Origin of the sequence: Psychrobacter sp. TWR1-1-1 (assembly GCF_049895865.1) — a bacterium.
In the GTDB taxonomy this organism is placed as follows: Bacteria; Pseudomonadota; Gammaproteobacteria; order Pseudomonadales; family Moraxellaceae; genus Psychrobacter; species Psychrobacter immobilis_A.
Window position 1 is genome coordinate 57672 of the sequence record NZ_JAFCTE010000007.1, and the last position, 57671, is coordinate 115342.

The 57671-nt window shown below is 43.5% G+C and carries 52 protein-coding genes (2 of these 52 cut by a window edge); 23 read left to right on the forward strand and 29 right to left on the reverse strand.

Going from position 1 to position 57671, the window contains the following annotated elements; translation table 11 throughout:
• On the reverse strand, positions 1 to 1713 hold the 5' portion of the coding sequence (hutU, locus tag ACP69U_RS08560; RefSeq protein WP_193008641.1) for a urocanate hydratase. It extends 6 nt beyond the left edge of the window; the window shows 1713 of its 1719 coding nt (coding positions 1–1713); the start codon lies at positions 1711 to 1713; its stop codon lies beyond the left edge, outside the window.
• Positions 1714 to 2018: 305 nt separating this feature from the next.
• Here hutU and ACP69U_RS08565 point away from each other — a divergent pair, with 305 nt between their 5' ends.
• From ACP69U_RS08565 to ACP69U_RS08580, 4 genes are all read left to right on the forward strand, one after another.
• The gene (locus ACP69U_RS08565) at positions 2019 to 2816 is read left to right on the forward strand and encodes a UTRA domain-containing protein (RefSeq protein ID WP_426138303.1); all 798 of its coding nucleotides are present in this window, start codon (positions 2019 to 2021) and stop codon (positions 2814 to 2816) included.
• A gap of 314 nt (positions 2817 to 3130) precedes the next feature.
• Positions 3131 to 3967: a transporter substrate-binding domain-containing protein gene (locus ACP69U_RS08570; protein WP_426138304.1), complete on the forward strand. Its 837-nt coding sequence runs from the start codon at positions 3131 to 3133 to the stop codon at positions 3965 to 3967.
• Positions 3967 to 4704, forward strand: a complete 738-nt coding sequence (locus ACP69U_RS08575) for an amino acid ABC transporter permease (protein WP_426138305.1) — start codon at positions 3967 to 3969, stop codon at positions 4702 to 4704. The genes ACP69U_RS08570 and ACP69U_RS08575 overlap by 1 nt, the downstream gene beginning before the upstream one ends.
• Before the next feature lie 91 nt (positions 4705 to 4795).
• Complete coding sequence (locus tag ACP69U_RS08580; protein WP_060491687.1) at positions 4796 to 5539, forward strand: amino acid ABC transporter ATP-binding protein; 744 nt, start codon at positions 4796 to 4798, stop codon at positions 5537 to 5539.
• A gap of 168 nt (positions 5540 to 5707) precedes the next feature.
• On the opposite strand, the gene ACP69U_RS08585 is transcribed toward ACP69U_RS08580, so the two are convergent.
• The 10 genes from ACP69U_RS08585 to uraD all read right to left on the reverse strand — a co-directional run bounded on the left by ACP69U_RS08585 (position 5708) and on the right by uraD (position 14751).
• Positions 5708 to 6655, reverse strand: a complete 948-nt coding sequence (locus ACP69U_RS08585; RefSeq protein ID WP_426138306.1) for a DMT family transporter — start codon at positions 6653 to 6655, stop codon at positions 5708 to 5710.
• A 282-nt stretch (positions 6656 to 6937) separates the two neighbouring features.
• Positions 6938 to 7585, reverse strand: a complete 648-nt coding sequence (locus tag ACP69U_RS08590) for an anthranilate synthase component II (RefSeq protein ID WP_426138307.1) — start codon at positions 7583 to 7585, stop codon at positions 6938 to 6940.
• Positions 7586 to 7618: 33 nt separating this feature from the next.
• Positions 7619 to 9037 carry an anthranilate synthase component I family protein gene (locus ACP69U_RS08595; protein ID WP_426138308.1) on the reverse strand — a complete coding sequence of 473 codons (1419 nt, stop codon included), beginning with the start codon at positions 9035 to 9037 and terminating at the stop codon, positions 7619 to 7621.
• Positions 9038 to 9136: 99 nt separating this feature from the next.
• Complete coding sequence (locus ACP69U_RS08600; protein WP_055124613.1) at positions 9137 to 9412, reverse strand: Trp family transcriptional regulator; 276 nt, start codon at positions 9410 to 9412, stop codon at positions 9137 to 9139.
• Positions 9413 to 9650: 238 nt separating this feature from the next.
• Positions 9651 to 10199, reverse strand: a complete 549-nt coding sequence (locus ACP69U_RS08605; protein WP_227676499.1) for an ureidoglycolate lyase — start codon at positions 10197 to 10199, stop codon at positions 9651 to 9653.
• 184 nt (positions 10200 to 10383) lie between these two features.
• Positions 10384 to 11220 (reverse strand): bifunctional allantoicase/(S)-ureidoglycine aminohydrolase, encoded by an 837-nt coding sequence (locus ACP69U_RS08610; protein ID WP_426138309.1) that lies wholly within the window; start codon positions 11218 to 11220, stop codon positions 10384 to 10386.
• 55 nt (positions 11221 to 11275) lie between these two features.
• On the reverse strand, positions 11276 to 12256 hold the full coding sequence (gene puuE, locus ACP69U_RS08615) for an allantoinase PuuE (protein ID WP_426138310.1): 981 nt from the start codon (positions 12254 to 12256) through the stop codon (positions 11276 to 11278).
• 97 nt (positions 12257 to 12353) lie between these two features.
• The gene (locus ACP69U_RS08620) at positions 12354 to 13688 is read right to left on the reverse strand and encodes a urate hydroxylase PuuD (protein ID WP_314884248.1); all 1335 of its coding nucleotides are present in this window, start codon (positions 13686 to 13688) and stop codon (positions 12354 to 12356) included.
• Between the two features lie 130 nt (positions 13689 to 13818).
• A complete protein-coding gene (gene uraH, locus ACP69U_RS08625; RefSeq protein ID WP_270894383.1) occupies positions 13819 to 14187 on the reverse strand; it encodes a hydroxyisourate hydrolase in 369 nt (122 codons plus the stop codon).
• 42 nt (positions 14188 to 14229) lie between these two features.
• The gene (uraD, locus tag ACP69U_RS08630) at positions 14230 to 14751 is read right to left on the reverse strand and encodes a 2-oxo-4-hydroxy-4-carboxy-5-ureidoimidazoline decarboxylase (protein ID WP_045453217.1); all 522 of its coding nucleotides are present in this window, start codon (positions 14749 to 14751) and stop codon (positions 14230 to 14232) included.
• Positions 14752 to 15005: 254 nt separating this feature from the next.
• Between uraD and ACP69U_RS08635 the strand changes: the two genes are divergently transcribed.
• Complete coding sequence (locus ACP69U_RS08635; protein ID WP_055124609.1) at positions 15006 to 15671, forward strand: TetR/AcrR family transcriptional regulator; 666 nt, start codon at positions 15006 to 15008, stop codon at positions 15669 to 15671.
• A gap of 157 nt (positions 15672 to 15828) precedes the next feature.
• Here ACP69U_RS08635 and ACP69U_RS08640 read toward each other — a convergent pair whose 3' ends face one another.
• Positions 15829 to 17238 carry a uracil-xanthine permease family protein gene (locus ACP69U_RS08640; RefSeq protein ID WP_270894380.1) on the reverse strand — a complete coding sequence of 470 codons (1410 nt, stop codon included), beginning with the start codon at positions 17236 to 17238 and terminating at the stop codon, positions 15829 to 15831.
• Positions 17239 to 17894: 656 nt separating this feature from the next.
• On the opposite strand from ACP69U_RS08640, the gene ACP69U_RS08645 reads away from it, so the two are divergent.
• Together ACP69U_RS08645 and ACP69U_RS08650 are read left to right on the forward strand one after the other, a co-directional pair.
• Positions 17895 to 19982 carry a TonB-dependent receptor domain-containing protein gene (locus ACP69U_RS08645; protein WP_426138311.1) on the forward strand — a complete coding sequence of 696 codons (2088 nt, stop codon included), beginning with the start codon at positions 17895 to 17897 and terminating at the stop codon, positions 19980 to 19982.
• Positions 19983 to 20149: 167 nt separating this feature from the next.
• Positions 20150 to 21523: a PepSY-associated TM helix domain-containing protein gene (locus ACP69U_RS08650; protein ID WP_314884250.1), complete on the forward strand. Its 1374-nt coding sequence runs from the start codon at positions 20150 to 20152 to the stop codon at positions 21521 to 21523.
• Between the two features lie 131 nt (positions 21524 to 21654).
• Here the strand turns inward: ACP69U_RS08650 and ACP69U_RS08655 are convergent, their stop codons facing one another.
• From ACP69U_RS08655 to ACP69U_RS08675, 5 genes are all read right to left on the reverse strand, one after another.
• Entirely contained in the window at positions 21655 to 21810 is a 156-nt protein-coding gene (locus tag ACP69U_RS08655; RefSeq protein ID WP_314884251.1) for a hypothetical protein, read from the reverse strand.
• Between the two features lie 206 nt (positions 21811 to 22016).
• Complete coding sequence (locus ACP69U_RS08660) at positions 22017 to 22787, reverse strand: ABC transporter ATP-binding protein (protein ID WP_314884252.1); 771 nt, start codon at positions 22785 to 22787, stop codon at positions 22017 to 22019.
• Between the two features lie 100 nt (positions 22788 to 22887).
• Positions 22888 to 23949, reverse strand: a complete 1062-nt coding sequence (locus tag ACP69U_RS08665) for an iron chelate uptake ABC transporter family permease subunit (protein ID WP_314884253.1) — start codon at positions 23947 to 23949, stop codon at positions 22888 to 22890.
• A gap of 115 nt (positions 23950 to 24064) precedes the next feature.
• A complete protein-coding gene (locus tag ACP69U_RS08670) occupies positions 24065 to 25165 on the reverse strand; it encodes an ABC transporter permease (protein WP_265089717.1) in 1101 nt (366 codons plus the stop codon).
• 117 nt (positions 25166 to 25282) lie between these two features.
• Positions 25283 to 26332 (reverse strand): siderophore ABC transporter substrate-binding protein, encoded by a 1050-nt coding sequence (locus tag ACP69U_RS08675; protein WP_314884254.1) that lies wholly within the window; start codon positions 26330 to 26332, stop codon positions 25283 to 25285.
• Positions 26333 to 26846: 514 nt separating this feature from the next.
• Here ACP69U_RS08675 and ACP69U_RS08680 point away from each other — a divergent pair.
• From ACP69U_RS08680 to ACP69U_RS08690, 3 genes are all read left to right on the forward strand, one after another.
• Positions 26847 to 27821 carry a TonB family protein gene (locus tag ACP69U_RS08680; protein WP_426138312.1) on the forward strand — a complete coding sequence of 325 codons (975 nt, stop codon included), beginning with the start codon at positions 26847 to 26849 and terminating at the stop codon, positions 27819 to 27821.
• Positions 27822 to 27899: 78 nt separating this feature from the next.
• Positions 27900 to 28589 carry a MotA/TolQ/ExbB proton channel family protein gene (locus ACP69U_RS08685; RefSeq protein WP_426138313.1) on the forward strand — a complete coding sequence of 230 codons (690 nt, stop codon included), beginning with the start codon at positions 27900 to 27902 and terminating at the stop codon, positions 28587 to 28589.
• Between the two features lie 82 nt (positions 28590 to 28671).
• Positions 28672 to 29073, forward strand: a complete 402-nt coding sequence (locus ACP69U_RS08690; protein WP_045444454.1) for an ExbD/TolR family protein — start codon at positions 28672 to 28674, stop codon at positions 29071 to 29073.
• Positions 29074 to 29230: 157 nt separating this feature from the next.
• On the opposite strand, the gene ACP69U_RS08695 is transcribed toward ACP69U_RS08690, so the two are convergent.
• A complete protein-coding gene (locus ACP69U_RS08695; protein ID WP_426138315.1) occupies positions 29231 to 29770 on the reverse strand; it encodes a DUF2799 domain-containing protein in 540 nt (179 codons plus the stop codon).
• Between the two features lie 434 nt (positions 29771 to 30204).
• On the opposite strand from ACP69U_RS08695, the gene ACP69U_RS08700 reads away from it, so the two are divergent.
• Together ACP69U_RS08700 and topA are read left to right on the forward strand one after the other, a co-directional pair.
• Positions 30205 to 30801 carry a hypothetical protein gene (locus ACP69U_RS08700; RefSeq protein ID WP_314884259.1) on the forward strand — a complete coding sequence of 199 codons (597 nt, stop codon included), beginning with the start codon at positions 30205 to 30207 and terminating at the stop codon, positions 30799 to 30801.
• A gap of 287 nt (positions 30802 to 31088) precedes the next feature.
• A complete protein-coding gene (topA, locus tag ACP69U_RS08705) occupies positions 31089 to 33755 on the forward strand; it encodes a type I DNA topoisomerase (RefSeq protein WP_314884260.1) in 2667 nt (888 codons plus the stop codon).
• 116 nt (positions 33756 to 33871) lie between these two features.
• Here the strand turns inward: topA and ACP69U_RS08710 are convergent, their stop codons facing one another.
• The 3 genes from ACP69U_RS08710 to lon all read right to left on the reverse strand — a co-directional run bounded on the left by ACP69U_RS08710 (position 33872) and on the right by lon (position 38530).
• Complete coding sequence (locus tag ACP69U_RS08710) at positions 33872 to 34429, reverse strand: superoxide dismutase family protein (RefSeq protein WP_045444459.1); 558 nt, start codon at positions 34427 to 34429, stop codon at positions 33872 to 33874.
• Positions 34430 to 34628: 199 nt separating this feature from the next.
• Positions 34629 to 35729, reverse strand: a complete 1101-nt coding sequence (locus ACP69U_RS08715; RefSeq protein WP_201502708.1) for a hypothetical protein — start codon at positions 35727 to 35729, stop codon at positions 34629 to 34631.
• 146 nt (positions 35730 to 35875) lie between these two features.
• Entirely contained in the window at positions 35876 to 38530 is a 2655-nt protein-coding gene (lon, locus tag ACP69U_RS08720; RefSeq protein WP_314884261.1) for an endopeptidase La, read from the reverse strand.
• 394 nt (positions 38531 to 38924) lie between these two features.
• Between lon and ACP69U_RS08725 the strand changes: the two genes are divergently transcribed.
• Entirely contained in the window at positions 38925 to 40286 is a 1362-nt protein-coding gene (locus ACP69U_RS08725; RefSeq protein WP_270894363.1) for a Na+/H+ antiporter family protein, read from the forward strand.
• A gap of 92 nt (positions 40287 to 40378) precedes the next feature.
• Here ACP69U_RS08725 and ACP69U_RS08730 read toward each other — a convergent pair whose 3' ends face one another.
• From ACP69U_RS08730 to ACP69U_RS08740, 3 genes are all read right to left on the reverse strand, one after another.
• Positions 40379 to 40816, reverse strand: coding sequence for a hypothetical protein (locus ACP69U_RS08730; protein ID WP_238050138.1), 438 nt, complete (start codon positions 40814 to 40816; stop codon positions 40379 to 40381).
• 141 nt (positions 40817 to 40957) lie between these two features.
• Entirely contained in the window at positions 40958 to 41206 is a 249-nt protein-coding gene (locus ACP69U_RS08735) for a hypothetical protein (protein WP_238050137.1), read from the reverse strand.
• Positions 41206 to 41856 carry a 5-formyltetrahydrofolate cyclo-ligase gene (locus ACP69U_RS08740; protein ID WP_314884267.1) on the reverse strand — a complete coding sequence of 217 codons (651 nt, stop codon included), beginning with the start codon at positions 41854 to 41856 and terminating at the stop codon, positions 41206 to 41208. The genes ACP69U_RS08735 and ACP69U_RS08740 overlap by 1 nt, the downstream gene beginning before the upstream one ends.
• Before the next feature lie 195 nt (positions 41857 to 42051).
• Here ACP69U_RS08740 and fumC point away from each other — a divergent pair, with 195 nt between their 5' ends.
• Entirely contained in the window at positions 42052 to 43455 is a 1404-nt protein-coding gene (gene fumC / locus ACP69U_RS08745) for a class II fumarate hydratase (protein WP_426138317.1), read from the forward strand.
• A 346-nt stretch (positions 43456 to 43801) separates the two neighbouring features.
• A complete protein-coding gene (locus ACP69U_RS08750) occupies positions 43802 to 44233 on the forward strand; it encodes a DUF7606 domain-containing protein (protein WP_426138318.1) in 432 nt (143 codons plus the stop codon).
• Between the two features lie 87 nt (positions 44234 to 44320).
• Here ACP69U_RS08750 and ACP69U_RS08755 read toward each other — a convergent pair whose 3' ends face one another.
• The 4 genes from ACP69U_RS08755 to ACP69U_RS08770 form a co-directional block, all read right to left on the reverse strand.
• Entirely contained in the window at positions 44321 to 45133 is an 813-nt protein-coding gene (locus ACP69U_RS08755) for a MipA/OmpV family protein (RefSeq protein WP_426138319.1), read from the reverse strand.
• A gap of 230 nt (positions 45134 to 45363) precedes the next feature.
• Positions 45364 to 46338 (reverse strand): rhomboid family intramembrane serine protease, encoded by a 975-nt coding sequence (locus ACP69U_RS08760; RefSeq protein WP_426138320.1) that lies wholly within the window; start codon positions 46336 to 46338, stop codon positions 45364 to 45366.
• A gap of 174 nt (positions 46339 to 46512) precedes the next feature.
• Entirely contained in the window at positions 46513 to 47700 is a 1188-nt protein-coding gene (locus ACP69U_RS08765) for an alpha-hydroxy acid oxidase (protein WP_426138321.1), read from the reverse strand.
• A gap of 36 nt (positions 47701 to 47736) precedes the next feature.
• Positions 47737 to 48054 carry a glutaredoxin family protein gene (locus ACP69U_RS08770; protein ID WP_426138322.1) on the reverse strand — a complete coding sequence of 106 codons (318 nt, stop codon included), beginning with the start codon at positions 48052 to 48054 and terminating at the stop codon, positions 47737 to 47739.
• A gap of 227 nt (positions 48055 to 48281) precedes the next feature.
• Between ACP69U_RS08770 and mtgA the strand changes: the two genes are divergently transcribed.
• From mtgA to ACP69U_RS08800, 6 genes are all read left to right on the forward strand, one after another.
• A complete protein-coding gene (mtgA, locus tag ACP69U_RS08775) occupies positions 48282 to 48968 on the forward strand; it encodes a monofunctional biosynthetic peptidoglycan transglycosylase (RefSeq protein WP_045453173.1) in 687 nt (228 codons plus the stop codon).
• A 224-nt stretch (positions 48969 to 49192) separates the two neighbouring features.
• Positions 49193 to 51400, forward strand: coding sequence for a polyphosphate kinase 1 (ppk1, locus tag ACP69U_RS08780; protein ID WP_426138351.1), 2208 nt, complete (start codon positions 49193 to 49195; stop codon positions 51398 to 51400).
• A 372-nt stretch (positions 51401 to 51772) separates the two neighbouring features.
• Positions 51773 to 51943, forward strand: coding sequence for a hypothetical protein (locus ACP69U_RS08785; RefSeq protein WP_193008754.1), 171 nt, complete (start codon positions 51773 to 51775; stop codon positions 51941 to 51943).
• A gap of 75 nt (positions 51944 to 52018) precedes the next feature.
• Positions 52019 to 52270: a hypothetical protein gene (locus ACP69U_RS08790; RefSeq protein WP_426138323.1), complete on the forward strand. Its 252-nt coding sequence runs from the start codon at positions 52019 to 52021 to the stop codon at positions 52268 to 52270.
• Between the two features lie 109 nt (positions 52271 to 52379).
• Positions 52380 to 52772: a hypothetical protein gene (locus ACP69U_RS08795; protein ID WP_426138324.1), complete on the forward strand. Its 393-nt coding sequence runs from the start codon at positions 52380 to 52382 to the stop codon at positions 52770 to 52772.
• 75 nt (positions 52773 to 52847) lie between these two features.
• Complete coding sequence (locus tag ACP69U_RS08800) at positions 52848 to 53048, forward strand: hypothetical protein (protein WP_426138325.1); 201 nt, start codon at positions 52848 to 52850, stop codon at positions 53046 to 53048.
• 124 nt (positions 53049 to 53172) lie between these two features.
• Here ACP69U_RS08800 and ACP69U_RS08805 read toward each other — a convergent pair whose 3' ends face one another.
• Positions 53173 to 53868 (reverse strand): tRNA-(ms[2]io[6]A)-hydroxylase, encoded by a 696-nt coding sequence (locus ACP69U_RS08805; protein ID WP_426138353.1) that lies wholly within the window; start codon positions 53866 to 53868, stop codon positions 53173 to 53175.
• A gap of 676 nt (positions 53869 to 54544) precedes the next feature.
• Between ACP69U_RS08805 and ACP69U_RS08810 the strand changes: the two genes are divergently transcribed.
• Together ACP69U_RS08810 and ACP69U_RS08815 are read left to right on the forward strand one after the other, a co-directional pair.
• Positions 54545 to 56743: a malate synthase G gene (locus ACP69U_RS08810; protein ID WP_426138326.1), complete on the forward strand. Its 2199-nt coding sequence runs from the start codon at positions 54545 to 54547 to the stop codon at positions 56741 to 56743.
• A 732-nt stretch (positions 56744 to 57475) separates the two neighbouring features.
• Positions 57476 to 57671, forward strand: the start of a protein-coding gene (locus ACP69U_RS08815; protein WP_109589414.1) for a porin. Its footprint extends 848 nt past the window's final position; 196 of the gene's 1044 nt are visible here — the first part of the coding sequence; it begins with the start codon at positions 57476 to 57478; the stop codon falls past the right edge of the window.

Below are 57671 nucleotides of genomic sequence, written 5' to 3' on the forward strand. Positions count from 1 at the left end.
AACCATCGGCAGATTTAGACCATAGTCTTTAGCTGTTTTGATCGCTAGCTCATAACCTGCATCCGCATGACGCATAACGCCTGAACCGCAATCGTTGACCAGCACTCGTGCCAAGCGTTTGGCTGCAGCATCAGTACCGTCTGCGACGATGACCATGCCTGAGTGCTGCGAGTAGCCCATGCCCACGCCGCCGCCATGATGCAGCGATACCCAAGTTGCGCCGCCTGCGACATTGAGCATACCATTCAATAATGCCCAATCAGATACCGCATCTGAACCATCTTTCATGCTTTCTGTTTCACGATTAGGGCTAGCCACTGAGCCTGTGTCTAAGTGATCACGGCCAATAACGATAGGGCCTTTTAGCTCGCCGTTTTTGACCATCTCATTGAATGCGAGCCCTGCTTTGTCACGTTCACCCAATCCTAACCAGCAGATACGGGCAGGCAAACCCTGAAACTGAATGCGCTCTTTTGCCATATCTAACCAGCGATGGATATGTTGGTTTTCAGGGAACAGCTCTTTAATTTTTTGATCGGTTTTGTAGATGTCTTCTGGATCGCCTGATAATGCTACCCAGCGAAATGGGCCTTTACCTTGGCAAAACAGCGGACGAATATATGCAGGGACAAAACCTGGGAAATTAAAGGCATCTTTAACGCCTTCATCAAAAGCCACCTGACGGATATTATTACCATAATCGGTCGTTGGAATGTCCATTGCCTGCAAGTCTAGCATCGCCTGTACGTGTACGGCACAAGACTGAGCGGCAGCTTTGGTTAATGCTGCATGTTGCTCTGAATCTTCTTGGGCAGCTTTCCATGCTTCCACTGTCCAGCCACTTGGTAGATAGCCATTGATCAAGTCATGCGCTGAGGTTTGATCAGTGACCAAATCAGGCTTCATACCGCCAGCATTGGCGCGCTTGACCATCTCTGGCAATATATCTGCGGCATTACCAAGTAGGGCGATAGAGACCGCTTCACCTGCGTCGGTATGCTGTTTGATGAGCTCATAAGCATGGTCTAAGTCATCGGCTTGCTTATCGACATAACCAGTACGCAAGCGGAAATCGATACTAGATTGCTGACACTCGATGTTCAGTGAGGTTGCACCTGCAAAAGTCGCGGCTAATGGCTGCGCACCGCCCATGCCGCCAAGACCCGCGGTCAAAATCCAACGTCCCGCCCAGCTACCGTCATAATGCTGACGACCTGCTTCTACAAAGGTCTCATATGTACCTTGCACGATGCCTTGCGTGCCAATATAGATCCAGCTACCAGCTGTCATTTGACCATACATCATCAAGTCTTTGCGATCGAGCTCGTTAAAGTGCTCCCACGTCGCCCAGCGCGGCACAAGGTTAGAGTTTGCAATCAATACACGCGGGGCATTTTCGTGCGTTTGAAACACGCCAACTGGTTTGCCAGATTGCACCAATAAGGTTTCATCGTCTTCCAATTCTTTTAATGACGCTAGGATTTGATCGTAGCTTTCCCAATTGCGGGCTGCGCGTCCGATACCACCATAGACGACTAGGCTTTTTGGGTTTTCGGCCACATCAGGATGCAAATTGTTTTGCAGCATGCGATAAGGTGCTTCGGTCAGCCAGCTTTTGCAATGTAATGTGCTGCCCGTGGGCGCAGCGATTTCGCGGCTCTCATCACGGCGAGTCAGCTTAGTCTCTTTATTGGTTCCATGGTCAGTAGTCATTATCATATCCTTGTGATATCTGTTAAAACGATAAAGTAATCAAAGTAAGTGTTTTACAGTCAGTATATAAATTCAGCGAAACATCGATTAGATGACGCAGATTTTTTAGCACTGTCGTAAAGTTGTATATACAAATTATCAAAGATACTTTTTTCATGCAAGCAATTTTTTATAAATGACTCAATTATTTTTGTGAGGATTTTGGTAGATAGATAAATGTCACAGTGTTTTGCCAAGGTTCATGACGTTATCTCGTGATATTATGGCGCTACTATTATTGGTAAAACTAACGGTTAAACACGGACATGACAAAGACGATTCCGGCATATCAGCGCATAAAAAACGCCATATTAGACAATATTCACTCGGGTAAATGGCAAGCGGGCAATGCAATTTCTACAGAAATGGCGTTGGCAAAAGAGTTTGGCGTATCGCGTATGACGGTCAATCGCGCCCTAAAAGAGCTGAGCGAAGAGCGAGTGCTAGAGCGCCGGCAAGGGTCGGGGACGTTTGTCGCCCAGCAGCAGTTCAATCACACTTTTGTAGAAGTGCGCAATATCGCGCAGGATTTAAAATCTGCTAATCGTGATTATCAGGCGCAAGTGGTGAGTAAACGCATACTTACAGCTGCGATGTTAGACGATGAATTACGGCGTAAATTTGATATTGATGAAGTAGCTGTGTCTTCTAATACAAGCGCTAACACAAACGCTGATACAACCGTGATGGATGACAGTACTGGCGCAGATAGTAGTAGCGACGTTGCTGTTTTATACGAGGTAAAAATCATTCACTTTGCGGATGGTCAGCCCATACAGTTCGAAGAGCGCTGGGTGGATGCGCAAAAGGTGCCAGAATTTATTGAGCAGGATTTTAGTGTGGTCAACACCAGTGATTATCTCATTGCCAAAAGTCCACTAGAGCGCGGTCGCTATACCATTCGTGCACTGGCGGCACCAGATGAGATAGCTGTGCTACTGCAAATCACACCGCAGTCGCCGACATTGGTATTGCGTCGTCAGACGTATTCAGCAGGTCGAGTATTGACCTTTGTGAAGATGTGGCATGCAGGCGATCGTTATCAATTCTCCGGTGAATTATAATAGTCTTACGCATGCTCACTGTTTTTGTACGTTTATTCTTTCTGAAGTGCGCTAGTATATGAATAAATGGCTATTTAATTGGCAATAATAACGTTAATATCTGCCTAAAAAATGTCCAAAAATTCAAAGATAATATAGAAACAGTATTGAAAAATATGCTGATCATCCTCAAATCGAGCAGCCAAAGCTAAATAATGCGGCGCAAATACTTTATTATAGTATTTGCCTGTGCTGGTCTTATCCTTATTTGTTGCTATGGTTTTATTGGCACGATACCTTTTTGCATTATTCATTCACTCTTATAAGGACGTCTTATGAAACGTCGTACTCTTTTAGCACTTGCCGCCAGTACTATGCTACTTGCCGCTTGTGGTCAGTCTACTACCAATGAAGCAGAAACCAATGCGACAGACAGTGCCGCGACGGGTGGCTCTGATTTGCTGCAACGTATCAATAATGGTGGCACCATCAACGTCGGTACAGAGGGTACTTATCCGCCATTCACTTATCATGATGAGAGTGGCAAGCTAACTGGCTATGATGTCGAAGTGACACGTGCGGTTGCGGATAAACTGGGCGTAGACGTTGAATTTAAAGAGACCCAGTGGGATGCTATGCTGGCAGGTCTTGACTCAAAACGCTTCGATATGGTGGCCAATCAAGTAAGCTTGACCACGCCTGAGCGTTTGGCTAAGTATGACAAAGCCATGCCATATAGCTGGTCGGGCGCGGTTGTACTAGCATCGACTGATGACAATCGTTATAGCTCGTGGGAAGGTTTAAAAGGTCTGCGTACTGCGCAATCGCTAAGCAGCAACTATGGTGAGCTTGCAGAACGCTACGGCGCAGAAATCGTCCCTGTCGATGGTATGGCGCAAGCGATTCAACTGGTTAAGCAAGACCGTGCTGATTTTACGATGAATGACAATCTGGCAGTATTGGATTATCTCAAAAAATTCCCAGATGCAGCACTTGAGATCAAACTGACAGCGCCTGCGAGTGAGCAGACTGGTTCAGGTCTAGTACTCATCAAAGGGGATGACGCTGTGGTGGCAAAACTGAATGAAGCAATGGCCGCATTAGCAGCCGATGGGACGCTGACCAAGCTTAGCGAAGAGTTCTTTGGTGCTGATATAAGTCAACAAAAATAATGCTAGCGTCTATCACGTCAATGCTAGTTGAGTTACTGGCACTACTACCATTTATGGATCCTGCACGGGCGCAAATTGTCATCAATTCATTTTGGCCAATGCTTAAAGGCGGTATTTATTATTCGATACCGCTGGCGTTGATCTCATTTGCGATTGGTATGGCTATTGCGCTGACAGTAGCGCTGATTCGTATCGTACCGCGTGCTGGCTGGTTCCATGAAATCATATACAGACTTGCGCGTATTTATGTGTCCGCCATTCGCGGGACACCGATGCTGGTTCAGCTATTTATTATTTTCTACGGCTTGCCAAGTATCGGAGTAAAGCTTGATCCTTTTCCCTCAGCGATTATTGCCTTTTCGCTCAATATTGGCGCGTATGCATCTGAGACGGTGCGTGCCTCTATTTTGTCCATTCCAAAAGGACAGTGGGAAGCAGGCTCGACCGTAGGCTTGACGTATCTACAAACCTTTCGCCATGTCATTTTGCCGCAAGCACTTCGGGTGTCAGTACCCCCGTTATCCAATACCTTTATTAGCCTAGTAAAAGACACGTCTTTGGCGTCATTGGTATTGGTAACCGAGCTATTTAAACAGGCGCAAATCATCACGGCACGTAACTATGAATTTATGTTGGTCTACACCGAAGCAGCGATTATTTATTGGGGTATTTGTCTGTTCTTAACCTTTATTCAAGGTAAGCTTGAAACCAGACTTGATCGCTACGTGGCGAAATAAACCCTTGATAATGGGGGCAGTATAGGATGGTAATACCGCGTCGATAAGCGTGTGTTATTAGCAAACAGATATCAGTACAACAGGAAGCTTTATGATTCAAGTCACTAATATTCACAAAGCCTTTGGTGGCAATCAAGTGCTTAAAGGCATCGACTTGACCATCGAAAAAGGCAAGGTAGTGGTGATATTAGGGCCGTCAGGGTCTGGTAAAACCACTTTTTTACGCTGCTTGAATGCGTTGGAAATTCCTGATCAAGGCATTATCGCTTTTGATGATGGCAGCTTAACGGTTGACTTCGCTACCAAGCCCAAGAAGAAAACGTTGCTGGCGTTGCAGCGTAAATCAGGCATGGTATTTCAATCTTATAACTTGTTTCCACACAAGACCGCGATTGAGAATTTAATGCTTGGGCCGACGGTAGTGCAAGGGCAAACTAAGGCGCAAGCCCGCGAACAGGCACTGGCATTACTTGATAAAGTAGGCTTATCGGATAAGGCAGATCTGTATCCGTTTCAGCTATCTGGTGGTCAGCAGCAGCGTATCGGCATTGCTCGTGCACTGGCTATCGAGCCGTCATTATTATTATTTGATGAGCCGACCTCTGCGCTCGATCCTGAATTGGTACAAGATGTATTGGGCACAATGAAGCAACTGGCATCTGAAGGCTGGACGATGGTCGTTGTGACTCATGAGATTAAATTTGCTCGTGATGTGGCGGATCATGTGGTGTTAATTGAGGATGGTCATGTGGTCGAAGAAGGTAGCGCTAAGCAGATGTTCGAAGTGTCTACGCATCCACGTACGCAGGCCTTTTTGCAGCGTATTGAACAGTAATATCATCAAGACAGTCCAAGTTATTTAGCAACTGTCTATGGCATAAATACTTACCTCTTAAGTAAAGTGTCAAGCACAATAAAGCCCCGACTATATCGATATAGTTGGGGCTTTATTCGTCTAATAGCAATGTTACCAAGGCTGTTCAAACTCCTTAAAGAGTACAGACTAAATTCTTTGTCGTCTTTTTAGCCAGCGTGGTACGCGAGTGGCAGTGCCGTTTAATATGGCATTAAATAAAGCTGCCAGTAAGATTAATACCACGCCCACATATTGAATCCAAGATAAGGATTGATGCAGTAATAGTATGGCAAGGGCAATGGCAGTCAATGGCTCAAAAATCGTAAATACTGATGCACGAGTGGCAGGTAATTTCTCTAATGCTTTCATATAAAGGGCAAAGGGCACGACGGTTCCAATCAAAGACAACCCCAAGGCATAGCCCCAAGTATGTAAAGGTAAGCTTAATAATTGCCCATAGGTTTGATAGGTTTCAGGTAATAATAGCAGTACACCAGCACTGATGATAATAGAGGTAAAAAACACCAAAGGCGCAGGGTGTGCATCGTGCATCGCGCGCTTGCCCAGTACCCCGTATAAGGAATAACAGACGCCTGCTAGCAGTCCTAATAGGATGCCCCAGTTGACTTGTGCTTGCTCACCCAACATCGTCAATCCAACACCAAATACCGCCATGAGCGCCAGTAATGCCGACTGGCGAGTGATAGATTCATCAAGCAAGAATGCCGAAAACAATAAGCTAAATACAGGCGCAGTATAAAGCAAGGCAACCGCAGGCCCAGCACCGACATAGATCACAGCAAAAAAGTAGCATACCGACATACCAAGTACGCCAATCAAAGACTGCAATGCCAGTCCAAGCCACTGCTTTCGACGAAGCTTGATAAGGTGCGGCCATAATTTCGGTAGCATGACAAGAATAAGAAAAGCCGCGGTCACGATACGTAAGATCGTAATTTGCCAGCCACTAAAGCCGATTTGATTGAGGTAGGTCGAGAATATCCCCAAGGTACCCCAGCAGACAGCCGCTGTGATAATTTGAATAGTGCCTATCCATGACTGCCGTGCTGACATTACGCTACCAGTGTTTGTCATATCGCTCTCTATTTTTATGTGATATCAAAACCCATGCCCAAACTCAAAACCTCAAACTGTCCAAGCCTTTTAGCTAATGGCATCATACAATACTGAAATAAGAAAAAGACAACCCGAGTAAGGGCTGCCTTTTGTTTATTTTTTCAATCTATCATTAAAGCGTTAATTAAGTTCGAACACAAGTCAGTTAGACATAAAATTCAATTTATTTGAGTTAGAGGTACGCTTGTTTTTAGCTTATCACCCTTTGGTGTCATATCCCCCAAACTTATGCATCATGACTTACAACTGTAGTAAAAAATTCGTCAGCAAGCGTTTGGCACCTTCCGTCGCAAATGACTCTGGGTGAAACTGCACACCTTGAATGGGATAGTCTTTATGCTGTAGTCCCATAATCTCCTCACCTGCTAGCGCAGATTCGGTTAGGCTGAACTCATCATGAGCATTATTGGCGACGACAGCTGTGACAGCCAAGCAATCTGGTAAGGTATCCGCTTTTACCATCAAGGAGTGGTAACGCATGATTTCAATCTCTTGTGGCAAGCCTTGATAGACACCCGCGCCATCATGGCGAATGGAGGATACCTTGCCATGCATCGGCACGCTCGCCCGTACCACATCGCCGCCGAACACATGCGCAATCCCTTGCATACCTAAGCAGACACCCAATAGCGGCGTCGTCTTACCCATGACTTCAATCACTTCGGCACAAATACCGAAGTAGGCAGGGTCGTCAGGAGCGCCAGGGCCCGGTGAAATGATAATGCGGTCAAGATTCATTGCCTGTACATCTGCTAACGTTATCTCATTATTACGTTTAACAATGACGTTCGCGGCTTTATCGCCGTCCATCGTCTGCAAAATCTCACCGATATATTGGTAAAGATTAAAGGTAAAGGAGTCGTAGTTATCTATAATTAAAACATTCATGGGTTATCAACTCTTTGGCAAAATATAAGCAATTTACGGATTCATAAAACTGTCTAATACCACTTTCATGGCAGACAATTTACGCTGAATTTCTAGATATTCATCAGCAGGATTGGAGTCATAGACATTGCCGCCACAGGTCTGCGCATAGGCAGATTCGCCGTTGATGAATAGGCTGCGAATAGGAATGGCAAAAATACAATCACCGTTAAAATTAAACGATCCAAGCGCACCACCATAAGCACCGCGCCCATCTGGTTCTAGCTCATTGATGACTTTAATCGCTTCAACTTTCGGTGCGCCTGACAACGTCCCAGCGGGGAAGTTGCTGGCAAGGGCGCTAAACATATCTTCATTAGGGTGTAAGATTCCGACGATTTCAGACGAGATATGTTGCACGTGAGAGAAGCGTTTGATATCCATGAGACTACGTACTTTGACAGTGCCAAATTGTGCCACACGGCCAATGTCATTGCGATGCAAATCGACCAACATATTGTGCTCGGCAATCTCTTTGGCATCGTTTAGCAATGCACGGGCAAGCTGTCGGTCTTCGATGACATCGACACCGCGCTTGGCAGTACCTGCCAGTGGATAGGTTTCCATCTCACCTTGACGCAAGCGAAATAGCAGCTCTGGTGACGCTCCAATGATGCATTGCTGGGCAAATTTCATAAAATACATATGCGGCGACGGATTGACCGACCGCAATTTCTCATAAATGGGCATTTTATCGCCGGCAATATGGTATTTGGATTTAAAGCCAACCTCACATTGAAAGATACGCCCTGAGATTATGTCTTCTTTGACTTGCATGACGGCTTTAGCGTGCTCTTCTTGGCTCATGCCGTCACCCAAAAACTCAACTGTAGGCGGCTCATAGCTTGGAATTTGCTCATCAAGTAGCGCTTTGATTTGCTCGATGCGATTTTCTTGCTGCGCAGTTGGATAATAAAAGTAGAAAATCTCACCGGTCATCTTATCGAGCGTTAGACCATCCAAATATACGCCAAATTTAAAGGGTTCAAAGTCATCGCTCGCTTTAGTATTGAGACTGGGTTCAAAGAAATTGACACTGTCGTAACCCAAATAACCGACAAGACCACCGCTTTGGTCGCGAGCAATGACGTGCTGCGGCGTAATTTTGCGCAGTAGCTCGTAAGGATTATCCGTTTGATAATGAGTGGTTTCAGCAGTTTTATTATCAGTAATCGCGAGGGTTGTACGATCGATGGCAGCAATGGTCATCACTGGATCAAAACCAATCGCATGATGACGCGCCATATGTCCATCTTCGCCTAATGATTCGAGCAAATAACAGGTCTCAAAAGCGCGCTCAATACGTTTGAACAACGCAAAGAAATCAATATCCTGCGTGAGTTTAATGCGCTGTGGTTTACTAGGTATATCAATAGCAGCAGGTTGGTTAGGTTTTAAGTTAGGAGAGGTCATAACAATATCCAAATTGGTTCAATGATTGATCAAATAAAAATTAAGACAAATTAAAACTCTAGTTTCTAATTAATTAGGCGGCCTTTTCAGCTGTGTCTTTTATGAATGTTTTCTATGAGTAATTAGTAAGGCACTCACATCGTGAACTTGCATGGCTTTGGCGCCGCGCGAGACGGTAGCGATACCGACACCTAGCTGCTCAGATATCTCGCGCTGGGTGACACCGCGCTCCAGCAAGTCAAAAATGCGGATACGATTGGCGATTTCTTGCTGCTCTTTTTCCGTCAATAGCGCACTCAATAGCAGGTCGATAGCGGTGCTGTCATGACAACTGGCTAAATGGCTTAATAAGCTTTGATAAGGGTCTGTGCTCATAACATTCATCTTAATGGAAAAGAAAAGGGAAGCTTACTTCGTTTCAGTATTCTAGTACGATAGTACATAAAAGGCAAGTAGCCTATGTAGATGTTTTGCTACTGCTGTTAAATGGGCACTGTGTTTTGGAAGATGATTATTTATATAGGATGGATCCTACATTCACAATAAAGCCAGCTAATCTTTATTAACTGGCTTTATGTTTATGAATGGTTAACAGCTCGTTTACAGACCCTAATTAAACGGAAGAGTGCTCACTGGCAAGTTCAATTTGCACCTGCCAATCCTCTATATCCAGCTCATAACAGTTTTTGCCTTCACCATTGATACGATCTATCACCAAAAAATCAGAGTCACAACCGAGGGCAAGTAGCGGATGATGCCAGACATTGGCATCGTATTGCACACCTTGATGAGATTGGACATAAAACACGGTCAAATCATCTGCAGACTGTGGCGGCGCACCAGCAGGCGCAACGATGACGATATAATCCTGACCATTCATCGAAAAGAACGCTTGCGTGCCAAACGGATGATATTCCATGACCGATAAGGCAATAGGAAATTCACGCTTTTTGGCGCGGAAGATACTCATGCCGACATCGCCGCCGTCAAGTTTGGCTTCAGCGATGGCGTGATGGCGGCAGGCATAGCCTTTATTGATATGGTAGCTATTTTCAGGCGTCTGTGCTTCCTTGTCATAGGGTTCGATTACGGTGCCGTAGGGCGCAAACTCAGCTTTGGTTAAAGGTCTTGCAACGATCGTAGTCTTCATAAGAGTACTCATGACTTTGCCTTACTTTTGGTGATCACTGTTTATAATTGCTATGAGCTACTTTGCCATAAGCCCGTACGCGAATTAAATCAACATCTGGGAATAAATGACATATTCGAATGAACGATTATGCCGCTATATTGCTCATCGTTCTGAATGCTTTGTTGTTCTGATTATTATTGTTCTTGCGCAGGGCTTATCGTGCTGGGCGAATAAACGGCATATGACGATTCACGTCTTTGTATAGTAAGTATCTAAATGGACCAGGTCCGCCAGCGTAACAAGATTGTGGGCAGAATGCGCGTAGCCACATAAAGTCGCCTGCCTCAACTTCTACCCATTCACCATTTAAGTGATAGACGGCTTTACCTTCTAGGACATATAAACCATGTTCCATGACATGAGTTTCATCAAATGGAATCACGCCACCTGGTTGGAAAGTCACGATATTCACATGCATGTCGTGACGCATATCAGACTGCTCGGTAAATCTGGTGGTTGCCCATACGCCATCAGTACCCGGCATCTCAATTGCTTCAACATCGTGATCGCTGGTTACAAAGGCTTCAGGCACATCAATTCCTTCACAGTGTTGATAAGCTTTACGAATCCAATGGAATTTAACGTGCGTGTCGCTATTGTTTTTTAGCGACCATTTGCAGCCAGGTGGTAAGAATGCATAACCACCTGATTCAAGATGATGCGACACGCCTTCGATAGTCATGTCCATTTCGCCTTCAACGATGAATATAACCCCTTCAGCGTTTGCATCTAGCTCAGGCTTTTCTGAGCCGCCATTAGGCTCAACTTCAACGATATACTGTGAAAAAGTCTCAGAGAAACCTGAAAGTGGGCGTGCAAGCACCCACATGCGCATACCTGTCCAAAACGGCAGATAGCTAATAACAATGTCGGTCAGTACACGTTTGGGAATAATTGCATAAGCTTCGGTGAAGATAGCGCGATCAGATAGCAGTTGTGTTTGTGGAGGTAATCCGCCAGTGGGTGCGTAATAAGTACTCTTTGTTGACATTGTTGATGTTCCTTAGTGGTGTTGTGCCGCAATAAATTTGTGTCTAAACGTATGGTTACATCCAGTTTGCAGTGTTATCGGCAGTGGCTGGATGGTTTTTATACCAGTGTTTGGCAATGTCATCACGGCGGCATACCCACACATCGGGCTTGCTGGTGATATATTGCAAAAACTTTTTGAGGGCAACGATGCGACCGGCGCGACCAATGATGCGGCAGTGCAAACCGATTGTCAGCATCTTGGGTGTGTGTGCGCCTTCCTCGTATAAGGTATCAAAGCTGTCTTTTAAGTATTGATAAAAAGGCTCGGCGTTGGTAAAGCCTGGGCTTGATGCAAAGCGCATGTCATTGGTCTCTAAGGTATAGGGAATGACCAAATGCGGCTTACGAGCGATTTTGTTACCGTCTTCTACTTTGACATTGAGCCAGTAAGGGAACTCATCCGCGTAAGAGTCTGAGTCATAAATATAGCCACCTTGTTCGGCGACCAACTCACGAGTATTCGGGCTATCTCGTCCCGTGTACCAACCAAGCGGCTGACCACCGATCATGCGTTCGAATATTTCAGTGGCACGGCGCACATGCTCGCGCTCGGTCTCGCGGTACATATTTTGATAAGTAATCCAGCGTAGACCGTGACTGGCGATTTCGTGCCCATCTTCTAATACTCGCTCGATAATATGCGGTGTTTTTTCGGCAGCAGCAGCGCAAGTGAAGGTCGTAATAGGCAAACCATATTCTTTAAAAGTGTCTAATACTCGCCAAACACCCACACGGCTACCATACTCAAATGCCGACTCAATCGACTGATGACGATTGTTAAACTCTGGCGTACCCAAGACATCCGATAAAAACCGCTCTGATTGACCGTCACCATGAATCACGCTATTTTCTGCGCCTTCTTCGATATTGAGGACGAACTGTACAGCGATTTTAGCGCTGCCTGGCCAGCTGGCTTTTGGCGGCTTGTCAGCATAGCCTTTTAAGTCGCGAGGGTAGGCGTCTTGATTGAAATCGCTGATTATTTTTTTGGTCATTGTCAATATATCCTAAATATTTTAAAGCAACTTAAGTCAATTAAAGCAAAATAAGGCGTAACTTTGGATCCATATAATATTTATCTACGGCCTTTATTTATAACCCTGATGCATAAGCCACCATTTGCTGACGTTCTTCATCCGTCAATTTTGTGAGATTACCCAGTGGCATATAGCCTGTTTGTACAGCAGTGACGATTTTTGCTTTATGAGTTTTCATGTCGGTTGGTGTCTGCAAGATGATACCAGCTGGCGGCGCGGCAAATCCTTGCTGAGTAGGCTGAGCGGCATGGCACGTGCTACAGCGCGTGTGCACGACATCCATAATGGCATCATCAGCAGAGGCAGTTACTGGCACGACGTCGGCAGTGATATTTTCATTTGAGGCTGCATCAGTGCTTATAGTAGAATCGTCGACTGCACTAGCAGTAGTTGTTGGTGGCACATTATCTGGTGTCGCCGTTTCAGCAGCGGCTGCAGCAGTGACAGCAGTGACAGCAGGTAATGGCTCAATTGGTTCTGGGCGCATCCAAATAATTAATAATACGGTTAAGACAGCAGGGATGACCAAATAACGCGGCTTATGATTGTCCAAGTGCTTTTGGTTAAAATAGTGACGTACAATAGCCGTGATGATACCCACAAATACCAATACCAACCAGCCGTGAGCATGAGAGTACATCATCGGATAATGGTTGCTAATCATGGTAAAGATCAGCGGTAAGGTAAAATAGTTGTTCATCAGCGAGCGGTTTTTTGCTTGTAGTGCCAAGTCCGCTACTTCTTTGCCTGGTTTTTCGCCACGCCTCACGCATTCTACCAGCGCTCGTTGCGCAGGCATGATGCCAAAGAACACATTACCTGCCATCACAGTACCTAAGATTGCACCGATATGAATGAACGAAGCACGGTCACTAAATAGCTGATAAGAACCCCAGCAGGCGATGATTAATAGGATAAAAATAATGGTGCTAAAAATAAAGGAGTTTTTGCCTAAATGGCTGCGGACAATCACCTCATAAATAAAATAGCTGCCGAATAAAAACAACAAACTGGTCGAAATGGCACCGATACTACTACCAAAATCGACTTTGCTGGGATCAATCAAGTAGGCAGTCGCATTGGCATAATAGACGATAGAGAGCATCGCCATACCCGTCAGCCAAGTGGTATAAGCTTCCCATTTAAACCAGTGCAGGGTCTTTGGCATCTCTTCGGGCTCAAGCTTATATTTGGCAATTTCATAAAAGCCGCCACCATGTACCGCCCATAAGTCGCCTGAAATGCCTTTGTCAGCCTTCCACTGTGGTGGTTTACGTAAACTAAGATCTAGCCAAACAAAGTAAAAAGACGCACCAATCCATGCCACGCCAGCGATGACGTGGAACCAGCGAAAAAATAAGTTAAACCAATCGAGATAATAAGCGCCCATGTTGCAAATGTCCTTTTTACAATTTTCTTTTGTTCAGCTTTTTTCAATCTTTCGACGCGTTTTGCTATGGCGACGTGCTTTTATGATGTTCTTTTATATGGTGATGCTACATAACTACATAACTACATAACTAAGAGCCGCGGTATGTGCTGTAGCCATGTGCGCTAAGCAGTAGCGGTACATGATAGTGACCGTTATCACTTATTATAAAATCGATGACTACTTGTGGATAAAAAGCCGTGAGATTTTGTGCATCGAAATAAGACTGGGTATCAAAGGTTAAGGTATAACGACCAACATCTAAGTGATATTCAGCAATATCAATCGTTGGGTCAAAAGACCAGCTATCTGGTGCCACGCGTCCATCCGCGTTGGTGACGCCATTGGCTAATAGAGATGCCTCGCCACTTGTGCTCACGCGATCTAGCGTCACGGTAATACCAGCGGCTGGTTTGCCCAAATGGGTATCTAAAATATGCGATGAGAGAGTACCTGACATAATAATTCCTTTTATATAAATGAGTCAGATGGGCTGAATGCGTTAAGCGTCACTCAGCAGTTTCTGTAAACGTAAGCGGGTGATTTTATTTTGCTCAGCCGCCGCATTGACCAGCTCAGTAGCGCGATCATTGGGCAGGCGTGCTAACAATAAATCGAGCATTTGCTGCGCGCTCTTACCGGTAGCAAATACGATAAAGATAAAGCCAAATTTATCAAGGTAGTCTTGATTGCCTTGTGCCAAAGCTTCAATCACCTCGTCATTGGCATCATTGGCACCTGACTGCTCATGGGCAGCACTGTCTTGAGTATTGCGGTATTTTTCTTTTAACGAGTCGACATTGCCGATTTGTGGATGACCATCAAAAGCCTCTAGTAACTGGGCTTCTGCTGTCTGTGCTTGTGCCCAAGCATCATCACTATGAGCAAGTAATGTAGATATATCAGCAAAAGGACGTTTTTTTTCTAAAGCCTGCGCCCAATGGGTGCTGGTACAGCAGGTCAATAGATGTGAAATTGCCTCAGCTGTTGAGAGCTCATTAAACTGCTGTAAAGATAATTTCACTATGACATCCTTTTCTTTGCTGACAAAAGCGGTGGAGTAACATTTCTCGATAACATCTCATGCTAAAGTAGTATTTATCGATTAATAATTGGTTTACTATGAGCTATTCTGCTTAAACCTGACCATTTGGTCAACTACTTTATGCAAATATTTTATTTAGGCTGGTGATATTCCATAAAAATTAGCATATGAATCCAGTTATTGGCTGGGATATGGCTCTTTATTCATCACAATAATGACAGGTAACATTAATCATGGCTCAACATAACGATATAGAACCACAAGCCGCGTCTGACGCACCTGTACAGCGCAATCAGCAAGATATCCGCGCCCACAATCAAACCGTCATTTTGGCGGCGGCAGAAGAGGAGTTCGTGCTGCAAGGTTTCCGCGGTGCGACGATGCAAGGTATTGCCGATAGAGCTGAGCTGCCAAAAGCCAACGTGCATTACTACTTTAAGAATAAAAAAAATCTGTACCAAGCAGTGCTGCATTCTATTATTCAAGAGTGGAACGATGGCTTGGTCGCTATGAGTGTCGATAGTGACCCTAAAACGGTCATCGAAAAGTTTGTCCGTACCAAATTGCATCAAGCGTTTGCTCATCCCAATCGCCATAAATTATTTGCGCTGGAAGTCATTGGCGGTGCCCCGCACCTGCATGAATTTATGTCGGCGACCATGAAGGCGTGGGCGCTAGACAAGGCACAAGTGATGAAAACTTGGCATGAGCAAGGCAAAATTGGCATCGCTGACCCTTTACAGCTATTGATTTTGATTTGGGCAACGACGCAGCGATATGCGGAATTTGAGACGGAAATCGTTGGTTTGATGGAAAAGAGTGAGTACGATCAGCAGGATGAAGCGCGGGCGGCAGACTTTTTAGTGCCGTTTATTTTGCGTGGCTGTGGTCTTGAGTAGTGCTTATGTACTATTATTTTACGTCTATAACGTGCCATTAATACGAAAGTACTTTAAATGCTTTCGTATTAATGAGAACTAAAAGAGTCAATGTTCAGAACCAGAACCAAGAACAGCAAGGCTGATTGGTAAAGAGTTTGACTATTCTAACGTACGTTTAAGAAGCCTTTTGTCTAAGAGGCTTTAGACCGTCATCCAGATGCTGTTCTGCCGTATCAAATTCGACACCGTAGTTTTTGGGCAAAATCATATCGAGAGTAATGGCCACAATACCTGACATAGTAACCGCCGAACCAAAGATATTACGGAAAAGCTGAGGCGCTTGTGCGAATACATCAGGTACAAAAGCCACGCCCATAGACAGACCTAGCGAAGTGGCAATGATTAAGATATTGCGATGGGTAAAGTTGACCGTTGATAGGATGCGAATACCAGCGGTTGCTACCGTTGCAAACATCAATAACGTCACGCCGCCAACGACTGGTTTTGGCAATTGGGTAAAGATAGCACCCAAAATAGGAAATAGCCCCATAGTGAACAAGATAGCCCCAACATAAAAGCCCACATAGCGACTGGCAATACCAGTCATCTGAATCACGCCGTTGTTTTGGCTAAAAGTCGTCACAGGGAACGTGTTAAACACCGCCGCAATTAATGAGTTGACACCGTCTCCCAATACGCCACCTTTAATACGTTTTTCGTATAAAGGTCCTTTGATGGGTTCGCCCGATATCATCGAAGTCGCCGTCAAATCACCCGAGGTTTCAATACTGGTAATGACATACATAAAGGCGATAGGAATAAAAGCCTGCCAATCAAACCCAAAGCCAAACTTGAATGGCACAGGTAGCGTAAAGATAGGGGCGTCAGAGACCAAAGAGAAATCAATACGTCCCATAAGAATGGCTGCGATCAGACCAAGCATCAACCCTATAAAAATAGCACTGGAGCGAATGACTTTATTATTAACAATACTAATCAATACCACACTGACCAAGACCCCGCCACCGAGCAGCAGATTCTGTATACTCCCGAAATCTTCAGCGCCCACGCCGCCTGCCAAATCCGTCAGACCAACCTTGGTTAATGACAGACCGATAGTCACAATCACACAACCCGTCACGATAGGGCTCATCAGAGATTTGAGTCTGGTGATGAATTGGCTTAAGAAAATCTCAACGAAGGCACCAAGAAAGGAGACGCCAAAGATAACAGAGAGAATCTCCTCCGGACTCCCCCCTTTGTTTTTTACCACAAAACCTGCCGCCAATACCGCGGCCAAGAAGCCAAAACTGGTTCCTTGTAATGCCATAAGACCTGAACCTACTGGTCCAACTTTATGCGTCTGAATAAAGGTAGCGACCCCTGATACCATCAATGACATGCTGATGAGATAAGGGATATGTTCCCCCAAACCCAAGACGCCGCCTATGATTAATGAGGGGGTGATGATACCGACAAAGCTGGCAAGTACGTGTTGTACTGCGCCCAAAAAGGCTTTTGTAGGGGTAGGGCGGTCATGCAATCCGTATAGTAAATCGGGGTTCCCTTGAATGTGTTCGCTCATCTTGGCTTCCTCCTAAAGTGACTTTTAGTCCAAGCTCTGTGGAGAGAGCTAAGCATTGTGATGAGTTTAGAGATGGATATCGACACACCGTTTATCTTCATATTGCTTAGTTGTCTCACAAAGAGTCGCACTTATCCTTGTGCTAATAAATATCAGCAGCTAGCTATTATTTATCAATATGACTAATAGTCGTAGGTTTAAACCTGACTAATTGGTCAACTATCTAAGGGTATAGTGAAAGGGTTGGCTATTGCAACGTTTTTTTTCATGTTGATGGCTTTATTTCTTAAATAATAACAGTCTATTAGACGAACATAGCGCAGCGGATTTGGTTTGCTGGCTATTTCTACTCGTCTAAAAACAGTAAGCAACAAAACGGAATAAGTCAGCCAGATTTAGCGCTATTTTTTAATATTAGATTTCTCGCATTTATTATTGCCAAATTGTTAGTACTTCGTTATTATGCCTCTCACTATTAAAATGCTAATAATTATCATTAACATTGTTATTCGTATGAAAGACTTTAGCTTTGTCAAGACTCTAATCGTCTAAAAAATGGTTTTCAATAATAAGCGGTGCAACTGCCACAAGCTGTGCTCAACAGTAAATAGCTCTTAAAAATTCTAATTTGTGATAGTCAATAAGGTGAGTGTGTTATGCGTGAAGTAAAGTTATCAAAACTATCTAGTCAAATGACGGTATTGTCCATGGGCGTGGCAGCGGTATTATGGTCACAAGCAGTCAGTGCAGCACCTGCAGAAGACATGCCAAGCACCACGTTGCAGACCATTACGGTGACAGCCAATAGCTCAGTACGTGATAAAGTGCAAACCGATTCTGTTTACATAGAAGACTATACGCCAGCGCAGCAAGCCAGCCATTTGAGCGATTTTTTGAATGTCGTTCCTGGGGTTACGGTAGGTGGTACCTCTGCGGTCAATCAGCGTATTCGTATTCGTGGTCTTGAAGACAGCAACCTAAAAGTCACTATCGATGGGGCGCGTCAAGAAGGCAAACTTTTTTATCATATGGGTGACATTACTATTGACCCTGACTTGCTAAAACAAGCGGATGTGGCGGTGGGTAACAATTCTGTCACGCTCGGTAATGATGCCTTAGGCGGCGCGGTCGCGTTTGAAACGGTAGATGCTGCAGATTTATTAAAGCCCGGTCAAAAGATTGGTGCCAAGCTAAAAGCCGGTTATGCCAGTAATAATGATGAGCTATTGACGTCAGCCACCGTTTTTGGCGCACCGTCTGATAATGTGGATTTATTGGCGTATTATGGCAAGCGTGATACCAGCTCAGGTGAAGACGGCGACGGCCGTGAGTTGTTTGAAGACAGTGAGAGCGAGAGCTTCTTATTAAAAGCCGGTGCTTATGTTGGTGATGACCATCATGTAGGCGCAAGCTTTAGCCGTACTGATAAAGAAGGGGTTTTTCCATTCCGCCCAGACTTTCCGAGTCGCTCTGAGCCACCGATTCCGCAACAGGTGAAGCGCGATACTTATACGCTCGATCATAACTTTAATCCAGCAAACTCACTCATTGACGTTGATACCACCGTTTATCAAACCGAAACGCAAATTTTACGTGATAATGGTATTGAGGCTGTTTCAGGGTATGATTGGGACGCAAAAGTAAAAACCACAGGTGTTAAGATTGAAAACACCAGTGTGATTGATGCAGCCTCAGGACGCCATAAATTGATCGCAGGGGTAGAACATTATAAAAAGCAGTCAGACTTTTATAGCGCTGAAGACCGAACAACAAAACTGCCGGTATCAGGAAAAGACAGCGCCAAAAACACCTCAGTGTATCTAGAAGACCAATGGCAAATGGGCAAACTGACGCTGACGCCAGGCGTGCGTTATGACCGTTACGAGGCACCAGAATTTATTGCTGGTGGTAAAACGTATGACAATGTCGTCGGTGCGCTAGCAGCCAGCTACGAGATTGCGCCACGTACGCAAGTGTTTGCTAGCTATACCCAGTTATTTAACGGCCCAGACTTAAGCCAAACCATTTTTAATTCAAATGGTGACAAAACTTACGTTAATAATGACTTAAAAGCAGAAGAAGGGTCTAATGCTGAAGTGGGTATCGTTACAACGTTACGCGACCTAACGGTAGCTGGTGATGCACTACAACTAAGCGGTAAGTACTTTGAAACTGATATCGAAAACTACATCGAATTTGTTCGTTCCGGCGGAACTCGCGCTGGCTTAGACTGTGTCACTGGACAATCAGGTGGTGAATGTCAAGGCGTCATCAATAAAGATGAAGATTATAAAATTAAAGGGGTTGAGCTCGCTGCCGACTATAAAATGAATAACTTTAGTATGGGTTTGAGCTATTCACGCGCACGCAGCGAAGGTGAAAAAACGGGCTACAGCATTCCTTCAGTGACTGGAAGCAGCTCAGAATCAGGCGATAAATATATGGTCAATCTGGCTTATGCCCCAACAGAGACCACAGATATCGGCTGGCGCAGTACGTATGTTGCTTCAGTGATGCCGAATACGTCTGAAAATGATATTGAAAAACCAAGCTATAATGTTCATGATATCTTTATGAACTATTCGCCAAAACAAGTTGATGGATTAAAAGCCACGCTTGGCGTTTACAATCTTTTTGATGAAGCTTATGCGAGCCACTCATCTCGTCTAAATCCGATTGATGATGTTGCTACTGACTTTGAGAAAGGTCGTAATATTAAAGCGTCATTGACATATCAGTTCTAATCTTATTGTCACTTGATGATAGATGAAAGGGCCAGCTGTCTGTATAGGATAGCTGGCTTTTTTATGGTCAGTAAATGATGAAGCATGTGATAGCAATTACAACTTTTTGTAAATACCAATCAAAATAACCAATGAATAAAGAAACGATGAATAAAAAAATCATACTAATGACTTCATTTCCCCTTACGTTGCGTCAGAGCTGTTTATGGATTCATCGTTATACTGGGCTTGCGATGGCAGCTTTTTTGATCATTGCTGGTATCACGGGCACGCTATTGGCGTTTCATGATGAGCTAGATGATGTGTTTAATCACAAGCTGGCAAATATTGAAGCGCAACACAAGCCGCCACTACCGATCGCCTCACTGCATGATGCTGTTATCAGTGCCTATCCACAGTATCAATTTTCTAGTATGCCAACGTCAGTAGAGCCTAACAAATCAGCGGTTTTTTCGGTAGATAGAACGCGAGGTCAGGCAGCAGATAATGCTCCTAAAGCCCCATTTCAAGAGGTATATGTCGATCCCTTTACGAGTGAAATCATCGGTACGCGTGATAAAGAGGCGTGGGCATGGCGCAATACGATGTACAAGGTATTCTGGTTGCACCGAGATTTATTGCTAGGTGATATCGGCAAATTAATACTGGGTATCGTGTCTTTAATCTGGACGATTAATTGCTTTATTGGCTTTTATTTAACCTTTCCAAGAGCAGTTAGCGCCAATAAATCTCAACAAGCCGCATTGAGAAAACCATCTGGCAAACCCCGCGCTTCATTTTTTAAACGCTGGCTACCTGCTTGGAAAATCCGCCGAAAAACCAATACTTTTAAGCTCAATTATGATTTGCATCATGCGTTTGGCTTATGGCTCTGGCTCATGTTGTTTGTCATTGCATGGTCGAGTGTTGGTTTTAATTTAAAACCGATATATCAGCCTGCAATGCAAGCGCTAGTAGGACTTGAAGGTAGAGATGAAGGCAAAGAAAAGAAACAAAATAAGCCTGCGATAAATACTGAATCTAGTAGTGATGAGGCGACTACTATTGGCACTAATATGAACAGTACTAATAAGGTAGACAAGGCTAATAGTATTGCTTATTTAAGCAGGCAGGCAGAGATAGCCGCGCAAAAAAATGGCGTCAGCGTCCAGCAGCTATTGGGAGTGCGTTGGGTAGAAGAGGACAATCAATGGCAAATGCGCTTTAAAACCAATAAAGATATCGGTAAAAAAGGCGGTGCGTCATCTATCACGGTTGACGCCGCAACAGGCAATGTCGAGCGTGTTAATTTTGGGTATCAAAGCTCATTTGGTAATCAAGCTGATCAATGGATGGCAACGCTACACATGGGGCATATCAGCCATGGCGTAGGTCATTTATTGTATCAAATATTTTTAGCATTGACGGGGTTAGCCGTGGCGGTTTTATCTGGCACAGGTGTTTATCTGTGGGTCAAAGGGCGTCAAAGTCGGTTAAAGCAAAGGCAAAAATTGACGGTTAAAGACAACTCTTTGAAGCGATTACGCGAAACCAGCCATTAAAGAGCAACTATAAGATATGCTGTACTTAAACCATATCCATAATAATGATGATGCAACCTTCAGAGGTCAAGGTGGTAACGTCAATATTACAGAGTACAGCTATCTTTGATAGTATTTATTAAGGTCGCTAACTAAAGCTTTAATTGCAAAAATATACTGTAGGCTATCCCAACGGTAAAGAGCAAGGAGGCAAATAGCTCACCTAGCATGACATTTCTATGCCAGCTATTATTTTCATCATAGTTTTTTGTGTAATCTACTGAAGCAATATTTTGAGTAAAATCCATCGGAATAACCAACAATCTTAGAACATACAAAGTCATGCCTAACCAAAACAGCGTATCTGCTATCTCTTTATTCACAGCGTAATGCAGGCACAGGCAAAAGCTAATGATTAAAATTAATAGGGATAAGTTTTTGTAATTTATCCATCGATGATTTAATAGGATTTTATGCACCAACAATTCCTTTTATTGTTTGCAAAGCTCTATACTTAAACCGCATCGACAATCACTGGGCGACCTTGATGACTGAGCACGGTAACATCGACGTTATACAGATCCTTCATGGTTGCTTGGGTGATGACCTCTGCAGGTTGACCGACAGCCATTACCTGACCCTCTTTCATAGTGACCACGGTATCGGCGAACTGCGCAGCTTGATTGATATCGTGCAGCACAATGACCACGGTTTTTTGCTGGCTATGACTCAATTCGCGCAGCTCACGCATCAGGCGACCAGCATGATACATATCTAAATTATTGAGCGGCTCATCGAGCAATAAGTAAGGCGTATCTTGGCAAACAATCATTGCAATCAATACTCGCTGACGCTGACCACCTGATAGTGTCGATAAAAAACGCTCGGCTAATGGCGCAAGCTCAAAACGTTCGATAATCTCGTTTACTTTTTGCTGATCATCTGCGGTTGGCTGTCCTTGATGGTAAGGGTAACGACCAAACATCAGCAGCTCATGTACGCGAAGTCGTCCTTGTACTTGGTTGTCTTGTCCAAGCATCGCCACAGTTTTAGACAAAGTTCGCGCATGACAACTAACAATATCACGTTCCTCATTATCTACAGCGAAACTGACCTGTCCCGACTGTAGCGGTTGCAAGCGTGCCATGACCGAAAATAAAGTAGATTTACCTGCGCCATTGGGACCAATCAGGGCAATCACTTGTGCGCTTGGTAACGACAACGTAATGTTATGAAGAATTTGCTGTTTGCCAATATGGTGCGAGATGTTATTGAGTTTAATCATAGTGGTTCTTATTTTTACAAAGGATCTGATTTTTCATTACTATATCAATGGTTTTTAGATGATTGGCTACTAGGTCAGTGATGATTAAATAAGCACGATATTAACGACGCTGAGTCATAAAAATCAATATTAAGAATACCAAGCCACCAGCCAATTCAATGACGACCGATAGCACACCCGCCATGCCCAATAGTTGCTCAAATATCGTCTGACCGAGTACCAAGCAAATCATCGCCACTAAACTGACCAATATCAGGCGCTCGCTGTGATACATATGGCGAGCGATACGATTGGTTAGCGCACAAACCAACAGCCCAAAGAAAGTCACTGGACCGACCAATGAGGTTGCCGTGGCGACCAATACCGCAATGACCGTTAATAGCCCAAATGCCAAGCGTTGATAGTTGATACCGAGGTTAATGGCTTGTGATTTGCCAAGCATCAATACGTCACATTGATAACGCCAGCGCCAGATAAACAGTGCGCTAATGGCACAGATAACAATGCTGATACCAAGCAGCTGAGGATTGACCGTATTAAATTGCGCGTAACTGGCAGATTGCACGACGACGAAATCATCAGGATTGATCAATCTGGCAATCAGGGCTGATAAGCTACGAAACAAGACCCCAAAGATAACGCCGACCAATATCAGTCGCGTCAGATCCTGACTGCTTTTTGAAAACAGCAGCTTAAATAACAATAATGACGCGCCAAACATTAAAACAATTTCTAGAGTGAATTTGGCAAGAGGATTGATACTGGTAAAACTTATTGCCCCCAAAAAGAAAACCAACAGGCTTTGTAATAAAACGTATAGCGAGTCAAAGCCCAGCAATGACGGCGTCAGGATAGGGTTGTGCGTTAAAGTCTGAAACAATAAGGTCGATACGCCAATCGCATACCCGACGACCATTAACGCCAGTAACTTTTTACCTCGTAGTGGTAGCGCAAAGTCCCAATGCCCGTTGACATTGACTGTCAAAAATAGGATGGTTGAGATCAGCAATATGATAGCGGCAATGGATTTTGGGTGACCAGCTATAAATGTCCAGAGTCGCGCAACAAAACTTTGTCCAAAAGTAGTTTTGTCGTTATTTTCTGAAGCACTGTCATCTATAGTGTTATTGGCTGTGGCGCTAGGCTTAGACGGTGAAAACATGCGTAAATCCTATAGTGCTAGGCTTATCTAATCAGACAAAACAACGATAAAAGAGAGAGAAGAGGCAAAGAGGTTTGATCAGTCATTATGAATAAAAACTTTATGGCGAGTTATTTTATTGTTCAGCAGGTGCACGTAATAATAGCCATAAAAACAGTACCGTACCGACTACCCCAAAAACCGTCGCAACAGGCACTTCAAATGGATAGCGAATCGAGCGCCCAATAATATCGCACAATAGCACTGCCGAAGCGCCCAATAATGCCACCGCTGGTAAGCTACGGCGCAATTTATCTCCCATCAATCGGCTGACGATATTAGGCACGACCAAACCAATAAAAGGAATCATGCCAACGGTGACAACGACAACCGCACTCATCATCGCCACCATACCAACGCCAACCCACGTCACTTGTCGTTTGCTGATGCCTAAATTCAGCGCGATATTGTCACCCAAACCGACGATGGTCAGCTTGTCAGCAATGATATACGCCAGCACGCACAATCCGCCTGTCAGCCATAACAGCTCGTAACGACCTGCTAAGACGCCAGAGAAATCACCAAACTGCCAAACGCTGAGCATCTGTAACGATTCTGTTTGATAGGCGATAAAGGTCGTCACTGCCTCGATAATGCCACCGAAGACGATACCAATTAGCGGGATCATCAAAAAATCCGTCGGCGGAATACGATGAATCAGCAGCATAAACAGCATCATGCCAAATACTGCGGCGATGGTAGCCACGCCCATTTTGACAATGAGCGCACTGGCTGGAAATAGCAGACTAACCACCAATAATCCCAGTGCGGCGCTTTGAGTTGCACCGACCATCGATGGCTCAACGAAGCGGTTTTTGAGCACCACTTGAATAATCATCCCAGCAACTGCCATGGAAACACCGGTCAAGATAATAGCGATGGTACGCGGTAGGCGACTGACCAGTAGCAGTGAGCTATCGGAGTTGGCGCTATGGTTGATAAGGCTGTGAAATATACCTGACCATGAAAAATCAGCCACCCCAATTGATAAGCTTAATAACACCAAAAGCCCCATAATAATGAGGCTGCCCGTGTTGATGACCCACGGCGGTATAGAAGCACGGCGATTTTTAGAACTTAGACCATGGCTTGCGCTTTTTTGCCAACTCGTTGATGCGGCTGGTAAAGTAGGGCGGGCTTTAACGCTGGTCTGCGCACGAGAGGAAAATAATGGCATATCAGCTACTGGCTTAAAGTTAGGGTTGGCAACTGACAGTGATGACAGTTGCCTAAAAACGAATGACGCTTATTTAACATGTTGCTTGTGTAGCATATTGCTTATTTAACGCATCATTTATTTAGCGTTAGCAAAAGCCTCTTTAATGGTCGTCAAATCCTGCATCCATTGATAATAACCGCCAAAGGCAAGATATGAGTCTGGGCTAAGGTAAACCACTTGATTTTTACTCCATGCGTTGGTTTGCGCGACCAATGGATTGTCCAATACGGCTTTGGCACCAGCACCATCTTCACCAATGGCGGCACTGCGATCGACGACGAATAACCAGTCTGGATTGGTTTTTTGGATGTATTCAAACGAGATTGGCTGACCGTGGCGCGCATCGGCGATTTGGTCATCTGCCATCGGAATATCTAGCACGGTATGGATAAAACCGTAGCGGGATTTGTCGCCGTAGGCAGACAGCTTATTGCCATTGACCATGACCACTAAGCCTTTACCTCTATCTTTGGTTAATGTTTTGGTCTCATCAATGAGCCCATCGATATTACCTTGCAGTTTCGCTGCTTGAGCACTTTTACCGAACAATGCACCCAAATCATGCAAACGCTGCTTGCTCGATTCATAGATATTTGCAGTATCAATCGTCATGTCGAGCGTTGGCGCAATACTGGACAGCGCATCATATTTTTCTGCCATGCGTGAGCCGACCAAGATAGCTTGCGGCTGCATCGCGTTCAACGCCTCAAGATCTGGCTCAAATACGGTGCCGACAGTTTTTGGTTCAGGCTGTGTCTTAGATTGTAAATTGTCTAATTTCAGACCGCTTGGCATGCCATCGACAGCAACATCAAGCGCGGCCAAATCCTGCATCAATGTCATATCATAGACCACCAACGGCGATGGATTCATTGCCAAGTCGACATTGCCTTTTACCGTGTCGACCGTGATTTTTTCAACAGAGACCGCATCGTTATTAGCGACATTCGAGGCATGATCTGCTGTTTGATTTTCAGTCTTAGCGTCAGCGGGCTCGGAGTCGTTAGATTCAGGTGAGCTACAACCTGTCACACTGATCGTAGCAACTAGAGCGGTCACCATAGCAGTCAGTAAAGGTCGTTTGAAAAAAGGAGTAGAGCGGTTAGGCAATAAAATAATAGACATAAATAACTCGGTATATCAGCTGGTTGGACAAAGGATGTATCAAATAATCGGTCATATAAAAGTAAAAAGCACTTCATCGATGTAACGCTTCACACCATACAATGCTCGACGGTATTACTTTTGACGTTATGATTTTTTATGGTTTGTTTTTACGCTTAGCTATTGAGACGTTCAACACGCCTTAATATCTTGAGATTTTGTAATCTTAAAAATTCGCAGTCGATTAGGGGCTATGATAAATTAATTGAGACTCATTATCAATACAAATGATAATGGTTTTTATTACGTCACTTTATTACATGGGGTTTGACTGCCTTGGCACAATAAGCATGCATAGCGATATTTGAGAAAGGGTGGTCGAATGCCTAGGCAAATTTTGCTTATTAATAACGCTAAATGATTGGCCGATCATTTGCCTGCTAAGCAAAATTATTATAAATTTATTATTGATAATAATTATCGTTTGCATTATTATCTACGCCAATCTACCTCAGTTAATGAATATTAGGGTGTTATGAGTTCAACGGATTTAGACGCGCCACCACTTAAATTGATACTCGCAGCTCTTATTATAGTTGTGGGCTTGCACGTGCTGACGGCAGTTGCATTGGTGGCGATCAAGACGCCTGAGATAAAAGTTGAACCAAAAAAAGACACACCACCTATCGAGATAGAGATGGTGACGTTACCTGTCAAAACAGCCGTCCCTGAAGTAGAAAAAGTTCAGGAAGTAACGCCCAAAAAAGCAGTGCCTAAAACAGAGTCAAAACCTGAACCTAAAAAACAAGCACCGTCAAAACCTAAAGTAGCTCCAGTAGTGAAGGCTAAGCAAAATACACCAGAAAAACCGGTGGTAAAAGCCAAAAAGGCTGATATAGCACCTGTCGTAAAAGTAGAAAAAAAGAAGCCGGATATTATTAAAAAAGAGGTGTCGAAAAAGCCAATAGTAGAATCGAAAGTCGATACCTCAATGGCTGATAGTCAACGTGAAGCTGAAGAACGACGTAAGATTCTAGCAGCAGAATCACAAAAGGCCGCTCAAGAAGCCCATGATAGAGCAGTGCAAGACGCTAAGAGAATAGCCGATGCCAAGGCTGCCCGAGAAGCTCAAGCCGAAGCGAATGCCAGAAAAGCAGCAGAAGACAAAGCGGCTAAAGATGCCGCGCAAAAAGCAGCAGCCGCTGCAAGTAATGAACCTGTGAGCTTTACTGCTAGTGCTGCAGACTGGGCATCAACGCCAAACTTTAGCTTTCCTACTCGAGCCGCTCGTAGAGCATCTTCGGGTGATACATTCAAAGTGGTATTGATATTAAGAGTGAATAAGCAGGGCGGTATTGATAGTGCCCGGGTTGCTCAATCTTCAGGCAATTCAATAGTAGATAAAGAGGCAAAGCGTCAAGTAAGCTCTGGAAAATTCAGACCTTTTACTAAAAATGGCGTACCCGTCGTCGGTAATGTGACATTACCTGTTACTTATAATGTGCCATAAATACATGGTTATTAGTACCAAGCATCGGCGCAATCGCAAATAATCGGACAATGGTAATAAAATACAAAGGAGTCTGACATGGACTTTATGCAATACTGGCAAATCAGCGACATGGTGACAAAAACTTTGTTCTTTTTGTTGCTTGCTTTATCTATTCTTTCTTGGGTGACAGGCATCATTCGTGTGCTACAAAGCCGCAAATTGGCCGCCAATGTTGCAGATGATTTGAGTCAACAGATTCAAGTAAAACAGGCTGAGATGATAGCAGCAGATGCCACTACTCGCCGTTTGGTTACTGAGCAGATCTTGCTCAAGCATATTGGTCGTTACCGTTTTGCCAGTGAGCGCGGCTTACCTATTCTTGGGACGACGGCCGCAATTGCGCCATTTATCGGTTTGTTTGGGACGGTATGGGGAATTTTTCATGCGCTACATAACATTGGCATGAGTGGGCAAGCAGGCTTGGGACAAGTAGCAGGGCCAGTCGGTGAGGCACTTATCATGACAGGTTTGGGGATCGCCGTGGCGATTCCAGCCGTGGTATTTTATAACCTTGCAGTGCGTATCAATCGCCGTGTGATGTATCACGCCAACGATAGAGCGCATGACTTATTGGCACGTTCTGCCGAAATGGTCGTTACCCAGCAGCCGTTAACAGACAGCAAATCGACTGTTACCCAAGATTCGCTAGCAAAGGGTATGCACTCAAACACAGCAGATGCTCAGCAAGTGACTCATTATCATAATTCAGCCGCGTCGCAGCCTTAACGACTATCCATTGATGGGGCAGTTCGTTAGGCGATAGCCAAGCGAGCTATATTGCGAATAACCAAATGTATTGAGAGTAATTATGGCATTTCAATTGGGTGATGATGACAGTCAAAGCATGAGTGAGATGAACCTCATTCCGCTTATCGACATCATGCTGGTATTGATGATTATATTTCTATTAACGGCGACCGTACTGAATCCGACAGTGCCACTAGAGTTACCGAAGACCAGCGCTGCGTTAAATGAGGCGCCACCAGAGGCTATTCAAATTAGCATCGATAAAGACGCAGGGATATTTTGGGACAGCGATGCGATTAGCATGGAGGAGTTAGAGGCACGGTTACAGCAGCAAAGTGCTGGAGGTAAAGACCCTTCTGTACAATTGCGTGCTGACAAAGACAGTAAGTATGACACGGTCGCTCAAGTACTAGCCGCTGCCAGTCAAGCAGGACTTACAAAGATAGCCTTTGTCAATGAATAAGGCGAGTCTATAAACGATATGATTATCATATGATGTTTGTTAGATAGCCAACCATCAAAAAGGTAGCTAATATAATAATAAAACAAAAATAATAAACTTTTCTCCAGCCTCAATGAGTACTTAAACCTCAAATTAAGTACTCATTGGGGTTTTCTTTTTACCAGCCATAGCCAAAGGGATGATAGCCGTAACCAAAGCGCCCAGGCCCGTAGCCAAACGGATAAGGCGAACGTAGGTAATCGAGATCACGTTGGCGGATATAGTAGTAACGTCCTTGCGCGTAAGCTTCTTCTAGCTTTTCGATGCCTTCGAGCGGACAAACGGGCTGCCAGTCGTAGCCTTCGCGACCAAGTTTATAAGCATTGAGCTCGGTGCAGTAGCTTTTGAGACCTTGCTGTCGCCCTTGCTCCCATTGTATGCGGTTGGGCATGGGACCACCTACCTTTGCGCAGCTATCAGCGTAATGACCGAAATAAGCACCTGAACGCCCTTGTAAGCCATCAGCATAGCCGACTTCTTGCCAGTTGCTTTCCTGACATTGCTGCGGGGTAAGATTTTGCGTCGTTGCACAGCCTGACAGGGTAAATAAGGCAGCGCCTACTAGCGAGAGGGTAAGTCCAGTTTTACTCATGAGTTTATGGACACGTTTGCTCGCTAGTGAAGCGGTCGATGAGTTTCGCTTAAGAAGATAATTCATAATAAACCTGCGCGCGTTTAAAATTATGGTTTATCATAGCACTTTTTGATGCTGACAACTTTTTGTATCTCATTATTATGCTGTTTTTTATTCGAGTTAAGTGTTTGATCTATTAGCACATATAGCCAAGCCATCGAGATTCGAAAACGTGAGTGGTTGGTGATTATCAACTTATCATGCTTGATTTTTAACGGTTCGTGCTCATTATAAGCTTCTATATAGTAGGCAGTATTTAGACAATCATTCGTGAAACAGCCGCTCATTAGAACGCTACTGCTTAGAAAATGACTGGTTAAAAAGTTACTGTTCAAACAATCAATGATTACTTTTTTATAGTTAGCTGGGCAATCACTGTCTTTGTTGTAGCATGTCGTATAGATAGTAGCGGTTTTATTTTTTAGTACATTTTCATTTATCCAAAAGGCCGGACCATCATGGGAACATTCATTGGCGTTATCATTGTACTATTTGTATTAGGGAGTATGATGGCGCTCAAACCTAACGGTATCGATCAGCGTTTGGATAAGCTGCGCATGACCGCGCGTCGTTTGCAATTGAATCCAAAGCTGGTGAGTTGTCCTGATTGGATCAAAGGTAAAGACAACGAATATGGGCGTGGAATGTTAGCTCAATACTGTTTAGTGTTAGATAATGTGCAGCTGCCGCACACGCGCTATCAAGTGATTGATGGGCAATGGCGACCAGATAGTAGTTTTGTCGATACAAGCAAAGATGATGTTAAGCTCACGATTCCAAGTGCGATTCGTGCTAATAACAGCGCTAATAATACGATTATCAAGAAGACCAATTTTAGCTTGGATAAAACATCGCTAGATTTGCCAGTCAGTATTGAGCCGTTTGTTAAAGGTTTGCTGACTAAGGCCAATAGTATCGTGATTTATTGGGAAGATATCGCTTATGTGCGTCCTTCATCCAATCCCACTTATCAGCAAAAATTGATTGAAGCAGATTTATTGGTACTCAAAAAACAGCTTGAACAATGGGCGTCAGAGATGCAAAAGCGCCTATAAAACGGCTACAAGGTAGAAAATAATTTTTTAATCTCCATTTATAAGCAATATGCAAGCACTTTTGGCAAACTCTCAGTCATTTACAGTTGACAGTGTAACGCTTAGCAGTGTAACGTCTTTATAACTGACTCTTTATCTTATGATTATTGTTTGTTTTATAAACGTTTTTTTAAGCAGCTATTACTATAATGATTCACCGCGCTACTATAACTCACAATTATAAATTGCCATGCTGCTGTATTTATTCTTACTTTTAATTTACTCATATAATAATGGTGTCGTCACATATGGCAAAAACCGCAACCAAAAAAAGTCCAGCGCCCGCTGCTGGTAATCCCAAAGGCAGTCCAAAGGGCAAGTCTTTGGTGATTGTAGAATCACCTGCCAAGGCAAAAACAATCAATAAATACCTTGGCGATGACTTTATCGTGCGCTCCAGTATTGGTCATGTCCGTGATCTACCAGTTGGCGCAAGCAAAAGTGCAAAAAAACCAACAACGACCAAAAAAGATGACAGTCTAAGCAAAGAAGAAAAAACCCAGCAAGCCTTGGTACGGCGCATGGGCGTCGATCCAGAACATGACTGGGCAGCAGTTTATGAAGTATTACCAAATAAAACTAAGGTCATTAAAGAGCTTAAAGCCTTAGCTAAAGACGCTGACAAAATCTATCTGGCAACGGATATGGATAGAGAGGGGGAGGCGATTGCGTGGCATCTTAAAGAAGTCATCGGCGGCGCTGACAGTAAGTATGAGCGTGTGGTTTTTAACGAGATTACCAAATCAGCCATTCAAAATGCCTTTAAGCAGCCATCCAAACTCGATATCGACCGTGTCAATGCCCAACAAGCGCGGCGCTTTTTAGACCGTGTCGTTGGCTTTATGGTATCGCCGCTGCTGTGGCAAAAGGTCGCTCGCGGTCTCTCTGCAGGTCGCGTTCAGTCCGTTGCTATGCGTCTGGTCGTAGAAAGAGAACATGAAATTCGCGCCTTTATACCAGAAGAGTATTGGCAAATTCATGCCGATACTCACGTTGCCAGTAGCAAAAAGGACGCTGAGCAAATTGCGATTCGCTTAGAGGCGACCAAGCAAGGCGGCAAGACGCTTAAGCTAGTCAATAAAGAGCAGACAGATAAAGTCTTAGAAATTCTTAACTCAAGTGACTTTATCGTCAAAGAGCGTGAAGAGAAGCCAACGCAGTCGCGTCCGAGTGCGCCATTTATCACCTCGACATTACAGCAAGCAGCCAGCACACGATTGGGCTTTTCAGTTAAAAAGACCATGATTTTGGCACAGCGCTTATATGAAGCGGGTCATATTACTTATATGCGTACCGACTCGACTTTCTTATCTGGTGATGCACTTTCTGCGGTACGTGGCTATATCGAAGACAGCTATGGCGCAAAATACGTACCAGAAAAGCCAAATTTCTACGGCAACAAACAAGGCGCACAAGAGGCGCATGAGGCGATTCGTCCATCTAACGTCAATATGAAGTCAACGCAGCTTAAAGGGGTTGAGCGTGATGCCATCCGCCTGTACGAGCTGATTTGGCGTCAGTTTGTCGCTTGTCAGATGCTGCCAGCAAAATACTTGTCAGTGAATCTATTCGTCGCTGCCAATGATGTCGAGTTAAAAGCACGTGGTCGTACGTTAGAATTTGATGGTTACACCAAGGTTATGCCACCAGCGAAGACTGACGATACCTTATTACCAGATGTCAAAAAAGGCGATAAACTAATACTAGATAAGCTCGATCCGAGTCAGCATTTCACCAAGCCGCCACCGCGCTATACCGAGGCAAGTTTGGTGAAAGAGCTTGAGAAAAAAGGCATCGGTCGTCCATCAACTTATGCGTCTATCATCTCGACCATTCAAGATCGCGGCTATGTGAAGCTTGAGAACAAGCGCCTGTTTGCTGAAAAAATGGGTGATATCGTTACCGACAGGCTAACCGCAAGCTTCCCAGATTTGATGGATTATACCTTTACTGCCGCGCTAGAAGACAAGCTTGATCATGTGGCAGAAGGTGATACAGATTGGAAAGATGTCCTCGATAATTTCTATGGCGACTTCAAAACAACGCTTGATCGCGCCAAAGAAAAAGACGGCATGCGTCCAAATGATCCAACTGACGTACCAGACGTGCATTGCGATCTTTGCGATCGTCCAATGCAATTACGTACTGGCTCAACGGGGGTATTCTTAGGGTGTACTGGCTATAATTTACCGCCAAAAGAGCGCTGTAAAGGCACTAAGAATTTAATGCCCGTCGAAGCTTTTGCCAATCTTGATGAGGCAGAAGGTGATGATGAAGCGGCAGAAGTTCGCGATTTGATGGAGAAAAAGCGTTGCCCGAAATGTAGCACGGCAATGAATGGTTATATCGTCGATGGCGGTCTGAAGCTGCATGTGTGTGGTAACAATCCTGATTGTGATGGTTATGTCTTAGAAGAAGGCAAGTTCGAAGTGCCTGGCTCTGATTCTCCAACTATTGACTGTAATAAGTGCGATGGACAAATGGAGCTAAAGACGGGACGTTTTGGTCCTTACTTCGCTTGTCAGCAATGTGATAATACCCGTAAAGTGTTAAAAACAGGCGAAGCCGCACCGCCGCGTATGGATCCTATTCATCTGCCAGAGCTGAAATCAACCAAGCACGATGATTACTTTATCTTGCGTGAAGGGGCAGCTGGGATGTTCTTGGCAGCGTCTAAATTCCCGAAAGTGCGCGAGACACGTGCACCCAAGCTGGCTGAGTTACGCGAAATCAAAGATAAAATGGAAGATAAATTCCAGTATCTGTTTGAAGGTCCAGATGAAGATCCAGATGGTAATCCCACCATCTTACGCTGGTCACGTAAGAAGAAAGAGCAATATATCGGCTCTGAGAAAAATGGCAAGGCCACACGTTGGGGTGTGTATTGGCGTAATGGCAAATGGGTAGAGGAGTAAGTCTGTCTTACTTTTATCATCAATCGCTTTAAATAAAAAAACCTCTTAGATAATCTAAGAGGTTTTTTTGTGCTATTCATAGTTGTGCTATCAATAACAGCTAAGTTCAGATGCTATTAGTTCTTTTCGATGATACCGCAAGCAACGCGGTCGCCTGCATTACCAGCTGGTTGGCTAGTATAGTCATCAGCACCGCTATGCACGATAAAGGCTAGACGATTAACGCTATATTTACCAGCATCAGCGACAGAGATTTTCTTATTCACATAGTTAATAGTAGCCACGCCATCTGCATTGGCAGTCAGATTAGGCAAGTCGCCAGCATGACCATTCATATCATCAGGATTAGAGTGAGGCTTATTGTCAGGATTAAAGTGACCACCTGCCGCTTTGCCCATATCAGCACAGCTGCCTGTTTCGTGAATATGTAATGATACTGTTTTGCCCGGCTGCAAATTCATCAGCTTACCGTAAACTTGTACGCCGCCATCAACTGGACGTAAGAATACTTGACCCACTTCATTTTTATTACCAGCGACTGCATTAATAGTAGATTTTAAGGCGGGTTGGCTAAGTGGATTGCCAGTTTGCATTTGACCTTCGACCGTTTGGCAACCCGTCATTACTAACGCTGAACCACATAATAGCGCACTTGCAAGCATCGTCTTATTCATTGTTTTCTCCAATGGTTTTTAATGTTTAGTTATTTTTGATACAAAGCTAACTCTTAAATGTTTAGAGGTAAGTGTTTTTTGATTTCTATAAACATTCGTTAATATCGTTATCAGTATAGCTAAGGATTAGATATAGTTATTCATCAAATGCGCAACAATCGGTTAATAAATGTAAGTATCGTATGGGTTTGAAAATTGTTTACGGTATTTTCTTTACTTCGTTTTGCCATACTAAAGTTTCGCCTGATTCTAACTTTTGAGTAAGGAGATAGCTGGATTCAGAATTATCAGAAGGATTAGATACTCTCTGCGTATCAAGATTGATCAGTGTTAACTGACTAGAGCTATAAAGCATTAGGCGGCTAAGACTTGATTCAATATCATCAATGTCATCACCACACCCTACCATCGTTGAAGGGTTGCCACCAATTAGCAACGTTTGATTAGTAGATAAAGCATAAGACCCACCAGCCCCATTGCATCCGACAGAAAATCCAATACCTTGGCTAAAACTACTTTGCTGAGGATTGCTATAATCATGTGAACCAAGCCTGTAGTTTGCAGTAATAGGTACATCTGGACGATTAAATTTATTAATAGTTTTATTGGTGTCGTCAGTTGCACTAATAAGACGCCATTGGTATCGCTCTAATAATTCATTGATAAGCGGTATGCCCGCCACAGGATATTCAGGCTTGGGCGCACCCGAAAAAATCAGTGTTTTTCCTTTATTGGTTTTTAGAGCCAGCTGTTTTAATGTCTTGTTAGAACTCTGTGCAGAATTTGGTAGTACTGGATCAAATCTGAAAGCTGTATCTGAATAGGGTATAAAAACACTATTTATGACATTTCCTGTTTTGTTTTTGATTGTGTTTTTATTACTAAAATTTTCGATAATTGAATGGTTTACTGTGATGCAGTTATCATTATCAGATGGTTCTCTGACATCGATTTGCCCGTAAAGGTACGGTAATGGTAACCACATATCAAAAGAAACTTGGTGACGTTGACAGCCTTCTGTAAATATTAAAAGGCTTGGATGTACCTCCATTATCAAAGGCAGCTTTTGGTTAAAAGCCTTGATTCGACCCTTATCATCGCTGACATAGGTTAATTGCCACTCATATTTTGTGGTGGTTTGAAACAGTCTGGATTCGAGCGTGGTTGCTGACCAGTTTTTATCGTCGATAACGGTCTTGGTTTGTGCTGAATGATTAAGGTTGTTGGTTTGGCAGCCTAACAAAGCGAGGGGTAGTAATGTGCTTATTACAACTAGAGGCACCCTTAAATGATTTAACATTGCACTTTCCTAATTAATAAACATTTGTCTAAAATATAGCATAAGGTATTATTAAGAGTGGTCTTTATTTTTGCCAAAAAAAAAGCCGCCCATCATGACGATGAGCGGCTCTTTGATTTGTAAGACTGGATTAGTAACTAATCAGATTAGTTATGCAGCGCTTTGCTTGACGTTTTATCGACCGTCACTTTGGTAGGTTTCAGTGGCACTGGCATACTAACCAAGGCAACTTTTAATATCTCATCAATCGTTGCAACTGGCTGAATGGTCAGACCAGCTTTAACGTTATCAGGGATATCGGCCAAGTCACGCTCATTAGTCGCTGGAATCAACACATGCTTGATACCACCTCGATGAGCAGCTAGCAGCTTCTCTTTAAGACCGCCGATACGCAGGATTTTACCACGTAAGGTAATCTCACCTGTCATGGCGATATCTGGACGAATAGCAATACCAGTTAAAGCGGATACTAACGCTGTCGTTAGCGCGCCACCAGCAGATGGGCCATCTTTCGGGGTCGCACCTTCTGGCATATGCACGTGGACATCGGTAGTTTTAAAGGTCTCGTAATCAATACCCAAGCTATCACCGCGAGCACGTACTACGCTCATCGCAGCGCGAATCGACTCTTTCATCACATCGCCGAGCGAACCAGTAAAGCTCAGCTCGCCTTTACCTTTCATCGCCACCGCTTCGATAGTAAGTAGCTCACCACCGACTTGTGTCCACGCAAGACCAGTGATACGACCAATCTCAGGCTCTTCTTCTGCCAGACCGTAGTCATACTGATGGACACCAAGATAGTCATCGATGTTTTTGTCATCGACCACAATTAGCTGACGTTCTGCTTTCTTCGGAGCACGTGCGCCATGAGTTTCAACCGAACCGCGAACCACTTTACGGCAGATTTTATTCACTTCACGCTCAAGGTTACGGACACCTGCTTCACGCGTATAGCTACGGACGATGCTATGCAACGCCGCTTCAACAATCTCAATCTCACCTTCTTTGAGACCGTTATTCTTAATGGCTTTTGGCACCAAGTACTTCTGCGCGATATTCACTTTTTCTTCTTCGGTATAACCCGGTAGACGAATGACTTCCATACGGTCAAGCAGGGCAGGCGGAATATCCATGCTGTTAGCGGTACAGATAAACATCACTTGCGATAAATCTAAATCCATATCGAGATAATGGTCGTTAAAGGTATCGTTCTGTGACGGATCTAACACTTCAAGCAACGCTGACGCTGGGTCACCGCGGAAGTCTTGCGCCATCTTATCGATTTCATCTAATAAGAATAGCGGGTTTTTAACTTCGACTTTAGCCAATGATTGAACAATTTTACCCGGCATCGCACCGATATAAGTACGGCGATGACCACGAATTTCCGCTTCATCACGTACGCCGCCAAGTGCCATACGCACAAACTTACGACCCGTTGCACGGGCAATCGACTCGCCTAATGAGGTTTTACCAACACCTGGAGGACCGACTAAACAAAGAATCGGACCACGGAGTTTTTTCACGCGTGATTGTACGGCGAGATATTCTAAGATGCGGTCTTTTACATCTTGCAAGCCATAATGATCTTCGTCTAGTACCGTTTTGGCTTTTTCTAAATTGATGGAAACCTTGGTTGTGGCATTCCACGGCGTATCCAAAATCCATTCAATATAGTTGCGTACGACTGACGATTCACTCGAAGCAGGTGGCATCATTTTGAGCTTTTTCAGCTCTTGATCCGCTTTTTTGCGCACATCTTCTGGTAAGTCAGCATCTTCTAGACGCTGCTCTAGCTCAGCCACATCATCTTCGCCATCGAACGCACCGTCATTCATATCTGACAGCTCATTTTTAATGGCTTTCATCTTCTCGTTTAAGAAGTATTCGCGCTGATTGTCTTCCATTTGCTGACGGACGGCTTCTTGGATATCTTGCTCGATATTTTGTTCAGCACTCTGCTTAACCAAATATTCGGTTAAAGTATTGATATGGGTTTTAAGGTCATCATTTTCTAAGAATGATTGCTTAATATCTAAATCCATCGACACACGGGTCGAGATGAAATAAACCAGTTCAAGCAAGTCATCGATACGTTTTGCCACACGAGTCAGCTCGCGAGCATTACGCAGACGCGCATCCGCATAGCTTTCAAACAATGTGGTTAATGCTTGAATCGTGTTTTTCTGCTGGCTCTCATCCATACTGACATCAAGGTCAGCACGCTCAAAGCTTGCCATTAATAATGTGTCGTGATTTTCTATAGTATCAACGCGCGCACGATATTGACCTTCGATCAGTACTTTGATGCAGTTCTCATCACTGTCATGCGGCATGGTACTGACGATGCGGCAAACCGTACCGTATTGATACAAGTTATCTTGATCGATGTCTTCAGTCAGTGAGTCTTTTTGTGCCACGACCAAGACTTTATTGCCATACTCAGCCTGTGCCAATTCAACGGCTTTTACTGATGGCTCACGACCGACGAACAAGGCAATCTGCATGTGCGGATAAACGACAACATCGCGCAATGCCAGTAGTGGTAAATAGTTTTCTGTACCGTCACCTTTTATACTATCGTCTTTTGCGTCATCGTCTTCAATAGTGTTGTCCTTGTCTTCATTATCTTTATCATCACTATTTTTGCTATCACCATCTTCAACGCGATCAGCTGTTATAGCTACATCACCTGTCGCATCGTCAGGCGCGCTGTCTCGCTCTTGATCATCAGCAACAGTAGATGAAACGTCGACATCGATGTCGATATTGTCTTGGGCAATTTTATGTTCACTCATATATTCTTCCTCGTTCACCAGACTTGTAAAGTCAAGTTCGTGGTTCATGTTTAGATAAATGGTGCTCACCGATAAAATTGCAAGGCTTGTAGGCAAAGTCACACGCTTATCTGCGCAAAATAGTTATATCTATCTAAAGACTGCGAGTCATATTGTTATTTATAATTTTAAATATTAGCTGAAATTCAATGTATACAGAGCATGGGTAAGAAGTGCGTAGCTAACACCTATTGGGTTCTGTGCGTAGGATTTGTGTGCAAAATAAGGTAAACTGACGCGCGTCTTAAACGGTGGTTTTAGCGTCAAGCGGTTTAGAGGCGAGGGTGATATCTATCGTCCATGAGATATTAATAGGTCTTAATCAGGCTATAGCAGACAGAATAAGAGGCAATATATGACCATCAATGCGGTACTGCTGGCAGTCATCATCATGCTAGGGCTGTCTTTGGCGCGTGTACACGTGGTACTCAGCTTATTAATCGGTGCGCTGGCAGGCGGACTTATCGCTGGTTTGGGTATGACCGATACTTTGAATGCCTTTCAAGAAGGTATCCGTAATGGCGCACAAATTGCGCTGTCCTATGCGCTGCTTGGGGCTTTTGCAGTGGCGATTGCGCATTCAGGATTGCCACAGTCACTGGCAGGGGCGGTGATCAAACGCATTGATGCGGGCGGCACCAGTGGCATGATTAAATACATGCTGTTTGCAGGTTTAATCACCATGAGCTGCTTTAGCCAAAACTTAATCCCTATTCATATTGCCTTTATTCCATTGTTAGTACCGCCATTATTGCTCGCCTTCAATCGCATGCACATCGATAGACGTTTAATTGCTTGTTTGCTGACTTTTGGTCTTGTGACCACTTACATGTTTATTCCGTATGGCTTTGGCGATATTTATCTCAATCAAATCATGCTGAAAAACGTCGGCGAAGCAGGCATTGATATCAGTAACATCTCAGTCACCAAAGCCATGGCAATTCCCGCTTTGGGTATGTTTGTAGGCTTACTCGTCGCCGTATTTATCAGCTACCGTAAACCGCGCCAGTATCAGCAGCTAGCAATTGATAAAGCTGCGCATGATGAAGTGTTAGAGGGTGACGCGTTAAGCAAAACCGCAGCTGGTGCGCAAACACAAAGCAAGATGAAAACGTTGGTGGCGCTAGCCGCAATTGTGACGGCATTTGTGGTGCAGATGTATACTGACTCACTTTTGCTTGGCTCAATGTTTGGCTTTGGCGTCTTTATGGCGACGGGCGTCGTTAAATGGAGTGAAGCCGATACAGTCTTTAATGACGGTATCAAATTGATGGCGATGATTGGCTTTATTATGATTACCGCACAAGGCTTTGCGGAAGTTATGAAAGCGACTGAGCAGATTCAGCCATTAGTTGATGGTGCCGCGTCATTATTCGCAGGTAATAAAGCGATAGCTGCATTTATTATGCTGTTAATTGGTTTAATTGTGACCATGGGTATTGGTTCGTCATTCTCGACCATTCCTATTTTGGCTGCGATTTATGTACCGCTATGTATCTCGTTAGGGTTTTCGCCATTGGCAACCGTGGCGATTATTGGTACGGCTGGCGCGTTGGGCGATGCAGGTTCTCCAGCATCAGATTCGACTCTTGGACCTACTTCTGGTCTAAATATCGACGGTCAGCATGACCATATCAAGGACAGTGTGGTGCCGACATTCTTGCATTACAATATTCCGTTATTGGTATTTGGCTGGATTGCGGCGATGGTGTTGTAAGGTTTTAAAATACTTAAATTATAAGACAATGAAAAAAGACGCTTTGCTAAGCGTCTTTTTGGTTTTTTAAAATCATTTAATTAGGAAAAATCTTAAGAGAGCAATGGTATCTTTTCGTTGCTTGAGCCTTGTTTCAAGCCTTTTATACCTTTAGATAAAAGGTATAGAAAAAATAACTCAATCACAGGATCATAAATCCGATCTAGTTTTAGATTGCCATTACTGTAGTCTATGATTGATAAACCAAATAAAACTAGCAAAATTAATAAGACTATAGGAGAAATTATGGCAATAAAGCGGTGAAAAAATATATTATTAGGCTGCCTTATTCGTTTTATTTCAATATAAGTTGTCAATGCAAAAGTATAAAATGCAACTAACGCAAAAGAAAAACTTCTCAGCTCGGCAATATCAAAATCATTGTAATCATAAATATAAGCAGCTGGTGTGAGAAACAACATAATTACCCAAAAGTAAAAGCAGACTTGTAATGAAGCGGGTGACATGAACTCTTTTTTTGCTTTATTCATGGTAGATTGAACCAGTGTTGTAATGATAATTATTTACAGTAATTGTATTTCATAATTTAAAAATAAACAATAGTCCATATCATGTAATATATCAAGAGGTTACTAATAGAGTAGCTCTTCAATTGACCAGTTGGTGATTTCTTAGTTACCTGTACTTTTATCAAAATCTTTTATCCCATCATTCAAACCACGCAAAAACGCATCGCTTTGCGCCATCAGTTCATTCAAGCGTTCTTCATTAATAAGCCGTGCTAGCTCATCAGCGCTAAAAGACTGCTCTTGACTGTAGTAACGCAACTCTCTAGCGTCCTCGCTACCTAACGTTTGCAAATACTCGTCCACATGATCAGCGCTAGAGTTAGTATCCATCGCTTGCTTATCCTCTTTCATTAAAACCACCTTATGCCGCTTGGTGTAATTAAGCCATCTAGTGGCACATCCCACGGTTGCCGCTGTAATTGTTCGACTACTTGGAAGTCATAACACCAGCCAATTTTTAATGGCTTTTTAGCGCCTGACCGATAGCTTTTGCCAAGGGTCGTATCATAAAAGCCGCCACCCATACCCATACGATTACCATCTTTATCTACTGCTACTAACGGACAGATAATGACATCCAATTCTCGCGCCCAAAGTAATCGGCGGTGATGGTTTTGCTTCATGCCTAAATGATGAATCCTTGTCGGTATGTTGACCAGCTTTGATTGATAAATAGGCACAAAGCGCATGTGTTTATCCATATTACCTTTATTATCTCGGCCTAACGAACCAACCACAGGCAGATAAGATAAATAGCCTAAGCGTTGACACCAGTCCAATAGTTGCTGAGTAGGTAATTCGCCAAAGCCATCGTAATATAAACCAATACGCGCACGCGGTGCTAAGCGCTGTTGCAACTTAACTAAATGCAAACTTGCCATGCGCGCGTAATGTCTACGTTCGCCAGCCGTTAATTGACGACGCTGGCGGGTAAATTGCCGTCTCGGCGGATTGCTAACGGTAGATGTCTGAAACTCAGAATGTTTTAACTCAGGATGCATAGATAGACTATCCCATAATGTATTAAATTGATGATGGCTGTTGCTTGTAGAGAGCAGCAATGGCTATTTGTGAATATTCAACACGGTCTAGTCATGCTATCATAACGCCACTTTACAGCGTATTTTCCTTTATGTGCAGCGTGTGTTGCACTTTTTTCAAAGCAGCTATACAACAAACCATCAAAGAGGGTAGTTATGTCGACACAGAATCAGGCAACTCGTACCGAAAAAGATACCATGGGCAACGTGGAAGTCCCAGCTGACGCTTATTGGGGTGCGCAAACTCAGCGTAGCCGTGAGAACTTTAAAATCGGTGGCGAAACGTTGCCGCGTCCAATGATTGAAGCAATGGCACTGGTCAAAAAAGCTGCTGCGATTACCAATGCTAGCCTAGAGCGTATCGAAGGCGACAAGCGTGATCTCATCGTACAAGCTGCTGATGAAGTCATCAACGGTGGCCTAACGGATCAGTTTCCGCTAGTCGTTTGGCAGACGGGTTCTGGTACCCAGTCAAACATGAATATGAACGAAGTATTGGCCAACCGTGCCAACGAAATTGCTGGCAATGAGCGTGGCAGCTACACGCCAATTCACCCAAATGATCATGTAAACCATGCACAGTCTACCAACGACAGCTTCCCAACTGCGATTCGTGTTGCCGCTGCTCGTGAAATCAACGGTTTATTGATTCCAGCGGTAAAAGCATTACGCGATACGCTAGCTGCCAAAGCGAAAGAATTTGATAGCATTGTTAAAATCGGTCGTACACATTTGCAAGACGCCACGCCTTTGACCTTAGGTCAAGAGTTCAGTGGCTACGTTAGCCAACTTGATCACTCATTGGTACGTATTGATAATGCGCTACAAGGTCTATATGAATTGCCACTAGGCGGTACTGCAGTTGGTACTGGTCTAAACGCCCATCCTGATTATGCCGTAACTGCTGCTGAACAATTAGCGACTTTGACTGGCTTGCCATTTGTCACGTCACCAAACAAATTCGAAGCACTAGCCGCTCGTGATGCTGAAGTATTTGCGTCAGGTGCACTAAAAACGCTAGCCGCTAGCTTAAACAAAATCGCTAACGACGTCCGTTGGTTGGCATCAGGCCCTCGTTGTGGTCTTGGCGAGTTGACGATTCCAGAGAACGAGCCAGGCTCTTCTATCATGCCGGGCAAAGTGAACCCAACCCAGTCAGAAGCATTGACGATGGTTGTCGCTCAAGTCATGGGTAACGATGTAACGATCAGCATGGCTGGCGCATCAGGTAACTTTGAGCTAAACGTGTATAAGCCAGTTATCGCGTTTAACTTATTGCAATCTATCAAACTATTGGGTGATGGCTGCAACAGCTTCAACGAAAACTGTGCCGTTGGTATCGAGCCTGTTAAAGACAAAATCGATGATTTCTTGCACAATTCATTGATGCTAGTGACTGCATTGAACCGTCATGTCGGTTATGAGAATGCGGCGAAAATCGCTAAGACAGCTTATAAAGAAAACAAAACCTTGAAGCAAGTGGCGGTTGAGTTGGAATTGCTAACTGAAGCGCAGTTTGATGAGTGGGTTATTCCTGCTGATATGGTAAACCCTAAGTAAGCTATTTAATACTTTCTTAGAATAGTAAAAAGACCTTGTCATCCTTTATAAACGGATGTGCAGGGTCTTTTTTTTATCTATCAATTGAAGCACATACATCGAGAGAAACAATGTCTTACCCTCAAACAACAAGCCAACTAATATTTATAACGAGCAAAACTAAAACTTTGGTTAGAATAGGCACATAAGTAAGTGATGATGAAAAATAATTTCTAAATCATCATAGTAAATCTAAACATGTACAATAAGAGCGAACGATTAGACTAACTAAAAATAGTTCGCCGCTAACGTCCTTGTTTGTATTCTCTTATCTATGACCATTCTAATTATATCATTGAGGTAATTTATGAAAAAACTAACTGCCGCTCTATCATCAGCTGGTATTTTGATGGTAATGTTGGGTTCTGGTTCTGCAATGGCTTACTCGGATAAAGTGATGGAACCAAGTGAGAGCTATGACACCGCTGTTAAACACAGACAAGTCAACTATACTTGCCAAAACAACAAGAAAATCAGCGTGACTTATGGCTTTAATAAGCAAAATCTACCTACGTTTGCAGAAGCCAATCTGAATGGCAAAAAAAGATTTTTGCCGATTAACTTAGGTCGTTCTGACGATGTTGATACCGTGTTTGGTGATGAAGAAAACTTTAGTATTATGACTGGTGCACTGCGTTTAAATAATTATCATAAGTCATCGGCTAATATTCAAAATGCCAGCAGCGAAATTCTTTATAAAGGCTGTGATGTTCAATCTGTCAAAAAGCTTAAAGGCTAGTTTTTAGTAGGTTGATATATATACATAAAGAAAGACCTTGTCACATAATACGACAAGGTCTTTTTATTATCGAAAATCTAAGCTTGATTAGAACTTATAAAGCAAACCAAGCGTCGAAGTTGACTCAGTACGCGAGTCAACCATTGGGCTATCGTATTGCTCATTTGGCAGATAGCTTAAGCTTTGATTGGCAAACAATGCCCAGCGTTCATTGAAATCATAGTTGGCACTAATGTTAACGTAAGGATTCAAGCTCGAATTAGACTTATAAGCGGCGACGCCTGTTTCCGCTGACTCTTTTTCGCTGACGCCATAATAGTATTCATTATAGTCAGCATCGTTGTATTCGAAGCCAATGCTTGGATAGACTGTTAGCTTGTCTTTTGTAATTCTAGCAAGATAGGTCAAACGAGCTGTGTTACCACCACTACGATCTAAGACATCAGTTGCGATTTGAGTACGGAAACCACCGACGGGCGTGCGGCGCAAATAAGTTAGACCAGCAGCGACTGATGCCTCACGCTCATTAAGACCTTGTAATGCGCCTCTAGCATCATCAGGATCGAAATCGTTGCCAGCGAGCTGAGCATAAGCCGACAGCTGATTTTTGCCATCATTAATGATATAAGCACCCGCTTGGGCGCCGCGCACATAGAATCTATTGTTGTCATAAAACGCGCCCGGCAATACACGTACATCAAGGCTGTCTTCCATATCGTAGGCTGAGTTGACGGCTATGACGTTGACGCCTAAGCTTAATACAGCGTCTTGGTCAGTAGGTAAATTGTCCTTAAAAAGTGCAGCATTGGACATACTGGCGACACTAAATAACGCGGTAGCCGTTAATGCGCTAAGCATGACGCGCGTAGAAATATGAGGTAGCGCTACAGGTTTAAACATAATAAAGTCTCATAAATGGATGAAATAATTGGGGGCAATCGTGTATAGTCAAGGAGTCTTAGAATCGCTACAAGGCGACCGACCGCAGATAGTAAAATGAGTACATCTAGGGCGGGTAACACCGTAGCGGTTTAAAAGTGCTCTGACTTATAGCAAGAAGCGAGTAAGGAAAACCTAACCAGTAAGCTGTTATCATGAACTATTTAGCAATGATAAATAACTATGAAGGTTTACTCAATGGTTTTTAATACTTGTAGTATTTGATCATGAATATCTTGCCACCACCAAATAAAGCCAATGCTAATCAGTAGCATCATTAGCCATGGTAGTAATTGCCAAATAAGGATAGATTTGGTCGGTGTTTCTTGTTCACTAAGGTGGCTGCGATTAGCATGAGTATTTAAGTGTGAGTTTACAGCAGAGTCGGGGTGGAAACTGCTGTTATTGTCAAAATCAACATTATTAAAGTGCTCGTTATTAGCAGAAGAATCAGTATCGCTGCTTGCTGGAAAATTGATATAAGTTGTTCGATAACGGTCTTCATAAGCAGCTGGATTAGGCATATTCCGTAACGCTATTGTCATACGCTGACGGTAGGCGATTGCGAATGCCAGTGCAATCATTAAGCCAGTCACCGCGCCGCCAATATGCCCCGCATTGTCGATACCGGGTACGGCAAAACCATAAAAAAGGTTAATGCCCATGATAAATATCAAGCTCTTAAGGTTGAGTACCATGCCATTGACCGATATTTTAAACAGCGCAGCTATTAATAATGCCGCGCCGATACCCATGATGCCACCTGACGCCCCAGCCGATAGACCCGGTTGACCAGTTCCTTCTACAATACTATGCCACGTGACATAGTTATTCAGTAAGTTGCCTCCGATCGCCGCCAGTAAAAACAATGCCAAAAACTTGGCTGAGCCAAACATCGGCTCGGCAATCTGCCCAAAGAAATACATGGCAAATCCATTGAACAATAAATGCATCAAGCCAATGTGTAAAAAGGCACTGCTGACCAAGCGCCACGGCTCATCGCCCATGGTAAATGGCAATGCATTGGCACCCCATTTCAAGAGCGCCTCAGTCGATGGATTATTGGCATCGACGCCTGTCAGTACTTGCATGATGAATAACCCAATAAAGCTGGCTAGTAACAGCGTGGTGACAGGGGCTGTTTTTAATAATTGTTGAATGGTCATAAAGGTGAGATATCATTAGAATGTTATAAATAGAGTATAAAGGGTATGGTCAAATAATGTCATACATCTGCATGACATTATGATTTAACGACTAGTACTCTTAAACGACTAGTACTTTTAAACGATTAGTGCCCTTAATAGTGGATCGTTTTAACGACCGTTTTAATGACATGTTTAACGATTAGCAACTTTGAGGTTCTCATAAGTGCCCTTTACCAATATATCAGTGGTGACATTATTGATATCAGTGTGACCACAGAATGCCATCGATAGATCGCATTCTTTATGGATGATTTCCAGCGCACGGCGCACGCCATCTTCGCCATAAGCGCCCAGACCGTAAATAAAAGCGCGACCAATCATCGTGCCTTTTGCGCCCAATGCGCGCGCTTTTAGTACATCCTGACCCGAGCGAATGCCGCTGTCTAACCACACCTCGATATCGCTATTTTCAGCCTGCACCGCTTGTACGATATCGGATAGGGCAGAAATGGAGGAGAGGGCGCCATCTAATTGACGACCACCGTGGTTTGAGACGACCAGTGCATCGGCACCGCTACGAGCAGCCATAATGGCATCTTCAGGTTCCATGATACCTTTAATAATTAATTTGCCGCCCCACATATCTTTGATACGTGCCACGTCATCCCAGCTCAAGCGCGGATCAAATTGCTCTTCCGTCCAAGCGGTGAGAGAAGATAGGTCGTCCACTCCTTTTGCATGACCGACGATATTGCCAAAGCTATGACGTTTGGTGCCCAGCATATTCATACACCACTGAGGCTTGGTCATCAGGTTGACGATGTTGGCAAGTGTAGGTCTAGGCGGTGCAGACAAGCCGTTTTTGATGTCCTTATGGCGCTGTCCCAGCACTTGTAAATCCGCGGTAAGAATCAACGCCGAACAATTGGCATCTTTCGCCCGCTGAATCAAATTGGTCACATAGTCATGATCGCGCATCACATATAGCTGAAACCAAAAGGGCTTGCTGGTATGGGTGGCGATATCTTCGATAGAGCAGATACTCATGGTCGATAGCGAAAACGGCACGCCGAATTTTTCTGCTGCCCGCGCGGCATGAATCTCGCCATCCGCCCACATCATACCGGTAAAGCCAGTGGGCGCGATGGCGACGGGCATTTTTACCTCTTCACCAATCATCTGGGTTGCTAGACTGCGATTGTCCATATCTACCAATACCCGCTGGCGTAACTTGATACGGTCAAAGTCGGTTTCATTGCTACGATAAGTCGTCTCAGTCCATGAGCCTGAATCGACATAATCATAAAACATACGCGGTACTTTACGTTCGGCAACGCGGCGCAGGTCTTCAATTTCTGTTATTTTTTTTAAATCTTTCATTATGTTCTCACTACATCGTTTTTTATTGTAGGCTTGCTATGATTGCATGAAAAGTTGCTGTAAATCCATGACTGAAAATGGATAGTTTAATCGTGTTGATGGTGTCAAAATCACTGGGATAGTGGTGGCAAATTCCATCATCAATGGTTCATCGAAATAAGCGATATCGACCTGTTGATAGGCAATCGGCTGTACGGCTTGAAATTGAGTCAGCAGTTGCGCTGCGATGTCGCACAAATGACAGCCAGACGTTCCAAGTAGCCACCATTTATCATTATTTTCAGCCTGACCAAGATCGGGGTTTGCAGCAACCATACGTTCCCGTAAGGCTTTTACATTATCATCATCGTACATATTTATTCTCTTTTCTTAATACTTGTCACAAAGTTTCGGTTTTTAGGACTTCGATTGCCAGCATAAATACTGCCTGATCTTTTTTACGCAGACTCTATGGCATGATAAAGAAGTGGGGTAAATAATGACAGCGATTGTGAGATTAGGTAAGATGACCTGCTGTTTTTAATTACTGGCTCTTCAGCTCATCTTATCTTATTACCTTTTCAATCACTTGGATATCGCGCATGGCAAGTTTTGGCAAATTTTTCAAACGATTATTGATGGCAATCATGCTATTGGTCGTCGCATTTCATGTATTAGTCGCTGGGCTACTATTAATTTGGAAAACGCAGCCGATTAATAACAGCATGTTCATGCTGACTCATCGCTTGACGGGTGGTACTGTCACCCAGACTTGGGCGGAATACGATGCCATCGCAAAATCTGCCAAACAAGCCGCGATAGTGAGTGAGGATTCGACATTTAGTCAGCACAATGGTTTTGATTTTAAAGGCATTGAGGCGGCACGTAAGAAAAATGAAGAGACGGGTAAGATGTCCGCTGGTGGCTCGACGATTACCCAGCAGCTAGCAAAAAACTTATTTTTGACCTCGCATCGCTCGTATGTTCGTAAAATTGAGGAAGCGATTATCACTGTCATGATTGAGACATTATGGGACAAGCAGCGTATCTTGACCGCTTATCTCAATGTGGCAGAGTTTGGCAATGGTATTTATGGTATCGAAGCAGCAGCTCAGCACTACTTTGATAAATCTGCGGCCAAGCTGAACCGTGATGAATCAGCCTTACTTATCGCTATGTTGACCAATCCAAAATACTACGAAGACAATCAGGGTGATAGACGTTTACGCAATAAACAACGTATTATCAAAAAGCGAATGAGCAATGCAGTGTTACCACAATCAGCTTAATGGATTGTACCTAATACTATTTAACAAATAGCGCCGTGTTTTTGAATGATAGTTTTAAGTGACGGTTTTAAGCGATAGTTTTAAGTGATAGTTTTGAATGGCAGTTTCGAGTAGTAATGAATGAAGAAAGAACCCTGATAAATTTCTTAGTGGAAAAGCGATTATAAAAGACAATTGGTATTAAAGATGATGGCGTATCGATAACGCAAAGGAGTAGTGACGTGATGGATGTGAATAATAAGCAGGAAACTGATAGCAATAATACAGTGATAGCAGTTGATAATGAAAGCTATACAGAGAGTCGCAATGACCATTTAACTGAGGTTGCATGGCAGCGTTCAGAAGACGGCAGCTATTCACCCAGCAGTTATATCAATCGCGACTTGTCTTTATTACAGTTTCATTTACGTGTCTTAGCGCAGGCAGCAAGTCCTCGTCATCCGCTACTTGAGCGCTTGTTTTTCTTGATTATTTTCTCATCGAATATCGATGAGTTTTTTGAGATTCGTGTCGCAGGCATTATGCAAAAGCTCAATATTGGTGATGTCTCGACCAGTGTTCATGGCATGCGTCCCAGTGAAGTGCTGAATGAGATATCCACCGTAATGCACGATGCCATCGCTGAGCAATATCGTATTCTCAATGAAGATATCTTACCAGCACTGGCGCTTGAGGATATTCGTTATCTAAAACGCGATGAGCTAAATGCTGAGCAGTCGGCATGGATGAAGCGCTACTTCACTGAGCAAGTATCGCCAGTGTTGACACCGATTAGCATCGATCCGGCGCATCCGTTTCCGCGTTTGGTCAATAAGAGCTTAAACTTTATCGCCACTTTAGAAGGTAAAGATGCCTTTGGTCGTGATATCAATCTAGCGATTGTGCCCGCACCGCGCAGTTTGCCACGCGTGATTCGCCTGCCTGATGAGCTGACAGGTGGCAAAGAACATCACGTCATGCTCTCAGCTATTATTCATGAGCATATCGGTGAGCTGTTCCCTGGTATGAGTGTGACGGGCTGCCATCAGTTTAGACTGACGCGCAATGCCGATTTAGATTTGGCTGATGATGTTGAAGATATTGCTAAGGCTCTGGAGGGCGAGCTAGAAAACCGCCGCTTCGGTGATAAAGTGCGGCTAGAAGTCACCACCGATTGTCCAACGCCTATCAGTGATTATTTGCTCAATGAGTTTGAGCTGCATGACAATCAGCTGTACCGCGTCAATGGTCCTGTCAACTTAACGCGCTTATTGTTTGATTTCAATATTCCAGCGCTGCGCTATCAGCCCTTTACCCATGTAGTGCCAAAAGAGTTCCGCCGTGAGATGGATAAGCTGGACAAAGCAACCAGTATGTTTGCCGCCATGCGTAAAAGCGATGTGCTAGTGCATCATCCTTTTCATGCATTTTCACCGATTATCAATCTGCTTTGGCAAGCGGCGAGCGATCCAAAAGTGTTAGCGATTAAGCAGACATTGTACCGCTCAGGCACCAATTCAGAAATCGTTAAAGCATTGGCTGCTGCTGCTCGTAATGGCAAAGAAGTCACTGCCGTCATCGAGCTGCGTGCGCGTTTCGATGAAGCCTCTAATATCGCCGTCGCCAATTATTTGCAAGAAGCGGGTGCGGTCGTCGTGTACGGGATTGTCGGCTATAAAACCCACGCCAAGCTGATGCTTATTGTGCGCCGTGAGGATGATCGAATCCGCCGCTATGTGCACTTAGGGACGGGTAACTATCATGCCGCCAATGCCAAAGTTTATACCGATTATGGTTTATTTAGCGCAGATCCTGATATCTCAGAGGATGTACATAATATATTTCAAGAGCTGACGGGAATGGGTAAGCCTGCCAATCTCAAAAAGCTGCTGCATGCGCCTTTTACCTTGCATGATAAGTTGATAAGTTTTATCGATGATGAAATTGCTCATGCAAAAGCCGGCAAGCGCGCTCATATTATCGTTAAGGTTAATGCTTTAACCGAACGTCGATTGATTAGCAAGTTATACGATGCCTCGCAAGCAGGCGTCAAAATCGAGCTCATCTTACGCTCCATGTGTTGTTTGCGTCCGCAAGTAAAAGGTCTATCAGAAAATATTACCGTACGCTCTGTTATCGGGCGTTTTTTAGAACATACGCGCGTTTATTATTTCTATAATAATGGCGACGAGCGCTTATATTGTGGTAGTGCAGACTGGATGGATCGTAATTTATTCCATCGCGTCGAAGTGGCGTTTCCAATCGAAGACAAAAAACTGTTTAAACAAGTATATCAAGACGGTTTACTTAACTATCTGAAAGACAATACCCAAGCGTGGATACTTAGCGGTGATGGTGCTTGGCAGCAGCTGCAACCAGCCGCAGGTGAAACGCCGCATACTGCTCAAGAGTATTTATTAAAAGTGATTAATGGCGTTGACGCATCAAGCTAGCTTAATATTTCAACGACATCTTCAAAGCGATAAAGACGTCTTTACAATCAATAAATATCAAGAAAAATACCAAGTATAGAGTACTTTCTATGCTTGGTTTTTTTTGGATAAACGATTTGTCTAAGTTACAAACTGTCTTGTAACCTCACATTTATTCACATATTGATACGGCAGCACACTGGTGCAGTCCGTTATCTCATCCTTATAATCAAGGTCAGCCCTCACGCTATTATTAAACGGATTTGATGGTTTAATAAACCATTAGCACTCTAGTAATTCATGCAAAATTGCTCGTATTACTATCATTGATCGTATTACGAAAAAGAGTAGGGACTGACTAAATCAACGAATTATAAAAATAGGAAATACCTTATGAGCAATACCGATAACGACACATCAGATATCAAAAAAGCTGCTGAGCAAGCAGACAGTCAGCAAATTGCGCGAAATCTTGAAGACAATAAAGCGGTCGATGCGCCTGAAGCATTAAGTAAAGATGAGCAAACCTCTTTTATTGAAGATGATTTGCGTACGGATAAATGATAAATAAGCTGTGACATAAATATTTGGATTAACTTATTTTATATATTAATGACATATTGATGCGAGGGAACTGCAATGCCAAATAATACTCATCCAAATCACGAAGAAGCGGTACCAGTTCGTGATCCAGCCGCTTTACACCCAGACAATGCACCAGACAGTTATGAAGGTCGTAAGCACGAACCTAATATCGATGGTCCACAACAAGAGTCGCAAGAAACTGACGAGATATATGTCGATCCTCGTAAGGAAGAGAATCTACCAGCTGGTGGCAAGAACGTTGCAGATTTGAATGCCTATGATTTGAGCCAAGAAGACAATGAATAGCATTAAATTGATTGATGCCTAGGTTGGATATTAAGTCAGATTAATAATCTGCTAAACCGCTGTCAAAAAACTAAGCAGTTGCTAAAACATGAATAATAAGGATATAGCCATGCAAACCAATGATCCAGCACTCACCAAGACACAAATTAGTGAAACTGAAAACCTTCTTAATAGCCGCGATTCGGATGATAATTTTCCCAGTAATGCTACCTCTCATAAGCATAGTGAGGTTGATAGTGGTATTGAAAAGAAGATCACTGAAAACAAAGGAACAGATACCTTTGAAGAAGGCATCGTCAATTCAGAGCATGTGAACGATAATGATAATCCCGCACGTCAGCCTGATCGTCGAGACCAAGAAGGTAACGCCTTTGATGATGGCGTAAATGAGCATACGATGGTTAGCGAGACGTCCAAAAGCGAAGGTATTACCAATATGAATCGTTATGCAAACATCGATAATGCCCAGACACGGGTATTAAACCCTGACGAAAAAGACTAATAACTTTTTATAAAAAATTGATTAAATATAAATTTTACTCTATTCATAGAATGACTACTTTAATAAGGAATGATGATGAGTACGCCAGATGACAAGGTCGTCAGCCAAAGCCATAAGTTAAGAGATGCGAACGACAATAATGGTATCGTACCCGCTGATGCGTTACAAAAAGTCAATCCAGCAGCGGCAGAAAGGACAACCGATGATCACGATCCTCATAATGTCGCTAAAGATAATAAACAATACGACAGCACATTAATGAAAGATGATAAATAACCATTCATTTTGAGATAACAAAATTTAAATAGAAGAGCAAAAAGTAAAGTAACGGATTGGAGCATGGAACTCGGTCAGTTACTTCACTTTTTTACTGTATAAAACGATGTCTAATCGCGTGGATTTAAGCAGGGGTGCCGCTATGAAAACGTAGCTCATGATCTGGGCTAGAGATCAATTCGGCTTCTACTTCTTTGAAAAACGCGACGCGCTCATCAATACTGTCCTCAGATAGTGATTGAGCCAAGGCTAAATAATCCTCAAAGTGACGACTCTCTGACTTCAGTAAGTAGTGATAATACTTTGCCAAACGCTCGTCGTCGATGACTTCAGCAAGCGCGGCAAAACGTTCACAAGAGCGCGCTTCGATAAATGCACCGATTATCAATACATCAACCATCGCTGCTGGCTCATAAGTACGTTTGTGTTTTAACATACCTTTGGCATAACGTCCGGCACTAAGATATTTCCACGCCTGACTACGGTCATTCATGATACCTAAGACCTGCTCATAATGAAGCATTTCCTCACGTATCAATTGCGCCAATTTACGCTGCAAATCATAAGAAAACTCATAGCGGAATATGAGGTTCATGGCGGTGCCAGCGGCCTTTTTTTCGCAATTGGCATGATCTTGAATGATCAGCGGTACATTCGCAATAGCCGCATCAACCCAAGCTTGCGTCGTGCGCGCACCCAAAAAATTATAAACAGCAGATAGGTCAACCTTGATCGGGGTGCGTAGCTTTGCGATATCGACATCGTCCTCTTCGATATCGTCTTTCACTATAAGATGTTCTTCTATACTGCTGTCGTTCATGACCTTGTCATTACTGTTCTTGATTGTCATATCTTCTTTATTCATAGTCTTTGCCATAATCGAACGCTTAAAATGTCTTTTTCAAATATTAAATAGATAACGCTTAAGCTTAAATCTGTGAGGTAATGATTACTGATAGTTTATCTTTACTGGATGAGGCACTAATCAATAAGTGCTGATAAAACCTCTTAGCGCTTATGTCATATAGGTTATCATTCTTATACAACCCCAGTATTTATTTAATGAATGATGTTTTCTTGTTTATTTCTTTGTTTGATAGTAGGATGATATTTTGCTTAAGCGCTATTTTGTCTTACTATTGATGTGTAGCCATATTGTATTGTTGCAGTGGTGATGATTGCCAATATTATGCAGTTGAACCGTTTAAAGTGGGTACAAGGCAACCGAGCTCAAATTGTACACTAAGTACATTAAGCGAGGTTGACACCATAATCAAATGCTTTGACTATGCTAATGGCTAATGCGGCAAAAAACATAGGTTAATAGCATAGCATAAATAGTTGAGTCACTATTCACGACAAGCTTGTATGATATATCAGTAGGTTTACTTAGTATTTCATCTAAATTTGGAATAGATGCCTAAGGCCGACAATGTGTAATCATTGCGGTAGCAACTTCGTATTTACACCCCTCACGAACAGATAAGGATAACAACATGAGCCAGTCTTCTAACGCCAATCGTATTCAAAAAGGCATTCTTGCCATCGACCAGCAATTGTATGACTTTATTGAAAACGAAGTGCTGCCGAAAGTCGGTGTTGATTCAGACAGTTATTGGTCAGGTTTTGAAAAGGTCATTAAAGAGTTTACGCCGCGCAATAAAGCATTGCTTGCAACTCGTGACAAGATTCAAGCGCAGATTGACCAATGGCACCTGCAGCATCCTGCTAAAGACGGCAACATTGATTATCCTGCTTACAAAGCATTCTTACAAGAGATTGGCTATCTGTTGCCAGAAGGCGATGATTTTAAAGTTAGCACAGAAAATGTCGATGATGAGATTGCGCATATTGCAGGCCCGCAGCTGGTCGTACCAGTACGTAATGCGCGCTACGCATTGAACGCAACCAACGCTCGTTGGGGTAGCCTGTATGATGCTTTATATGGTACTGACGTTATCAGTGACGAAAATGGTCAAGAAGCAAAAGGTGGTTACAATCCAACTCGTGGCGCTGCTGTCGTTGCTTATGCCAAACAATTCCTAGATGAAAACTTTGCATTGGCGTCAGGTTCATATAACGACGCGACCGGCTTTAAAGTGGTCGATGGTAAGCTTGAGATTGTCCAAGGTGATAGCAGTACTGAGCTAAAAGATTCAGAAAAATTCGTTGGTTTCGTCGGTGATGCCGCAAACCCAACGGGTATTTTATTAAAAAACAACGGCTTGCATGCAGAAATTCAAATAGATGCCAATCATCCAGTCGGTAAAGACGATCCTGCTCATATCAAAGATGTGCTACTAGAGTCAGCCATTACGGCGATCCAAGATTGTGAAGACTCAATCGCTGCTGTTGATGCAGAAGAAAAAGTGGAAGTGTATCGCAATTGGCTTGGTCTCATGAATGGTGACTTGCAAGAAACATTTGAAAAAGGTGGCAAAACCCGCACACGTCAGCAAAATCCAGATCGTGAATACACCACCCCAGATGGTGGCAAGCTTATCCTGCCAGGTCGTTCATTATTGCTGATTCGTAACGTCGGTCACCTCATGCAAAACCCTGCAATATTGGTCGACTTGGGTGATGGTCAAGAACAAATATTTGAAGGCTTGATGGATGGTCTGATTACGCCACTATTAACGCTCAATGACCTTAAAGGTAAAAATGAGCTATCGAATTCACGTAAAGGTTCAATGTATATCGTGAAGCCAAAAATGCATGGCCCTGAAGAAGTCAAAATGGCCAACGATTTATTCAATGCAGTAGAAGATTTATTAGGCTTAGAGCGTAATACCATCAAAATCGGTATCATGGATGAAGAGCGCCGTATGACGGTCAACTTAAAAGAAGCCATCCGCCAAGCGAAAGAGCGTGTCATTTTCATTAACACAGGTTTCTTAGATCGTACTGGTGATGAGATGCATACCAGCATGAATGCAGGCCCATTTGTACCTAAGGGTGAGATGAAGTCACAAGCATGGCAGCCAGCCTACGAGCAGTGGAACGTTGATATCGGTTTAGAGACTGGTCTACAGGGTGTTGCTCAGATTGGTAAAGGCATGTGGGCGAAGCCTGATGAGATGAAAGAGATGATGGACACCAAAGCTGCCCATCCTAAGTCTGGTGCTAGTACTGCATGGGTACCATCACCGACAGGAGCAACCTTGCACAGTATGCACTATCATCAAGTAAGTGTTGCTGATGTTCAAGACAGCCTAAAATCACGTGAACGTGCCAGTTTAGACGACATTTTGACCATCCCCTTAGCAAAAAACACCAGTTGGACAGACGAAGAGAAGCAGCAAGAGCTAGACAACAATGCTCAGGGCATCTTAGGATATGTTGTGCGTTGGGTAAATCAAGGCGTTGGTTGTTCTAAAGTACCGGATATCAATGATGTGGGTCTGATGGAAGACCGTGCGACTTTACGTATTTCAAGTCAACATATTGCCAACTGGTTGCATCACGATGTCGTGAGCGAGCAGCAAGTGATGGATACGATGAAGCGTATGGCAAAAGTGGTGGATGAGCAAAATGCAGGCGATAGCGACTATCAGACGATGGCAGATAGCTTTGACCACTCTTATGCCTTTAAAGCGGCCTGTGACTTAGTGTTTAAAGGTCGTGAGCAGCCGAGTGGTTATACTGAGCCATTATTGCATCAGGCACGTCTTGATCTAAAAGCAGGCTGCTAATATTGCGTAGGTTAACATTAAAATATGGCATGCTTGATATTACATTATGAGACTTATATGATTGACTAAGCTTCTTCTTGGTTTCTATATTTAATAAGGAGTCTGTAATAGCCATTGACTAAGGTTATAGTCTGGAAACAAGAGCAGTGAAAACACCTTTTTTACTGTTCTTGTAGCAATTTTCCGATCTCAATTGTGACTATCAATATGTCATAAATCACATTTATTAATTCTTATTAGCCCTATTTGTTAATGAACAAGTAGGGCTTTATTTTTGTTAATGAAAGGGTATTCATTAAGCTAGTTTCAAGTTCTTGGTAATTATATTAATCAATAGTATCTTTATCTATTTGAGCGGATAGGGATTTTTTTACAATGACCTACATTCTATAGTAGATATGGCATTCAACAAATACTGGGTTTAAAAATCTAAAAAAAATGTTGCAAATTATGTCAAAGTTGTTATGCTTGTATTCGAAGTATGAGTTTGGTAACGGATGTTACGCAACGGAGCGATAAAGACCTAAGATTACATGGCAGTTACTTTTTAATCCCAGTTATGTAAGTCATTGTTTTTTTCATCTTACTGTAATAGAACTTCGCCACACTTGTTTCTGACTAATCTCGGTAGCCAGTTACACATTATATCTTTGAGGATTTGTGACGATACCATTATGAGCACCAGCTAATCATAGCTAGCTTATTACTAAAATTGTAAAGTGGAGATACCCCATGAAAAAACTACTTTTAGCTACAGCAGTTGCTGCCTTATCTGTATCTGCAGCCAATGCAGCTCCAACTATCTACGGTAAAGCATTCGTAACTGCCGATTATGTCAATGCTGAAATTGACTACCCAAATGGTGCCGATAATGCAGACAGAGATTCTGATTCAGTACAGATTAACTCAAATTCTTCACGTATCGGTC

Coding starts and splice junctions, on each gene's coding strand:
- ACP69U_RS08565 (WP_426138303.1), top strand. CDS start 2,019: ATGACAAAGACGATTCCGGCATATCAGCGCATAAAAAACGCCATATTA.
- ACP69U_RS08570 (WP_426138304.1), top strand. CDS start 3,131: ATGAAACGTCGTACTCTTTTAGCACTTGCCGCCAGTACTATGCTACTT.
- ACP69U_RS08575 (WP_426138305.1), top strand. CDS start 3,967: ATGCTAGCGTCTATCACGTCAATGCTAGTTGAGTTACTGGCACTACTA.
- ACP69U_RS08580 (WP_060491687.1), top strand. CDS start 4,796: ATGATTCAAGTCACTAATATTCACAAAGCCTTTGGTGGCAATCAAGTG.
- ACP69U_RS08585 (WP_426138306.1), bottom strand. CDS start 6,655: ATGACAAACACTGGTAGCGTAATGTCAGCACGGCAGTCATGGATAGGC.
- ACP69U_RS08590 (WP_426138307.1), bottom strand. CDS start 7,585: ATGAATGTTTTAATTATAGATAACTACGACTCCTTTACCTTTAATCTT.
- ACP69U_RS08595 (WP_426138308.1), bottom strand. CDS start 9,037: ATGACCTCTCCTAACTTAAAACCTAACCAACCTGCTGCTATTGATATA.
- ACP69U_RS08600 (WP_055124613.1), bottom strand. CDS start 9,412: ATGAGCACAGACCCTTATCAAAGCTTATTAAGCCATTTAGCCAGTTGT.
- ACP69U_RS08605 (WP_227676499.1), bottom strand. CDS start 10,199: ATGAGTACTCTTATGAAGACTACGATCGTTGCAAGACCTTTAACCAAA.
- ACP69U_RS08610 (WP_426138309.1), bottom strand. CDS start 11,220: ATGTCAACAAAGAGTACTTATTACGCACCCACTGGCGGATTACCTCCA.
- puuE (WP_426138310.1), bottom strand. CDS start 12,256: ATGACCAAAAAAATAATCAGCGATTTCAATCAAGACGCCTACCCTCGC.
- ACP69U_RS08620 (WP_314884248.1), bottom strand. CDS start 13,688: ATGGGCGCTTATTATCTCGATTGGTTTAACTTATTTTTTCGCTGGTTC.
- uraH (WP_270894383.1), bottom strand. CDS start 14,187: ATGTCAGGTACTCTCTCATCGCATATTTTAGATACCCATTTGGGCAAA.
- ACP69U_RS08635 (WP_055124609.1), top strand. CDS start 15,006: ATGGCTCAACATAACGATATAGAACCACAAGCCGCGTCTGACGCACCT.
- ACP69U_RS08640 (WP_270894380.1), bottom strand. CDS start 17,238: ATGAGCGAACACATTCAAGGGAACCCCGATTTACTATACGGATTGCAT.
- ACP69U_RS08645 (WP_426138311.1), top strand. CDS start 17,895: ATGCGTGAAGTAAAGTTATCAAAACTATCTAGTCAAATGACGGTATTG.
- ACP69U_RS08650 (WP_314884250.1), top strand. CDS start 20,150: ATGACTTCATTTCCCCTTACGTTGCGTCAGAGCTGTTTATGGATTCAT.
- ACP69U_RS08655 (WP_314884251.1), bottom strand. CDS start 21,810: ATGGATTTTACTCAAAATATTGCTTCAGTAGATTACACAAAAAACTAT.
- ACP69U_RS08660 (WP_314884252.1), bottom strand. CDS start 22,787: ATGATTAAACTCAATAACATCTCGCACCATATTGGCAAACAGCAAATT.
- ACP69U_RS08665 (WP_314884253.1), bottom strand. CDS start 23,949: ATGTTTTCACCGTCTAAGCCTAGCGCCACAGCCAATAACACTATAGAT.
- ACP69U_RS08670 (WP_265089717.1), bottom strand. CDS start 25,165: ATGCCATTATTTTCCTCTCGTGCGCAGACCAGCGTTAAAGCCCGCCCT.
- ACP69U_RS08675 (WP_314884254.1), bottom strand. CDS start 26,332: ATGTCTATTATTTTATTGCCTAACCGCTCTACTCCTTTTTTCAAACGA.
- ACP69U_RS08680 (WP_426138312.1), top strand. CDS start 26,847: ATGAGTTCAACGGATTTAGACGCGCCACCACTTAAATTGATACTCGCA.
- ACP69U_RS08685 (WP_426138313.1), top strand. CDS start 27,900: ATGGACTTTATGCAATACTGGCAAATCAGCGACATGGTGACAAAAACT.
- ACP69U_RS08690 (WP_045444454.1), top strand. CDS start 28,672: ATGGCATTTCAATTGGGTGATGATGACAGTCAAAGCATGAGTGAGATG.
- ACP69U_RS08695 (WP_426138315.1), bottom strand. CDS start 29,770: ATGAATTATCTTCTTAAGCGAAACTCATCGACCGCTTCACTAGCGAGC.
- ACP69U_RS08700 (WP_314884259.1), top strand. CDS start 30,205: ATGGGAACATTCATTGGCGTTATCATTGTACTATTTGTATTAGGGAGT.
- topA (WP_314884260.1), top strand. CDS start 31,089: ATGGCAAAAACCGCAACCAAAAAAAGTCCAGCGCCCGCTGCTGGTAAT.
- ACP69U_RS08710 (WP_045444459.1), bottom strand. CDS start 34,429: ATGAATAAGACGATGCTTGCAAGTGCGCTATTATGTGGTTCAGCGTTA.
- ACP69U_RS08715 (WP_201502708.1), bottom strand. CDS start 35,729: ATGTTAAATCATTTAAGGGTGCCTCTAGTTGTAATAAGCACATTACTA.
- lon (WP_314884261.1), bottom strand. CDS start 38,530: ATGAGTGAACATAAAATTGCCCAAGACAATATCGACATCGATGTCGAC.
- ACP69U_RS08725 (WP_270894363.1), top strand. CDS start 38,925: ATGACCATCAATGCGGTACTGCTGGCAGTCATCATCATGCTAGGGCTG.
- ACP69U_RS08730 (WP_238050138.1), bottom strand. CDS start 40,816: ATGAATAAAGCAAAAAAAGAGTTCATGTCACCCGCTTCATTACAAGTC.
- ACP69U_RS08735 (WP_238050137.1), bottom strand. CDS start 41,206: ATGAAAGAGGATAAGCAAGCGATGGATACTAACTCTAGCGCTGATCAT.
- ACP69U_RS08740 (WP_314884267.1), bottom strand. CDS start 41,856: ATGCATCCTGAGTTAAAACATTCTGAGTTTCAGACATCTACCGTTAGC.
- fumC (WP_426138317.1), top strand. CDS start 42,052: ATGTCGACACAGAATCAGGCAACTCGTACCGAAAAAGATACCATGGGC.
- ACP69U_RS08750 (WP_426138318.1), top strand. CDS start 43,802: ATGAAAAAACTAACTGCCGCTCTATCATCAGCTGGTATTTTGATGGTA.
- ACP69U_RS08755 (WP_426138319.1), bottom strand. CDS start 45,133: ATGTTTAAACCTGTAGCGCTACCTCATATTTCTACGCGCGTCATGCTT.
- ACP69U_RS08760 (WP_426138320.1), bottom strand. CDS start 46,338: ATGACCATTCAACAATTATTAAAAACAGCCCCTGTCACCACGCTGTTA.
- ACP69U_RS08765 (WP_426138321.1), bottom strand. CDS start 47,700: ATGAAAGATTTAAAAAAAATAACAGAAATTGAAGACCTGCGCCGCGTT.
- ACP69U_RS08770 (WP_426138322.1), bottom strand. CDS start 48,054: ATGTACGATGATGATAATGTAAAAGCCTTACGGGAACGTATGGTTGCT.
- mtgA (WP_045453173.1), top strand. CDS start 48,282: ATGGCAAGTTTTGGCAAATTTTTCAAACGATTATTGATGGCAATCATG.
- ppk1 (WP_426138351.1), top strand. CDS start 49,193: ATGGATGTGAATAATAAGCAGGAAACTGATAGCAATAATACAGTGATA.
- ACP69U_RS08785 (WP_193008754.1), top strand. CDS start 51,773: ATGAGCAATACCGATAACGACACATCAGATATCAAAAAAGCTGCTGAG.
- ACP69U_RS08790 (WP_426138323.1), top strand. CDS start 52,019: ATGCCAAATAATACTCATCCAAATCACGAAGAAGCGGTACCAGTTCGT.
- ACP69U_RS08795 (WP_426138324.1), top strand. CDS start 52,380: ATGCAAACCAATGATCCAGCACTCACCAAGACACAAATTAGTGAAACT.
- ACP69U_RS08800 (WP_426138325.1), top strand. CDS start 52,848: ATGAGTACGCCAGATGACAAGGTCGTCAGCCAAAGCCATAAGTTAAGA.
- ACP69U_RS08805 (WP_426138353.1), bottom strand. CDS start 53,868: ATGAACGACAGCAGTATAGAAGAACATCTTATAGTGAAAGACGATATC.
- ACP69U_RS08810 (WP_426138326.1), top strand. CDS start 54,545: ATGAGCCAGTCTTCTAACGCCAATCGTATTCAAAAAGGCATTCTTGCC.